The 51555-nt window shown below is 60.4% G+C and carries 78 protein-coding genes, 1 tRNA gene, 1 other RNA gene and 1 pseudogene (1 of these 81 running past the window's edge); 38 read left to right on the forward strand and 43 right to left on the reverse strand.

Features of this window, described 5'->3' with window-relative positions:
• The 25 genes from AB0G15_RS05755 to AB0G15_RS05875 form a co-directional block, all read right to left on the reverse strand.
• Positions 1-48 carry the start of a hypothetical protein gene (locus AB0G15_RS05755; protein WP_362835706.1) on the reverse strand. It extends 426 nt beyond the left edge of the window, so 48 of the gene's 474 nt are visible here — the first part of the coding sequence; its start codon is at positions 46-48; the stop codon falls past the left edge of the window.
• A 29-nt stretch (positions 49-77) separates the two neighbouring features.
• Positions 78-440: a hypothetical protein gene (locus AB0G15_RS05760; RefSeq protein WP_362835708.1), complete on the reverse strand. Its 363-nt coding sequence runs from the start codon at positions 438-440 to the stop codon at positions 78-80.
• 63 nt (positions 441-503) lie between these two features.
• Positions 504-740, reverse strand: coding sequence for a hypothetical protein (locus AB0G15_RS05765; RefSeq protein ID WP_362835710.1), 237 nt, complete (start codon positions 738-740; stop codon positions 504-506).
• A gap of 102 nt (positions 741-842) precedes the next feature.
• Complete coding sequence (locus tag AB0G15_RS05770; RefSeq protein WP_362835712.1) at positions 843-1223, reverse strand: hypothetical protein; 381 nt, start codon at positions 1221-1223, stop codon at positions 843-845.
• A 646-nt stretch (positions 1224-1869) separates the two neighbouring features.
• Positions 1870-2220: a hypothetical protein gene (locus tag AB0G15_RS05775; protein WP_362835714.1), complete on the reverse strand. Its 351-nt coding sequence runs from the start codon at positions 2218-2220 to the stop codon at positions 1870-1872.
• A 90-nt stretch (positions 2221-2310) separates the two neighbouring features.
• Positions 2311-2664, reverse strand: a complete 354-nt coding sequence (locus AB0G15_RS05780; RefSeq protein ID WP_362835716.1) for a hypothetical protein — start codon at positions 2662-2664, stop codon at positions 2311-2313.
• 36 nt (positions 2665-2700) lie between these two features.
• On the reverse strand, positions 2701-3207 hold the full coding sequence (locus tag AB0G15_RS05785; RefSeq protein ID WP_362835718.1) for a hypothetical protein: 507 nt from the start codon (positions 3205-3207) through the stop codon (positions 2701-2703).
• An 84-nt stretch (positions 3208-3291) separates the two neighbouring features.
• On the reverse strand, positions 3292-3474 hold the full coding sequence (locus AB0G15_RS05790; protein WP_362835720.1) for a hypothetical protein: 183 nt from the start codon (positions 3472-3474) through the stop codon (positions 3292-3294).
• Positions 3471-3746: a hypothetical protein gene (locus AB0G15_RS05795; protein WP_362835722.1), complete on the reverse strand. Its 276-nt coding sequence runs from the start codon at positions 3744-3746 to the stop codon at positions 3471-3473. The genes AB0G15_RS05790 and AB0G15_RS05795 overlap by 4 nt, the downstream gene beginning before the upstream one ends.
• Before the next feature lie 262 nt (positions 3747-4008).
• Positions 4009-4449 (reverse strand): hypothetical protein, encoded by a 441-nt coding sequence (locus tag AB0G15_RS05800; protein ID WP_362835724.1) that lies wholly within the window; start codon positions 4447-4449, stop codon positions 4009-4011.
• Positions 4450-4551: 102 nt separating this feature from the next.
• Positions 4552-4989 (reverse strand): hypothetical protein, encoded by a 438-nt coding sequence (locus AB0G15_RS05805; protein WP_362835726.1) that lies wholly within the window; start codon positions 4987-4989, stop codon positions 4552-4554.
• Between the two features lie 115 nt (positions 4990-5104).
• A complete protein-coding gene (locus AB0G15_RS05810) occupies positions 5105-5587 on the reverse strand; it encodes a hypothetical protein (RefSeq protein WP_362835728.1) in 483 nt (160 codons plus the stop codon).
• 98 nt (positions 5588-5685) lie between these two features.
• Positions 5686-6000: a hypothetical protein gene (locus AB0G15_RS05815; protein ID WP_362835730.1), complete on the reverse strand. Its 315-nt coding sequence runs from the start codon at positions 5998-6000 to the stop codon at positions 5686-5688.
• A 141-nt stretch (positions 6001-6141) separates the two neighbouring features.
• The gene (locus tag AB0G15_RS05820) at positions 6142-6531 is read right to left on the reverse strand and encodes a hypothetical protein (protein ID WP_362835732.1); all 390 of its coding nucleotides are present in this window, start codon (positions 6529-6531) and stop codon (positions 6142-6144) included.
• A gap of 383 nt (positions 6532-6914) precedes the next feature.
• Positions 6915-7193 (reverse strand): hypothetical protein, encoded by a 279-nt coding sequence (locus tag AB0G15_RS05825; RefSeq protein ID WP_362835734.1) that lies wholly within the window; start codon positions 7191-7193, stop codon positions 6915-6917.
• 99 nt (positions 7194-7292) lie between these two features.
• Positions 7293-7769, reverse strand: coding sequence for a hypothetical protein (locus tag AB0G15_RS05830; RefSeq protein WP_362835736.1), 477 nt, complete (start codon positions 7767-7769; stop codon positions 7293-7295).
• Between the two features lie 95 nt (positions 7770-7864).
• Positions 7865-8173, reverse strand: coding sequence for a hypothetical protein (locus AB0G15_RS05835; protein WP_362835738.1), 309 nt, complete (start codon positions 8171-8173; stop codon positions 7865-7867).
• An 84-nt stretch (positions 8174-8257) separates the two neighbouring features.
• Positions 8258-8572: a hypothetical protein gene (locus AB0G15_RS05840; protein WP_362835740.1), complete on the reverse strand. Its 315-nt coding sequence runs from the start codon at positions 8570-8572 to the stop codon at positions 8258-8260.
• Between the two features lie 70 nt (positions 8573-8642).
• Entirely contained in the window at positions 8643-8954 is a 312-nt protein-coding gene (locus tag AB0G15_RS05845) for a hypothetical protein (RefSeq protein WP_362835742.1), read from the reverse strand.
• A 34-nt stretch (positions 8955-8988) separates the two neighbouring features.
• Positions 8989-9333: a hypothetical protein gene (locus tag AB0G15_RS05850; protein ID WP_362835744.1), complete on the reverse strand. Its 345-nt coding sequence runs from the start codon at positions 9331-9333 to the stop codon at positions 8989-8991.
• A gap of 85 nt (positions 9334-9418) precedes the next feature.
• On the reverse strand, positions 9419-9883 hold the full coding sequence (locus AB0G15_RS05855; protein ID WP_362835746.1) for a hypothetical protein: 465 nt from the start codon (positions 9881-9883) through the stop codon (positions 9419-9421).
• 87 nt (positions 9884-9970) lie between these two features.
• Positions 9971-10210 (reverse strand): hypothetical protein, encoded by a 240-nt coding sequence (locus AB0G15_RS05860; protein ID WP_362835748.1) that lies wholly within the window; start codon positions 10208-10210, stop codon positions 9971-9973.
• An 81-nt stretch (positions 10211-10291) separates the two neighbouring features.
• Positions 10292-10603 (reverse strand): hypothetical protein, encoded by a 312-nt coding sequence (locus AB0G15_RS05865; protein ID WP_362835750.1) that lies wholly within the window; start codon positions 10601-10603, stop codon positions 10292-10294.
• A gap of 385 nt (positions 10604-10988) precedes the next feature.
• Positions 10989-11225, reverse strand: coding sequence for a hypothetical protein (locus tag AB0G15_RS05870; protein ID WP_362835752.1), 237 nt, complete (start codon positions 11223-11225; stop codon positions 10989-10991).
• Positions 11226-11241: 16 nt separating this feature from the next.
• Positions 11242-11310: hammerhead ribozyme type II (locus AB0G15_RS05875), an RNA gene on the reverse strand.
• 2675 nt (positions 11311-13985) lie between these two features.
• On the opposite strand from AB0G15_RS05875, the gene AB0G15_RS05880 reads away from it, so the two are divergent.
• The 16 genes from AB0G15_RS05880 to AB0G15_RS05955 all read left to right on the forward strand — a co-directional run bounded on the left by AB0G15_RS05880 (position 13986) and on the right by AB0G15_RS05955 (position 21250).
• On the forward strand, positions 13986-14603 hold the full coding sequence (locus AB0G15_RS05880; RefSeq protein WP_362835754.1) for a hypothetical protein: 618 nt from the start codon (positions 13986-13988) through the stop codon (positions 14601-14603).
• A complete protein-coding gene (locus AB0G15_RS05885; RefSeq protein WP_362835756.1) occupies positions 14604-15098 on the forward strand; it encodes a hypothetical protein in 495 nt (164 codons plus the stop codon).
• 298 nt (positions 15099-15396) lie between these two features.
• The gene (locus AB0G15_RS05890) at positions 15397-15744 is read left to right on the forward strand and encodes a hypothetical protein (RefSeq protein WP_362835758.1); all 348 of its coding nucleotides are present in this window, start codon (positions 15397-15399) and stop codon (positions 15742-15744) included.
• Between the two features lie 40 nt (positions 15745-15784).
• On the forward strand, positions 15785-16000 hold the full coding sequence (locus tag AB0G15_RS05895; RefSeq protein WP_362835760.1) for a hypothetical protein: 216 nt from the start codon (positions 15785-15787) through the stop codon (positions 15998-16000).
• Positions 16001-16330, forward strand: coding sequence for a hypothetical protein (locus AB0G15_RS05900; RefSeq protein WP_362835762.1), 330 nt, complete (start codon positions 16001-16003; stop codon positions 16328-16330).
• Positions 16331-16510: a hypothetical protein gene (locus AB0G15_RS05905; protein WP_362835765.1), complete on the forward strand. Its 180-nt coding sequence runs from the start codon at positions 16331-16333 to the stop codon at positions 16508-16510. It abuts the gene before it with no gap.
• The gene (locus tag AB0G15_RS05910) at positions 16491-17060 is read left to right on the forward strand and encodes a hypothetical protein (RefSeq protein WP_362835767.1); all 570 of its coding nucleotides are present in this window, start codon (positions 16491-16493) and stop codon (positions 17058-17060) included. Before AB0G15_RS05905 ends, AB0G15_RS05910 begins: the two co-directional genes overlap by 20 nt.
• Positions 17061-17071: 11 nt before the next feature.
• The gene (locus AB0G15_RS05915) at positions 17072-17521 is read left to right on the forward strand and encodes a hypothetical protein (RefSeq protein WP_362835769.1); all 450 of its coding nucleotides are present in this window, start codon (positions 17072-17074) and stop codon (positions 17519-17521) included.
• Positions 17508-17657, forward strand: a complete 150-nt coding sequence (locus AB0G15_RS05920; protein ID WP_362835772.1) for a hypothetical protein — start codon at positions 17508-17510, stop codon at positions 17655-17657. The genes AB0G15_RS05915 and AB0G15_RS05920 overlap by 14 nt, the downstream gene beginning before the upstream one ends.
• Positions 17658-18112: 455 nt before the next feature.
• Positions 18113-18439: a hypothetical protein gene (locus AB0G15_RS05925; RefSeq protein ID WP_362835774.1), complete on the forward strand. Its 327-nt coding sequence runs from the start codon at positions 18113-18115 to the stop codon at positions 18437-18439.
• Positions 18429-18734: a hypothetical protein gene (locus tag AB0G15_RS05930; protein WP_362835776.1), complete on the forward strand. Its 306-nt coding sequence runs from the start codon at positions 18429-18431 to the stop codon at positions 18732-18734. Before AB0G15_RS05925 ends, AB0G15_RS05930 begins: the two co-directional genes overlap by 11 nt.
• Positions 18731-19198 (forward strand): hypothetical protein, encoded by a 468-nt coding sequence (locus tag AB0G15_RS05935; RefSeq protein ID WP_362835778.1) that lies wholly within the window; start codon positions 18731-18733, stop codon positions 19196-19198. The genes AB0G15_RS05930 and AB0G15_RS05935 overlap by 4 nt, the downstream gene beginning before the upstream one ends.
• Positions 19195-19506, forward strand: a complete 312-nt coding sequence (locus AB0G15_RS05940; RefSeq protein WP_362835780.1) for a hypothetical protein — start codon at positions 19195-19197, stop codon at positions 19504-19506. Before AB0G15_RS05935 ends, AB0G15_RS05940 begins: the two co-directional genes overlap by 4 nt.
• Before the next feature lie 402 nt (positions 19507-19908).
• The gene (locus AB0G15_RS05945; RefSeq protein ID WP_362835782.1) at positions 19909-20436 is read left to right on the forward strand and encodes a hypothetical protein; all 528 of its coding nucleotides are present in this window, start codon (positions 19909-19911) and stop codon (positions 20434-20436) included.
• A complete protein-coding gene (locus AB0G15_RS05950) occupies positions 20433-20684 on the forward strand; it encodes a hypothetical protein (protein ID WP_362835784.1) in 252 nt (83 codons plus the stop codon). Before AB0G15_RS05945 ends, AB0G15_RS05950 begins: the two co-directional genes overlap by 4 nt.
• 32 nt (positions 20685-20716) lie before the next feature.
• On the forward strand, positions 20717-21250 hold the full coding sequence (locus tag AB0G15_RS05955; RefSeq protein WP_362835786.1) for an HAD domain-containing protein: 534 nt from the start codon (positions 20717-20719) through the stop codon (positions 21248-21250).
• A gap of 50 nt (positions 21251-21300) precedes the next feature.
• Here AB0G15_RS05955 and AB0G15_RS05960 read toward each other — a convergent pair whose 3' ends face one another.
• A complete protein-coding gene (locus AB0G15_RS05960; protein WP_362835788.1) occupies positions 21301-21870 on the reverse strand; it encodes a hypothetical protein in 570 nt (189 codons plus the stop codon).
• Positions 21871-22008: 138 nt separating this feature from the next.
• Positions 22009-23754 (reverse strand): TROVE domain-containing protein, encoded by a 1746-nt coding sequence (locus tag AB0G15_RS05965; RefSeq protein ID WP_362835790.1) that lies wholly within the window; start codon positions 23752-23754, stop codon positions 22009-22011.
• A 1076-nt stretch (positions 23755-24830) separates the two neighbouring features.
• Here AB0G15_RS05965 and AB0G15_RS05970 point away from each other — a divergent pair.
• From AB0G15_RS05970 to AB0G15_RS05995, 6 genes are read left to right on the forward strand one after another with little or no spacing between them, the layout of a single operon-like run.
• Entirely contained in the window at positions 24831-25175 is a 345-nt protein-coding gene (locus AB0G15_RS05970; RefSeq protein ID WP_362835793.1) for a hypothetical protein, read from the forward strand.
• Positions 25172-25456: a hypothetical protein gene (locus AB0G15_RS05975; protein WP_362835795.1), complete on the forward strand. Its 285-nt coding sequence runs from the start codon at positions 25172-25174 to the stop codon at positions 25454-25456. Before AB0G15_RS05970 ends, AB0G15_RS05975 begins: the two co-directional genes overlap by 4 nt.
• An 8-nt stretch (positions 25457-25464) precedes the next feature.
• Positions 25465-26166 (forward strand): hypothetical protein, encoded by a 702-nt coding sequence (locus tag AB0G15_RS05980; RefSeq protein ID WP_362835798.1) that lies wholly within the window; start codon positions 25465-25467, stop codon positions 26164-26166.
• Entirely contained in the window at positions 26166-27089 is a 924-nt protein-coding gene (locus AB0G15_RS05985; protein ID WP_362835800.1) for a hypothetical protein, read from the forward strand. The genes AB0G15_RS05980 and AB0G15_RS05985 overlap by 1 nt, the downstream gene beginning before the upstream one ends.
• A 3-nt stretch (positions 27090-27092) precedes the next feature.
• Positions 27093-27758 (forward strand): hypothetical protein, encoded by a 666-nt coding sequence (locus tag AB0G15_RS05990; protein WP_362835802.1) that lies wholly within the window; start codon positions 27093-27095, stop codon positions 27756-27758.
• Between the two features lie 36 nt (positions 27759-27794).
• Complete coding sequence (locus AB0G15_RS05995; RefSeq protein WP_362835804.1) at positions 27795-28241, forward strand: hypothetical protein; 447 nt, start codon at positions 27795-27797, stop codon at positions 28239-28241.
• A gap of 49 nt (positions 28242-28290) precedes the next feature.
• Here AB0G15_RS05995 and AB0G15_RS06000 read toward each other — a convergent pair whose 3' ends face one another.
• Complete coding sequence (locus AB0G15_RS06000) at positions 28291-29343, reverse strand: hypothetical protein (RefSeq protein WP_362835806.1); 1053 nt, start codon at positions 29341-29343, stop codon at positions 28291-28293.
• A gap of 669 nt (positions 29344-30012) precedes the next feature.
• On the opposite strand from AB0G15_RS06000, the gene AB0G15_RS06005 reads away from it, so the two are divergent.
• From AB0G15_RS06005 to AB0G15_RS06035, 7 genes are all read left to right on the forward strand, one after another.
• Entirely contained in the window at positions 30013-30651 is a 639-nt protein-coding gene (locus AB0G15_RS06005; protein ID WP_362835808.1) for a hypothetical protein, read from the forward strand.
• 30 nt (positions 30652-30681) lie between these two features.
• Positions 30682-31311: a hypothetical protein gene (locus AB0G15_RS06010; RefSeq protein WP_362835810.1), complete on the forward strand. Its 630-nt coding sequence runs from the start codon at positions 30682-30684 to the stop codon at positions 31309-31311.
• A gap of 607 nt (positions 31312-31918) precedes the next feature.
• On the forward strand, positions 31919-32191 hold the full coding sequence (locus AB0G15_RS06015) for a hypothetical protein (RefSeq protein ID WP_362835812.1): 273 nt from the start codon (positions 31919-31921) through the stop codon (positions 32189-32191).
• A 355-nt stretch (positions 32192-32546) separates the two neighbouring features.
• Entirely contained in the window at positions 32547-32993 is a 447-nt protein-coding gene (locus AB0G15_RS06020) for an Ig domain-containing protein (RefSeq protein ID WP_362835814.1), read from the forward strand.
• Between the two features lie 285 nt (positions 32994-33278).
• The gene (locus AB0G15_RS06025) at positions 33279-33833 is read left to right on the forward strand and encodes a KTSC domain-containing protein (protein WP_362835816.1); all 555 of its coding nucleotides are present in this window, start codon (positions 33279-33281) and stop codon (positions 33831-33833) included.
• Between the two features lie 440 nt (positions 33834-34273).
• Positions 34274-34531: a hypothetical protein gene (locus tag AB0G15_RS06030; protein ID WP_362835818.1), complete on the forward strand. Its 258-nt coding sequence runs from the start codon at positions 34274-34276 to the stop codon at positions 34529-34531.
• A gap of 45 nt (positions 34532-34576) precedes the next feature.
• On the forward strand, positions 34577-34783 hold the full coding sequence (locus AB0G15_RS06035; protein ID WP_362835820.1) for a helix-turn-helix domain-containing protein: 207 nt from the start codon (positions 34577-34579) through the stop codon (positions 34781-34783).
• A 42-nt stretch (positions 34784-34825) separates the two neighbouring features.
• On the opposite strand, the gene AB0G15_RS06040 is transcribed toward AB0G15_RS06035, so the two are convergent.
• The 6 genes from AB0G15_RS06040 to AB0G15_RS06065 form a co-directional block, all read right to left on the reverse strand.
• Positions 34826-35833, reverse strand: coding sequence for a group I intron-associated PD-(D/E)XK endonuclease (locus tag AB0G15_RS06040; protein ID WP_362835822.1), 1008 nt, complete (start codon positions 35831-35833; stop codon positions 34826-34828).
• Between the two features lie 58 nt (positions 35834-35891).
• Positions 35892-35965 (reverse strand) — tRNA-Pro (locus tag AB0G15_RS06045).
• Positions 35966-36053: 88 nt separating this feature from the next.
• Positions 36054-37742, reverse strand: coding sequence for a site-specific integrase (locus tag AB0G15_RS06050; RefSeq protein WP_362835825.1), 1689 nt, complete (start codon positions 37740-37742; stop codon positions 36054-36056).
• A gap of 304 nt (positions 37743-38046) precedes the next feature.
• Positions 38047-39189 carry a site-specific integrase gene (locus tag AB0G15_RS06055; RefSeq protein WP_362835827.1) on the reverse strand — a complete coding sequence of 381 codons (1143 nt, stop codon included), beginning with the start codon at positions 39187-39189 and terminating at the stop codon, positions 38047-38049.
• Complete coding sequence (locus tag AB0G15_RS06060; RefSeq protein WP_362835829.1) at positions 39186-39392, reverse strand: helix-turn-helix domain-containing protein; 207 nt, start codon at positions 39390-39392, stop codon at positions 39186-39188. Before AB0G15_RS06060 ends, AB0G15_RS06055 begins: the two co-directional genes overlap by 4 nt.
• A gap of 232 nt (positions 39393-39624) precedes the next feature.
• Entirely contained in the window at positions 39625-40182 is a 558-nt protein-coding gene (locus AB0G15_RS06065; RefSeq protein ID WP_362835831.1) for a hypothetical protein, read from the reverse strand.
• 98 nt (positions 40183-40280) lie between these two features.
• Between AB0G15_RS06065 and AB0G15_RS06070 the strand changes: the two genes are divergently transcribed.
• Positions 40281-40814 carry a hypothetical protein gene (locus AB0G15_RS06070; RefSeq protein WP_362835833.1) on the forward strand — a complete coding sequence of 178 codons (534 nt, stop codon included), beginning with the start codon at positions 40281-40283 and terminating at the stop codon, positions 40812-40814.
• Positions 40815-40897: 83 nt separating this feature from the next.
• Here AB0G15_RS06070 and AB0G15_RS06075 read toward each other — a convergent pair whose 3' ends face one another.
• Positions 40898-41524 carry a hypothetical protein gene (locus AB0G15_RS06075; RefSeq protein WP_362835835.1) on the reverse strand — a complete coding sequence of 209 codons (627 nt, stop codon included), beginning with the start codon at positions 41522-41524 and terminating at the stop codon, positions 40898-40900.
• A gap of 353 nt (positions 41525-41877) precedes the next feature.
• Here AB0G15_RS06075 and AB0G15_RS06080 point away from each other — a divergent pair, with 353 nt between their 5' ends.
• The 4 genes from AB0G15_RS06080 (at position 41878) to AB0G15_RS06095 (ending at position 44957) form a co-directional block, all read left to right on the forward strand.
• Positions 41878-42216, forward strand: coding sequence for a glyoxalase/bleomycin resistance/dioxygenase family protein (locus tag AB0G15_RS06080; RefSeq protein WP_362835837.1), 339 nt, complete (start codon positions 41878-41880; stop codon positions 42214-42216).
• Positions 42217-42353: 137 nt separating this feature from the next.
• A complete protein-coding gene (locus AB0G15_RS06085) occupies positions 42354-42764 on the forward strand; it encodes a PASTA domain-containing protein (protein WP_362835839.1) in 411 nt (136 codons plus the stop codon).
• 504 nt (positions 42765-43268) lie between these two features.
• Entirely contained in the window at positions 43269-43535 is a 267-nt protein-coding gene (locus tag AB0G15_RS06090; protein WP_362835841.1) for a hypothetical protein, read from the forward strand.
• Between the two features lie 66 nt (positions 43536-43601).
• A complete protein-coding gene (locus AB0G15_RS06095) occupies positions 43602-44957 on the forward strand; it encodes an IS256 family transposase (protein ID WP_362835843.1) in 1356 nt (451 codons plus the stop codon).
• Positions 44958-45033: 76 nt separating this feature from the next.
• Here AB0G15_RS06095 and AB0G15_RS06100 read toward each other — a convergent pair whose 3' ends face one another.
• The 4 genes from AB0G15_RS06100 to AB0G15_RS06115 form a co-directional block, all read right to left on the reverse strand.
• Positions 45034-45303, reverse strand: a complete 270-nt coding sequence (locus AB0G15_RS06100; RefSeq protein WP_362835845.1) for a hypothetical protein — start codon at positions 45301-45303, stop codon at positions 45034-45036.
• Positions 45304-45695: 392 nt separating this feature from the next.
• Positions 45696-46181 carry a hypothetical protein gene (locus AB0G15_RS06105; protein WP_362835847.1) on the reverse strand — a complete coding sequence of 162 codons (486 nt, stop codon included), beginning with the start codon at positions 46179-46181 and terminating at the stop codon, positions 45696-45698.
• A gap of 34 nt (positions 46182-46215) precedes the next feature.
• On the reverse strand, positions 46216-46422 hold the full coding sequence (locus AB0G15_RS06110) for a hypothetical protein (RefSeq protein WP_362835849.1): 207 nt from the start codon (positions 46420-46422) through the stop codon (positions 46216-46218).
• Positions 46419-46904 carry a transposase gene (locus AB0G15_RS06115; protein WP_362835851.1) on the reverse strand — a complete coding sequence of 162 codons (486 nt, stop codon included), beginning with the start codon at positions 46902-46904 and terminating at the stop codon, positions 46419-46421. Before AB0G15_RS06115 ends, AB0G15_RS06110 begins: the two co-directional genes overlap by 4 nt.
• Before the next feature lie 244 nt (positions 46905-47148).
• Here AB0G15_RS06115 and AB0G15_RS06120 point away from each other — a divergent pair, with 244 nt between their 5' ends.
• The gene (locus AB0G15_RS06120; protein ID WP_362835853.1) at positions 47149-47694 is read left to right on the forward strand and encodes a hypothetical protein; all 546 of its coding nucleotides are present in this window, start codon (positions 47149-47151) and stop codon (positions 47692-47694) included.
• Between the two features lie 153 nt (positions 47695-47847).
• Here AB0G15_RS06120 and AB0G15_RS06125 read toward each other — a convergent pair whose 3' ends face one another.
• Positions 47848-48144: a hypothetical protein gene (locus tag AB0G15_RS06125; protein ID WP_362835855.1), complete on the reverse strand. Its 297-nt coding sequence runs from the start codon at positions 48142-48144 to the stop codon at positions 47848-47850.
• 95 nt (positions 48145-48239) lie between these two features.
• On the opposite strand from AB0G15_RS06125, the gene AB0G15_RS06130 reads away from it, so the two are divergent.
• Positions 48240-48401, forward strand: a complete 162-nt coding sequence (locus AB0G15_RS06130; RefSeq protein ID WP_362835857.1) for a hypothetical protein — start codon at positions 48240-48242, stop codon at positions 48399-48401.
• An 82-nt stretch (positions 48402-48483) separates the two neighbouring features.
• On the opposite strand, the gene AB0G15_RS06135 is transcribed toward AB0G15_RS06130, so the two are convergent.
• Positions 48484-49155, reverse strand: coding sequence for a hypothetical protein (locus AB0G15_RS06135; RefSeq protein WP_362835859.1), 672 nt, complete (start codon positions 49153-49155; stop codon positions 48484-48486).
• Between the two features lie 114 nt (positions 49156-49269).
• Between AB0G15_RS06135 and AB0G15_RS06140 the strand changes: the two are divergent.
• Positions 49270-49415 (forward strand): annotated as a pseudogene (locus AB0G15_RS06140) (transposase); the annotation flags it as partial.
• Positions 49416-49664: 249 nt separating this feature from the next.
• Here AB0G15_RS06140 and AB0G15_RS06145 read toward each other — a convergent pair.
• On the reverse strand, positions 49665-50108 hold the full coding sequence (locus AB0G15_RS06145) for a hypothetical protein (RefSeq protein WP_362835861.1): 444 nt from the start codon (positions 50106-50108) through the stop codon (positions 49665-49667).
• 41 nt (positions 50109-50149) lie between these two features.
• On the opposite strand from AB0G15_RS06145, the gene AB0G15_RS06150 reads away from it, so the two are divergent.
• The gene (locus AB0G15_RS06150) at positions 50150-50599 is read left to right on the forward strand and encodes a hypothetical protein (protein ID WP_362835863.1); all 450 of its coding nucleotides are present in this window, start codon (positions 50150-50152) and stop codon (positions 50597-50599) included.
• A 5-nt stretch (positions 50600-50604) separates the two neighbouring features.
• On the opposite strand, the gene AB0G15_RS06155 is transcribed toward AB0G15_RS06150, so the two are convergent.
• Entirely contained in the window at positions 50605-51429 is an 825-nt protein-coding gene (locus AB0G15_RS06155; RefSeq protein WP_362835865.1) for a hypothetical protein, read from the reverse strand.
• Between the last annotated feature and the right edge of the window lie 126 nt (positions 51430-51555).

Here is a 51555-nt window from a genome sequence, read left to right on the forward strand (position 1 = left end):
GGAATGGGCGAATTTATGTTCTGGTTGTCCGGGGTGCTGAAAGATCACCCGGTAAGGTCTAGGTATTCCCATTGGTGTTACTCCTCTGTTGCAGTGCAGACGATCCGGACTGAAAATCGGCCCTGGGCGAGGGCGTAACAGATGTCCACTATGAGACGGTTCTGCTCTTTGACGGTTTGATATGATTCGTGCGTCTCGCCTGTGCGGGGGTCGATCCACACAGACAGATCAAGAGCCGCTTTCCCTCTCGTGCCGGTATTGTTCTTCTCGCCGTACTGTGTAGCGATACGTGGCGGAGGGGGAATTAATCCGGAAACTACCTCCCTCACCAGTGCCCTGATCGCATCAGTTCTGTTTGAAAGCATTCCTCTCTGTACGGTCCTTAAAGCCGCCTCCCAGATCTCAGGGGGAATTGCGAACGCGTGCTCTTTCCTATGCATGGTTACCTCCTTCTAGCTGACGTCGCTACCGGCCCCGAAATTCGAGGCCGGCACCGAGACCAGCTAGTTTTTAGGCTTCTCGTGGTGTGTGGTGCAGTATCCCCGGAGGGACCGATCGTCGGCGGTCACGCCACAGTATTCCGTCTCGTTGGGCGGCCCGGAGGTCTGATAGGTGCACAGACCGCGCCGGTACAGCTTCGCGGTCGGGAGCTCTTGACCTTCGATGCCGTGGAACAGGTTGTAGAGCTCGTCGGGGATGGTTCGGACGTCGGGTTGCTTGATGACCTCACTCAGTCGCATGGATTCGGACCTCTCTTGCGTGGGTGTGCCCTAGCGTCCTAGCAGGGCATCGCTACGGCCGGACCCGCACCCCCGATAGGTAACGGGTCCGGCCGCACCGGACTAGCTAGGACTGCTCTGGACCCAATCCTCAGCGCGGTCGATGATCTCGCGCGCCAGCTGGGTGATCTGAGTCCTGACCGGCTCCCACGGCTCGTCATGCATGGTGACGAGGCCAAGACGCCGGATAACCTCGGCATCGATCCTTGAGGCCAGCGCCGAGGCTTCGTGCGCTGGGTTGATGAAGATCACCCCTGTGCCGATCGTCAGGAGGATCTTCTCGGCGGCACGAACGATCGGGCCCCGAGCGGCGTGCTCGGTGTCGGTCACCATCTCCTGGATCAGCTCTGCGCATGCTGTGATCCTCCCGGCCGCCCATTCGAGCTTTCTGGTGGAGGGCGCCGGAGGCGGGGGAGTCTGGACCTCGTCTACCTGCGTAGTCATGGATGGGTCTCCTCTTGCGTGGGTGGTACAACTATGCCCGCCGGCCGGGGAACGTGTGGCCGTAGGTCAGATGGAACGTGCAGTCACCGGTTAAGGACGCCGGATCGCTGCCCTCAGGGCAGTAGACGTCAGGATCAACAGCGGTCAGCGTGGAACACAGCCCTTGCTCGTACCTGGCTGCCTCTTCTGCTGTGAGCTTCCCGACTAGGTGAGCCGGCAGAATTCGGGGCTGACCCTGAAGGGTCTTAGGGGCCCTCATAGCCCCTCTTCCCTGTGGTCGTCTATCCATAGCGGTGCTCAGTGCAGTGACCCCAAATGCTGTTTGAGTTTTCAGGCTCCCCGCAGTGCGTAATGCGCGGGTATTTACCTACATCCATAGGACACAGCCCAGCCTCGTAGAGAGCTCGCTCCCGCTCGGTATACCGAGTCGCGTACACTTCGGGCAGATCGCGAGTCTTCATGCTCGCGATCTTTTCTCTTGTCAGTTCACCGTGAGGTTCGGTGTAGATGAATGACATGACCCTTACCTATCCTCTTGCGTGGGGGGGATCGGCTGACCTTCCGGCATCCCGGTGTCTTGGCCGATTTTGAGCATGAAAAAGCCGGGCCCTCGGTGGAGAACCCGGCCTGGAAAACGGGGGAAGAGCTAGAGGTTCTTCCATTCTCCCTTGTCGTTCTTGTACTGAATATCCGTACACCCAGCGTTGCGGGCTCCGAATCCGGAGAGGGGGGCGAATTCCCACTCGATGCATTCATCCGATGCTGCTTCCGGACTGCCGTCGGCGGGGCCGATGATGCGCCCGGTGTAATAGAGCTCGCCGTCGTCGTCCAGCATGCGAAACTTCTCACCCTTACCGGCCTTGAGCTGAGCCTTAATCTCGGGGGAGATTCGGCGCGGTCCCATGGTCCCGGTGTCATTCCGCTCTTCAAAGCCGGAATTCGGGTTGTACAGGTGGTCTTTGTCGATGATCCAGCCGTAAGCAGCGTAGTCACTCATGGTCTTACCTTTCTACAGGGGCTAACGGACACTCCAGCCGCCCCGTGCCAGCCCCGAAATTCTGGGCTGGCACGGTTGCCGGGGAACCCGTTAGCTCTTGACGGTCTGTCCGGTGTTCTGAGTGTCGGCAGCATAGAGAGCGCCTAGAGCGAAGTAGACGACACGTTCTGACTGGCCGAAATCACCAGCAGCCGGGAACACCTTCATGCCGAGAGGTGTTTCTGCCCTGAGATCGATTCTGCCGTCTTCGTTCTCGCCGATGATGAGATAGCCGATCAAGCGAAGCTTGTCGTTGTACACGCCGTAGGACATCAAGCCGGGGGACCGACGAAGGGTGTACTTCTCCTCCGTCCAGGCAGCGTCATACCGCTCCGCTTCCTTGATGCCGAACACCTTCTCAAGTGCGGCGATCATGGTCCTGTCTCGATTGTCGAGTGCCTTCATGGGCTTCATGGTTTTACCTCTTTCTGTGGTTTTTGGTTAGAACTGTGAGTTCTTGCGGAAAACGGCGATCTCCCCAGACCTGAGCTCTATCACGCTGTAGTCCTGAGCGATGCCGCGTCCTGCCTTGTCCCAGTCGATGCAGGTGAACAGCCAGTTAGGCACTCCGTCTTCGTCGGCCCGCCACTGGGCGAATTCGGCATAGGTGCCGAACGTGCCCTGCCAGACCTCCGCGAACCTCTCCGGCATCTTGTCGGGGAGCCCGTGAGCCAGCTCTCCAGCCGCCAGGAGCCAGGCCATGAACGCGCCGGGGGACTGCTGCTCTTCGGCGATCTGGGCGAGCTTCCAGATGTAAGCCAGGGACAGGCCGAACAGGTCGTTACCCTCCCACGCGTCACCGCTGTCCTTGAGCCTGTAGGCGTCTCCGAACGTCTCCCGAATCTCAGCCTTAGCCTCGGCCAGGTCGTCGTTGAGAACGTCGTACGTGAGCTCGTCATGCGGCTGTCCGCCGCGTGCCGCCGTGATGGTGATCTCATACTCAGACATGGTGTTGCCTCTCTTGTGTGGGTTTAGTGGGACTGGACGCGAGCCCGAACTCCCCCTACGGAATTCGGGCCCCATCCGGACCCGCTAAGAGTCCTGGTCTGCCAGTGCTTCAGGGGTGAGCAGCCAGAGCTCTACCCGTCGCAGGTGTCCATTCTTTATGGTGGTTTGAGACAGGCTGCTTTCCATGGCAACCCACGTTGCACCGTTGGGGTTTGGTAGGGCGTTGAGATCCTTAAGAGCGTTCTCGATAATGGCACCGTCGTTCATGATTCCTCTTTCTCTTTCGTGGGGGACAGGATTTCCCGAATGAATTCGATGGCCTTTTCCGGATCTTTGGTATCGATACCCGCATATTCTCCTTCCTCGCAACACTCGTAACGGTCACTGTCTATGAGTACTACTACCTTCCCCGATGAATGCGGAATGTAAAGGACTTCGGTACCCATGCGGATAGTAGCGGCTCTATGTGCTGTGGCTATCTCGGCTTCGTCGAGAAGCTTTCGGAACGCAGCCACCGTTTGCTTAGGGGTCACTTCCATACCTCCGAAAATCGGGCCCTAGCAGATGAACACGTAATGCTTATGTGTATCGGGGTAGTTCTCGCAGACGTAGGAGTTAGGCCGTTCGTCGCTCTCGTCTAGCTGCCATTTCGATTTGATACCCGTAGGGACTTCGGCATTCAGTAAAGGGGTTGCTTCCTCTGCCGTGAGGCGGGTACAGACCACGGCACCGAATACCGATACGCGTAGAACTTCGAAGTCAGCCGGATTTTCTGTCATATCTCCTCTTAGAAATCGGGCCCTAAGCCGGCCGGTTAGAGCATGCCGGACACGGCCTGTTATAGACGTGCTCCCTGCCGTCGACAGGCATCGGAGCGACGGCGTACCCCTGGTCGTACCATTCCCGCATCTTGCGCTGTGCGCGTTCGACGGCGGAACCGTTCGCACTGTCGTTGCGGACATGAACGGTTTCCTTCGTGGTTACTTGGAAGTGTTCGGGTAGTAGATCAGACACCTTGACCCGGTAGTGCTTTTCACCTGATGGGAATTCGTCGTCGATCTCGGCGAGATGTTCAGGGATGAAGACGCAGACAAGGCCGTCCCCGTATCCCGTGCTCTGTCCGTATAGATGGGTGGAGAAGTACGCTTCTTGCGTGTTCTCTTCAGAGGTCATGCGACGTTCACGCTCGATCTGTTCTGCGCTCTCAAGCGTGGTGCGGTGATACAGCTTCAACAACGCCACTGTGGTACTCCTCTTTCTCGAAAATCGGCGCCAACTATCTAGCTGACATCGGTACCGACGTATACCTAATGGGGTAGACGCCGGCACCGGACCGGCTAGGGGTCAGATATCGAAATCGGTTTCGTGCATGTAGTCGTCGAACTTCCCGCCGAGAAAAAGCCGCAGCTTTTCGATCATGGCGAGGTTTTCGTTATACACCTTCCATGCTTTGTCGACGTGGTCCCACATGTCACTTTCAGAGCGAAACCTATGGATGTCAACCTCGTAACACTGCCGTGCCCAGTCGGGGAAGTTTTCGCTACTGATGATGCCGGTAGCTTTGGAGACCAGGGCGGCGAACACATCCTTGACATCAGGGCGGGTCATTCCGTTACTGACAGACCCCGTGTGTTCTACCGTGATGTTTGTTCCGTGAAGATTGGTCGCAAGCAGGAGACTCCACGTGTAGCGCTGTCCGTCTTCGTCTCTGGGGTTGTCGACGACCTTAGAGAGTTCCTTGCCTTCCCATTCGAACATGATCCGAATGCCATCCTCTGCCATGCGCTCGGAGAGGGTAGGGGAGTCAGTCATTGGTGGTGCCTCTCTTTGTGGGGGCCCGTATGGGCCTAGCTGACATCGCTACCAGCCCCGAATTTCGGGACTGGCACCGGATCGGCTAGGAAGGGGGACGGTGGTCGTTGCCGTTGTTCTCCTCACACTCTTCGCTGTCACTGTCGGTGGTACGCCACGTCTGCTCTGAGTCCAGCTTGATTTCCTTGTCACAGTGAATGCAGTTCGCGCCGTTCATGCCGCTGAACCATTCCTCGCAGAAGAGCACGAATGCTCGCATCTCAGAGGGCAGGGTTATCTTTCCCGTGGCGAGGTCACGAACACCGATGTTCACGTCACCCTCAGGGCCATAGCCGTTGACTCGAATCTGTGACGTACCGGGCTTCCAGGTGAACGCCACATCGCGGTAGGTGTACCAGTAGAAGCGGGTACCGTCGCCATCCTTGACGAACTGGTAGTTTTTGTTCTCACACTTGCCGTTCTTGTGGCGCGCCTCTCTCGGCGCGGTAGGGTCATCGCTGACGGTGCGTGAAGTCATGTCGCCCTTGATTTCGCCGCCGCAGAATCCGCACGTGTAGTACTTAGGCATGGCCTTACCTCGTATTCGATAGATGGTGAATGGGAGCCCTAACGGGTTAGGCGTGAGCCCGAATTTCAGCACCGAGATTCGGACTCCACTTAAGGCCGTTAGGACTCGGCGAGTCGCTCCGTATTGTCGTCGTAGTAGTGCTCTCCAACCTTGCGCCATTCGACATACAGGAGAGCATTCCGGAAGATTTGCCCGGCCAGTGTGTTCTCGTCCTTCAGGTTGTCCGTCAAGTCGTTGACGAGATCTTGGACGGCATCACCGACGAGTCGGTGATAGCTCACGGCGTCGTACCGGCTCTCTTCGGGGTTGTCCTTGTCGTACCCATTCTCTGAAAGCACTTCGATGGTTCGCTCGTTCACGGCGTCATACAGGCTCTCGTCGTTGTCGAAAATCTGGATCAGGTCGTCAGTCATGGTGTGTTCCTCTCGTCTGTGTGCAGCATAGTGAGCCCTACCGACAGAGGCAGGGGTGTTGCGAGTCTCTGTCCTAGCAGACTCCCCGCGACACCGTGCCAGAGCCCAGATTTCGGGCCGGCACGGTGACCAGAGGCACGGCTAGGCGTCTGCCGGCTCACGTGTGGGGATGCACTGCCACATGTCCCATGCTTGCCAGCGTGCGTACTCGTCATCGATGAAGTACGGGGATGTGTAGTCGCCGGTAAGATCCATCTCGGTAAGAACTATGCCGATACTGGCAGACTCTACAACTTCGTAGTCTGCACACTCTTCCATGCCGACGTGATCAGGACACGTGCGATATACGGTCATGACCCATGCCCGATATTTACCAGCGAAATACTTGGCTAGGTCATCTTCCGAATAGCCGATGTAATCTCTCGGATAGTTCCTGTCTTCTTCGACGCGCACCACGTAGTCAGTAGTGCGTGCCATCAGCTGACGTCGCCGGTTGGCTGACTGTGTCATTCGAACGTGCTTGATAGTCATGATGTTCTCTCTTGCGTGGGGTTGTGAGACTGTCAGGCCATAGGACGGGCCCCGTTTTCCCCCTCCGAGAATTCGGGGCCCGCGATATGGTCAGGCAGGCTAGAAACCGATGCGCCTAGGATCGATGCCCATTTCTAGGGCGTATATCTCTTCTGCCCGATCGACTATGAGTAGCTCCATCTTCACGTGTGAGAATCCGGGGCTAAGTCCGTAGATCTCTTTGACCACGGGTAGCGCGTTCGCTCGCGCTTTCCTCTCAGTGTTTCGCCACGTGCGGACAATTGCAGGATGCAACCCCTTGCGGATTGCCGTCTCACGACCGACCATGCACCGTGCAGCGCGATCGATCAGCTTGTCCAGCCCGACACCGGGAACGGTAATGGTCATGTCTGATCCGAGATGTTGACGTCCAGCCACGTAGACAGACCAGGAACCCATTCGTTCCGCTGGTTCTGCCAGCAGTAGGCATATTCGCCGGATCGGTCGTACAAGTGGACGGTGTAATCGGTGACGCACAGATAGCCGGCGACATAGGCGCCAATCATCACTACCTTGTCGAATAACGTTTCTTCGTGGTCCGTTACCTCTACGGTGACCGTGAATCGCTCGGTTTCGAAAGTCTCGGTAAGAGCCGGGGAACGTCCACCCATGTGGATAAGCATGGTTCTACCTCTTGCGTGGGGTTGTGGTGGTGCTGGTTTTCGGGCACGAAAAAGGGAGCCGGGTGGAAAGTCCGGCCCCCTACGAAGAACGGCTAGTGGTTACTCGTCATCCTCTGACAAGTGCTCGCACGCGTCCCCTGCCTCACACAGCCACACGTACAGCCGTGAGTTGCGGGAGATGTCCAGCGGGAACATCTCGCCGACCAGCTTGAGAACCCTCTCCGGCCAGAGTGCCGGGTTTTCCTTATACACGGGCGCATCCAGCTTGTCGGTCTCATCGAAGTTCATACGCGCGTGGTCCAGCTCTTCCGAGCGGGCCCATTCGGTGAGGGCATCGCGCGATGCGTCCAGCTCGTTGCCGTCGTTGCCTGCCTCACGGGCTTGCTTGGCAACGTCGCGCATGGCGGTAGCCGACTCGTAAGCCGATTCCGCGCATCGCTTCAGTTCGTCTGAGACCTGATCGGCGAGTCCGCCGCTACCGGTCACCTCGGTAGCCGTGCCGAATTCGTTGTACCCGTCGGGACCGTGACCGGTGAGGCCGGTAGCGATGTGCCAGTGCGTAGCGTTCTCAGTCATGGTTGTTGCCTCTCTTGTGGTTGGACTAGGTCACCCTAGCTATGAAGGGGTCCGACGTTCCTGCCGAATTTCGGGCCCCATCAAAGCTGAATGGTCTAGAGCATTGCCAGTTGTGCCTCTGTCAGGGGCTCGCGATCGTCTTCGGTGTTCTGGCAGGCACACTCAAGGCCGTGCCAAAGGAAGTCACCGCAACCGACGCACCAGACGTCATAATTGGTTTCACTACCTCCCGGCCATGCGCCCCATGAGTAGGTGTTTCCCTCCCTGTCGGTGTGCTCTCCGGCGTCCGAAACTGCGATTCCGGTGATCTCCAGGATTTTGCGAGCCATGCAGTCGAATGAGCAGAAGTAACGAACGTCTTCGGTCTGTCCGTTGCGACCGCTGGTAAGGATGTGAGTCGTCATGGTTGTTACCTCCTGCTAGTGGTTTACCGCCGAGCGGATTTAGCCGTGCCCGATCTCCCCGAAAATCGGCCACGACTAGACACGCTAGATGGATGACGTGACGTCGTTGTCCCCTTCACAAACTTGGATGCTGTATCCGGTGTCGCTCATAACGCCGGTAGGCGCCTCACCATGCTTTTCGGTGAAATCGGCGATAGCTTCCGCCATGTAGGTTTCAGCGAATCGATGTGCAGAATCGAAAGCGTCATTTTCGTAGAGAAAAGTTAGCTTTCTATCGTCGTCAGCATGGTTAAACGGGTCTAGGTGGACTTCGTATCCGTCCTTAACCTTAATGACCTTTGCACCTCCGCAGTAGTCGCCGGTTTCGTTCCACACACGGTATTCGCGGATTTCATCCATTTTTTCGGCTCCTAACTCGATGTTCTAGGGACGTGTCCCTACCCCTGACAGATAGGGACACGTTAGGGGGTTATTCTCCGTAAGCCTGTACGTAGTTGAGGTGATGCATGAGCTCATTGACGGGCTTACAGATAGTCCAGATCGATTCGCCGACGGATTCCGGCGTGTCGGCACGGTTCACGTAATCGGTGATGGCGTCCAGCGCTTCCGTGATCTGTTCGTCCGCATCTTCGACGCTCAAGCCGTCTTCCTGCATGTCAATGAGAACGTTGTACGCGTTCATGATGAGATTGTGTGCGGCAATGGGAAGAGCTGCACGTGTAATGATGTTGTTGTCCACGTGCTCAATAGCGGTTGTGAGCAGTTCGGAAGTCGTTGCCATTTTTTCGGCTCCTGTCTGAGAGGTAGGGAAGGTATCAGGCTGCAAGGGAGAGCGTAGGCCACCCCTTGACCGGCCGGCGGGACTTCTTCCACTGGCAGACGTAGACGTCCAGAGCGATCAGGGCCCCGTACAGGTCATCCCGCACGTTGTCCCAACCGCTGACCGACGTAACCTTGTCGGCCATGCTGGTGATCTCCCTACGGATGGTGTCCACACTGGTGATCGCTCCGGTGTGCATCATGGTCTGGAGAGCCGGACCGACACCGTCCAGCATGATGGCGAGCGTACGCGCCGTGTCGTCACTGATGTACTTACGTCCCTTGACACCGTGAATCACGTCGCGGATTTCGGGCATGACAGTCTGAAGAAGAGAGGTCATTTTTCGGCTCCTAACCTAGGGCTGTTGACGTTAGTTCACTACCGTGCCCGAACCCCGAATTTCGGGCACGTCTAGTCAGCTAACGTCACATGGCATAGACGTGAATGCCGCCCTTGTCTGCGGTGCAATGCCATGGCAGGAATCGCTTTGCGATCATGGTGAGGTATTCACCATCGTTGGGGTAGCCACCATCCCAGTACCCGCAACCCTCTTCGTTGCGGGTCATCACGAAGTCGTGACCGAACTGTCCAGCCTCATACTTAGGCGGGATGTTCCACGTGTGCATGACCATACGTGCGACGTCGCGAACGATTTCGTAGGCGGAATCCGGGGTCAGGTTGTTCAGCGTGAAGAGGTCACGCACCTTGCTTTCGTCCGTACCGTCTTCCCTGGCGTTCTCGATGGCGTTGTTCAGACCAGTTGTGGCGATACTCGTCATGGCGTGCTCAGACGCTATTTGGATGAAATCGTTCTGTTCGTCGGTCATGTTCGGGTACGTGGCGCGCACGGTTGCGACTGCTTCGACCATGAGCGTGATGTGGTTACGCATTTTTCGGCTCCCGTCTAGAAACACTGATCGGATGACCAGCTAGAGACGGACACACTAACGAGAGTGTGTCTCGTCTAGCCGACTCATCTAGCAGTACTGGCTACTAACCATTACCCACAGACCAGGACCCAAAGAAACTTCAAACCAGTCCCAGTTAGGGGAGAACCAACCTTCCAATTCTCCTAGGGTTAACTCACGTCCATATTCGTTCAAGATCCCTTGAAATATTTCTTCATTCACGTCAAATGACGCGTATCCCGTTTCCCTGATAGCGTTTCCTCTGGAGTCCAGAATGAACGTGCGAAACAGGGTTTCGTCGGTATCCATAAAATCGGCTCCTAACCTAGAGACTCTGGGCTTAATCCCATTAGTGGATACACGTAACGAGACGCGTATCCAATGACAGGATCATGCGATGTAGGTTCCGACAATCACGCGTTCGCCATTCTCGACATAGCGAACCAACGTCGCCGAGAATGCGGAATCGGCGCTGCACCCATTCCAATCACTGAGATTGCCGTTTCTGTCGGTTCGGGAGAATTGACTGAGGTCATACAGCGTTCCCCGGTAGCGGAAGAATTCGGGAGACTCTTCCCCGGCATCGATCTTTTCCCAGTCGTGATAGCCGAATTCCTCACGGTCTTTCTGTGACAGTTCGTTGGCATAGATCACGTCACGTGGAACGTTGTTTGTGATGATGCGTGGCCTGTCTTCACTCATGGAATCGGCTCCCTGCTAGGTGTTCTGAGAATGTGATCTCATTAGTAAGCCGACGTATCTAACCCAAATTTCGGGCTAGGGACGTCGACCTAGTGACAAGATCATTTCCAGGGCTTGCGGTGAATCAGTTTAGCGTTCCTGGTCGGGTCAAGAGTGTCCGCGCACTGGTAGCACACCCGCCGGTATCTGCCAGCGAACGACAGAATCAACGCCCAATGGAAGCCACACCCGAACGTTGGGCAACGGTCGGGGTTGTGTGTGATGGCCTTCATAGCGTCAGAGAGATTCGTCGCGAGCATTTTTCGGCTCCAATCTAGGGTTTTGAGCATGCGCCCATTAATGGCCGTACGTGCGAGACGTACGGCCAATGACGGATTCACATGTTCTATCGTCCGTACCCGTTGAGCTCTGCCAGGATGAACAGACATTCAGTCACGGTTGTGACGGTTTCGGGGTTCTCGAATTCGGCGCCTAGGTTGTCACGCCACAACCCGGAAATGATCTCTATGAGCTCATTAACGCTAGCCGGACAATATTTACTCATCATGATGTCTATTGCCAGCGCCGACACTTTGTATCGGCCGTGCTTCGGGATTTCGACTGTGATGACGTTGTCACTCATAAAATCGGCTCCTGTCTGTGGTCTGCCATCTTCATGCACGGGTGACCATACCCGTACGACGAACCCCGTAGGGTCCGTTTCGGCTAGTTGGATCCCGTGATTCTGCGAATGTCCTTGTTCGTCAAACGTGACGCGTAGATTTCGTTAAGCAGGATGTCCCGGAATTCCTCTGATGACGTGATCGTGCTTACGACCGTAAGCAAGTCGGTCGTGTCCCAGCCGGCGTAGTGGTTCCTAATGTCCCCGGTAAGCATCCCGTTCGGTGGCGACATTTCGACGTCCATGGATTTACCTCCTACTGAATTTTCGGGCTGAATCTAAGCGACTCTAGGGGGAATCGAACCCTCTCTAAGCATGTGCTATATGCTTATCCCGCCATCGGGTCTAGAGCCGTCGAGTAGTTCCCGTGTGCTTAGGCGTGACGGACCTTGCATTCTCACGGGGTGGCTAGCAATGCATTCGTGTTCCAATGTGACCTAACACTGTTGGGGGAACGCACATCTAGCGCATCTTCGGATGACACTTCCGTCTTTTCCAGACCTACCGTCTTACGCAAACATCGCTGCGATAGGCACGTATTCATGCCATCCCCGGTCACGTGCTGGAATCCGTCGCATTCGAATTCCGGCGTATGTCCGGTGCTCCCTAGCGGGTGGTTCGCACCATAGGGAGACACAAACGAGACCGTTAAGTCTCTGCCAAGGACTATGTAGCCCTCCCGCTGTTGTGGTTGGTTCACGATCCATCCACGTTCGCAGTCGAATCTGTTTTTCCAGTGATTAGCTGGTCTTTCCTAACGCGTCGTGATGCGTAACCGGCTTACTCAGAGACCCTTCGCACGCGCCGCAACGTGCGAATTTTGGGCGTGCCGGCATAGGCGGGCCGCGAATCATCACTTACTCCTTAAGATCGTTGGTTGACGGTTGGTTGAACCGCATACGAAGAACATCGCCGTTTGGCAAGGTGCGAACGTCAAAGCTCCGTAGAAAATCGGCTCAAAGCCGTTTTCTGTCTGCGAGCGTTGCCGCGTGGAATCCGAGCCGCCTCTGTGTTGCGCGTCTCGCGATTCCCTTAGGTGCCCAAAATCGGGGCTTGAGAGACGCTCTCGCGTTCCTCACCTTTCGGCGCGTGTTCTTCGTATTCGGTTCTCAAGTAGCTGTGAGTTTCGCGTCTCCGGTCAAGAGCCCCGGTGCCGCGTCCCTCTGTCGTGCAGACCAAACATTGCCAGACATCGTGGCGTGACGGAATACTTTTCATGTCACGGAAATGTAACGACAGTCGGGACGTCCCGTCGCTCGCGTCCACTTTCTGTCGGAATCGCGGCTTGACCTGCAATGATGCACGGCCAAAGGCCGCGATACGTGATCTTGCCCAGTCGAGAAATCTCTCTTGATGATCTTGTTTTTGGGCTTGCGCACCCCTTCCCGCGCACCGTTCCGCCCGTCCGCTCGCGTGCCGGCAACCAAGATCAATGTCTGTTTCGTGCCTGAATACGTAGAAAAATTAGCTGAAATAAAACGGTGCGTCTCGTCTTACCTTGCGCTGGCGCAGCTATGCAACGTGTTGCGTAATGCGGAACGATGCGCCGAAATCGCTCTCTCAGCTGATCTCAAAGCCCTATTTTGATCATGATTTAGCAGCATGTTGGAAGTGCTGTTTTGCCTGCTCAATCCGCTTATAGATGCTCGCGTTTTTGGCGCTCTCACGGAGTCAAGATCAAATCGCTTAAAGATCTTGAAAATTCGGCGCTGATCCGGCTTCCCCTACTCACCTGCACGTCTCCTCAGTGCCGCCTATGCCGGCACGCCCCGTACCAGTACTCCCCAGAGCTCGCGTGCCCAGAGCTCGGCGCCCAGAGCTCGGCGGAAATCGGCGCCCAGTCCAAAGGGGGACGTCTACAGGCAAGGGGGGGTGTCTGGAGACAGGGGGGGTGCCGTGGGGAGAGGGAAGGGGAGAGGCGGCATGGGAAGCCGTAGAACGCACACAGAGGAGAGGAGAGGGGAGAGGGGGGAGACTCGGCGCATCTCGGTAGGCCGTAGGCCGTACAGAGGCACTGAGAGGGTTGCTCACAGAACGTGACTCGCGTGCTTGCTCACACTCGGTAGTCGCCCGCCAGCTCGGTTGATCAGCTACCCACAACCCCGAACCCCATGGAATCCAGGCAGCATTGCCAGACTCTCGCCAAGATCATTTAGACAGTGCCGGCGGATTTCAAGATCATTAACTATCGCCCTCACTATCATGATCTTGCGCTCACCTTGCCCACACGTGCCTATGTGCAGCTCACAGCCTCACGCATGACCATTCTTAGGCGTTGGCACGTGTGACAACTGGTCACACGCGTTCGGTCTAAGCCGCGCGCCGGCTCGCGATCGTTGCAAGGCTGTTACAAAGGCCCCCCACCCTTAAATGATCTCTGTCTGGGCCGGCCGCCCTGGTTTCCAGCACAAGAAATGCTATACGGAGGGTGACAGTGGCCTCGGATTCGCTTGCTTTTGCAAGCGGCCAGCAAGCACTTTTTCTCTACGCTGCGTGATAGAGGCTGGTCAGCTCGTCGAGCTTCGGAGCCGGGGCCGGAACGTCGGGTGTCGCACTTCTAGATCGTTCCGTTACATTCACAGGTGCCTGTGACTTCGGTGACCGAATGTAACGGAACGGTTAAGAAGTGCGCAGAGACTGGAAATGTGCTAGGAACTTGACACTATTGGGAACGCCGCGACGGGGTGTCCCGCTAGTGTCAGAACGACACTGGAGGACGTCATGACTGCTGCAACAAGGCACGTTGCTCCCCCGAGCTGGTGGGACGGCTTCATCGAAGAGGTTCGTCGCACCGGTCGGGTCGGCGACTCCTTGGAGTCACTGGGACTCAAGCGGACGGCACACAACTACTACACGTCCAACAACGCGAAGCTGGAGCAGCAGCTTGAACGGGCCGTCGAGGAAGGGAAGGAGAGGGACAAGCTCACACGTGTTGAGCGGGTGCTGGCGCTGCTGCGTACCGGCACGTCGGTCAAGGAGGCGATCAGGGAGGCCGGCGAGACGAGAACTCGCTTCTACGTCCTGCTCGACCAGACCGGCAAGACGGCGGAGTTCGAGGAGATTCAGCGGTACTGGGAGGCCCGGCGGACCGGGTATCCCGAGGCGGTGAGGTGGCTCGATGAGCGCCTGGCCGACGACATCGAGCACTACGACGGTCACCCGGTTGTCCAGGAGGCACTGAACCGGGTGCGCGAGATCGTCGCCTTGTGCGACATCTCGTACAAAGACTTGGAGCAAAGACCTCGAACGTGGCTGCGGGACGCAGTCCTGCGCCTGATCGGGGGTGATTACGCAGAAGAGGACGGCCTGCCGCCGTTCCTGGAGACCACGGAGGTGTAGATGGCTCGGAGGGCGAAGTTCCTGCCGCCGGAGGTGGACGCTCAGATAGCTGAGGCGTACGTGCGCCGAGTGCCGCCCCGGCGGATTTGCGAGGATTTCGGTATCAGCTCGAACGCCCTCTTCGCCTCGCTGGAGCGCTCAGGCGTGCCGGCGAACCAGAGGGCGGAGATTAAGCGCGACATCTTGGTGTTGCACCGGGCCGGTCTGGACCTCCTGCTCATCAGACGTCTGGTCGGCAGGTCACGTACCACTCTGCGCAGAACCCTGCTCGCCTGCGGTGTGACAGACGAACAGATCGAGGCCGTCGAGGCGGCTGAGAAGGCGCGACGAGCGGAGAAGCCGCCACGTCAGCTGAAGTCGGACGAGGTCGAGCGGAAGACGAAGCTCGTCGACGACCTGACGCCGACCTACTCGGTGCGTCAGATCTCTGATTGCACAGGGATCCCGAAGTCGTCGGTGAAGCGGTACCGCAGGCTGGCCAAGGAGCAGGCGTAGGTGACTCGGCCGAGTGGACCGGGGAAGCAGACGCTAGAGCTGGACGCGGAAGTCGTCAGGTTGTACTGGCAGCCTGGCAGTTCGATCAAGTCGATATGCCGCGAGCTCAGTATCGAGCCGCCCAGGATTTACCGAGCGCTGGTGCGGACTAAGACGCCTCGGAAGAACAATGAGCACCGTCGGCTGATTCTGCTTCTCAACCGGGCCGGCGTCGAGCGGATCATCATCGCACGGATAGTCAACAAGAGCACTGACTGTGTGCGGAAGGTCATAGAAAACGCGAATAAGAGGGCGTTGCGTGAAAGCAAGACGAAAATCCAGAGTCGGATTCAGTAGCGTTATTCTTCCACTGTCAGCAATGATGGGCGGCGCGTTGTCTCGGGCCGAGATCGACTTTTCGTCTGATCAGATCAGTCATGGAATCTTGTCGCTGCTGGCCGCCGGCTGCTGGGCGTTGGCGATGCTCGTACACGCCCACGATATGAGCCCGAGCCCCGAAACCACGGGATCACTGGTCGGTATCGCTGTCGGCCTGGAGCTCATCAGGGCACTGATGTTGCAGAACTGGATTCAGGCCGCGTTGATTGCTGTGGCTACGGCTCTGACGGTTTTTATGCTCATACAGGAGAGCCGGGAGAACCGGTAAGCCAGACTGCCCGCTACACGGTTCTAAGGAGACGTAGGGAATGGATCAGGAAAAGGCTGAGCACAAGGCTCGGGAGATCGCAGCGAAGGTTCTCCAGACCAACGTCGGTACGTTCACGGTTGCTCGTTATCTCGGGATGAGCACCCCGTACACGCAGGGGCACGGCTCTAGGGTTCCTCATCCGAAGGTCATGGCGGTCAAGGATGCGTTGGACAAGTTGATCGTCGAGCTGAATCAGGGGTCGGAGGGGCAGTAAGTGAGTCCGGGGAGAAGGCGGCTGACGCCGGAAGAGGACTTAGAGATAGCTAATGCGTATAGGCGTAACCGTAGCGTCGCGGAAATAATGAAGACATTCAATGTATCTGATCATGGTCTTTATAGGTCGCTCGATCGCACAAAAACTCCTCGAAGAAATGTCGACAACGGCCGATTCTCGATAGCGACGGTTAAGGAGATCAAGCGCCTTATGCGGGATGATCCTAGCCTCTCCATGAAGGTGCTGGCCGAAAAATACGGAAAGACCACTATGGCCATGTACAACATTCGAAGCGGCAAGAGCTACAGAGACGTCCTTCCGGAGGATTAGATGGCCGTCGACTTCTGGGATCCGAACAAGAGGGAGATCCATGCTGAGGTCTCCGTGGCAGCCTTCGAGAGGCTGGCCGATTTCATGAGAGATAGGAATCTCGGCGTCAGCGCCGGCCTAGATCTCTTGATCCTGATGGCACTGCCCATGGGAGGGAAAAATGACAGACCGCTTCAATGAGCTCGTCATCCGCTGGGCCGCTGCGACGGAGGGTCCGTGGTGGTCTGACGAGGACGGCCACTACTACCGTCTGCATGGTGTTGCCTTTCGGATACCGCCGCAGGCGGGTGGGCTGCTCCCTGAGCAGGTCGTGAATTATCAGATTCTCAAGGCTCCGAAGAGCAGCAAAGTCTTCTCGCCGTACTGGCCGAACGAGGCCGACGACGCGTTCATCACACACGCTTGGGATGACGTCCGCTATCTGATCGATCTGGTGACGCGGCTCCGGAAGCTGCCGGAGCAGATCGCGACGGCGATCAGTGAGTCCTGCGGTGTCCCCCTGGAAGAGCACCTCGGAGGTCACTGCACATTTGAGGTGTGCGCGAAGATCGCCCGCGAGGTCGGCCAGGCTCAGCAGCAGTTGGAGGATTTCGACGACCTGCTTGATAGGTCGTCGTTGGGATCTCCAGAGGCTAAGTCGATTCGTGCTCTGCTGACGCCTGAGGATTTGGATCTGATTGAGCGGTTGGCAGAGAAGATTCAGCGCAAGCACAAGGAGCAGCCCAGGTAAGGAGGCCGGCGATGGGGGGGAAACCAGGGCCGGAAAGAAAGTTAACCGAAGCGCAAGATCAAGAAATAGCAGTACTGTACACAATCGGGTATTCAATAAGAGCTATATGCAAACAATACAAGGTTAGCGATCGCCCTATATATGATTCGCTCAGGCGCACAAAAACACCCCTTCGTGGGCTAAAGAAAGGTAAAACTCGCGAGAGGGTTTTAGCCTTACATGGCGAAGGAAAGACTCCTGAGGAAATAGCAGACGAGATCGGCAGAGAACCGAAAACTGTTTACTGGCATCTGAACAGGGAAGGAATTTATCTCAGGTCGGAATCGGCGGTTCCGGAGAAGCGAAAGCTTATTCGAAGGTTAAGTAGAAAACTTAGTGTTAGAGAAATAGCTGAAATGCTGGAAACGTCTGTTTCCAATGTCAATTATCATTTAACCGGAGACGGTAATGGACGGTCCTGACGACCTGACAGACGAGGAGCTAACCTACCTCCTCACCGATCACGGCGTTGACCTGCTGAGATTCGCCTACGAAGACAGGATTCCGGTCACGGAAGAGTTCCCCGGAGGCGGTCCTTATCCTCCGTACATCATCTAGGGAGAGGCGTAGGTGTCCGCCGAGGAAGATTTCATCGAGTACATAAACCTCGTAGACAAGATGGTCGATGCGTATTTCACTGACGAGGTTATAGCGGAGCAGTTGAATAAAGCTCTAAACAAGGTCGACAAAGAAAGGAAGGCCAATGGGATCCGCAGGGGCCCTCGAAGTGCAGTTTTCCGATGTGGTAGAAATCGCAAATCCGACTCTCCGAAGAATAGGACGTGGTTATAGCGATCCCGAAAAACAGGTCCAGCCGTTCATAAGGCATCGAAGAATCCGGGCTCGTAGAGTCTTCCCGGTAACCATTACCCATATCCAAAAGCCGCTCACCGTCGATGACCTTACCGACGGCATGCGCCGTGTCGTCGTCCAAGAGTGCGCGCGACGAAAGATCTCACCGGAATCGGTGAAGGTACTGTCCCCGACCAAGGTCCTAATTCCTTAGGAGCGCGATGGATGACGATGAAGTCAGCCGCCTGGTAAAAGAGATTCTGGCCGACAAGGACTACAAGCATCTGGTCGATGTCGCCGGGATCGTATTAGATTACGAGAAGCTGCTGAGTGAAGGCCACGAGGTCATCAAGCAAACCGAGTTCGCTCAGTTCGGTGCTCGTAGGGTAGTGACCTTCGTCAAGCATGTTGAGCAGTTCACCGGCATGGAGATTCTGCTGGCTACACTGATCGGCAACAATTTCCCCGGAATGAGCGAGACGGATAAGTACGGCGTCTCCAGGTGGCTTATGCACTGTCTTCGGCCAAAGCCCGCCGATGGATCTTGACCAGTACGCCAGGCTTTGCGCCTGGGCGACGAGATTCGGCCTTTGCGACGATCATGTGGCCGAATTCTCCTGGCAGGTTTATGAAGCCGGATGCCTCGATAAGCCGGATAGTTGGGTAGAGCTGCTCACCAACTTCCTGGTCGACGAGTATGCACGTACCGGCAAGGCCGTACAGCTGAATCGAGAGAACGCTGAGATCCAGCAACGTATGGAGAGATCGACGAATAACCTGATCGCCAAGTACGGAAAATCCGGGCGAGTGAAGGTGACGGAAATCAAGGGGGGAACATCATGATCACAGTGGCGAACGCCACCATCTTTGCCATCGAAAAGCACGAAGGCCAGCTGGACAACTTCGGCGTCCCGTACATCGACTCCCTGATGCGGGTGCGCGAGGCTCTCTACGAGCACGGGGACATGGCTCAGGTCGCCGGCGTGCTCAGCGGCATCCTGAGGATCACTGACACCTCAGTCGCAGACCTCGAAAAGCTCGGTGTGCCAACGGTCGTCATCGACGCGATCGTCTCGGTGACACCCAAGCCTAGCGAGGAGTACTTCACCTACATCCGCCGGGCGTTCGCGCACTCGATGGGGCGGCTGGTGATGCTGGCCATCGTCAACGACCGCCTGGCGGCGATAGAGCGGATGAACAACGACGGCACGCTGACCAAGGAAGAGCGAGACGGCGAGGTCGAGTTCCTGCGGGGTCGCTACATCAGGGCCCGCGAGTTCTTGGAGGCGGTGAAGATCAGCGCATGAGCACCGTCGTGGCGAGATCGGACATGCCGGTCAGCGATTTACGGGTACTGATAGCACTCCTTAGCCATGAGACGGTTTTGGCCAAGGACCTTATGGTGCCCGTCAAAATCCACCCGAGCCAGCTTTTCCTGGTGCTAGGGCGACTTATCGATCAGGAGTTCATCGACCAGCTCACTGTCCCGAGTCTGGGGCCGGGACAGTTTGATCGTCGGTATTACTCCTTGACGGAAGAGGGTCGTCGGGTCGCAGAAGAGGAGTTCGAACTGCTGTCACTACTTATGAGGGAGGCTAATCTGCGTGTCACGTAAACGATGGAGCCCTAGGGGAAAAGGGTTCGTCAACGTATTCGACCGTGGTTATGCGGCCATGTGGCTCCGGCCGGCCGGGGGGCAGCTGGATTGCGTCGTGTACGTGGAGGCCGGCCGGGAACCGAACACCTGCATCTGGACGATGCGGTGCGACTACGACGCCCCGATTCTGGCTCACGTCTACGACAAGCCGTGGCGAGTCGGTTGGGTCGAAGAGCAGGGATCGGACGAGGCCTGGTTCGGTGCGGAGCTCGTCTCTAAGCGCATTCTCCAGGACGTAGCGCCTCGGAGAGCGCCGAAGGATCGCACCTACGCCCATCGCTGGAAGAGGCGTATGCCGTACCCCAGCGGAGAGTTTCTGCCGAAGAAGTTTCGGCGTCAGCCACAATCAGGGAGGCGAAGGTGACGACGTTAATCGGCTACGACACGGAGTTCCTTAACCTCGGGAGTACCTTGTATCCGATCTCTATCGGGTTGGCGTTCTCGACGGGGATCCACTACTACGCGGTCAATAAGGACATGCCGGTCAGGGCGATCGGAGCGAACGATTTCCTGATGGAGCACGTCTGGCCGCAGCTGCCGCTGGACAAAAACGGCAACCTCGATTACCGGAATACGGTGGTAAAGTCCCTCGGCCGCATCGCCGAGGAGATCAAGGGGCTGCTCGAAGCCGAGGAAAACGGCTGGGAGCTGGTTACCTACTGCGGATCACAGGACGGCACGATCTTCGGCAATCTGTTTTCCAAAGGAATGTGGCCGGAAGGCTGGGGATGGTGGGTTTACGACATCGAGCAGGAAAGACGTAGGCTCGGCGTCGAGCTCCCAGAGCAGACAACGCTGCTGCACCACGCTCTCAGTGATGCGTCGTACAACCTGGCGTGCCGATTCTGGCTAGATGATCTGGCAGCGAAGACGCAGGTCGGTCGATGAAAATCAAGAAGCCGGAAAACGTGATCAGGCTTCTCGGCTCGTTCGTTACTGGGGCCGCCATCATGGTCGGCGCCCTACTCGTCTTTTTCGGGCACATCGAAGAGGCTGTGTGGCTGATTGTCTTCTCAGCCTTCCTTCTTGCCTTGGTGTTTCTGATGGACCAAAACGATCAGCTCAAGAAGGAAAATCTGATCGCCCAGGCCGAAAATCGGGCCTACCTCACGAAGTACGGTCCTGTGGACTGGTAGCTAAACCCCACGCAAGAGAGCTCTACATATACATGAGTGAGAAGAACGGGCCAGTGATAATCGTCGGTGTCGACGGTGTCCTTAACCCGTGGAATCAGCATCATCTGGGATTCGTCCGGATGAAGATCCGGCTTTCCACCGGAGAAGTATTCAAGGTCGCGCTTAACCACAACCACGGCAAGATGCTGATGGATCTGGCTAAGAAAACCGGATCCGAGCTCATGTGGGCGAGTTTCTGGAACGAACACGCGAATGAACATATCGGACGTCGGCTCGGGCTTCCTGAACTGCCCGTCATCCCCATCAGTGACGAGGTCAATCACATGCCTCGGCATAAAAGGCCGTCGACTGGCGCATGGAAAGTGCGATGCGTAGCCGAATCCGGCATGTTGGCCGGCCGCTCGTTCGTGTGGTTCGACGACGAACCAGAGGTGCCGGAGCTGGCGGCTTCGGACTCTCGACTCGGCCCGCACCTGGTGGTGCCGGTGCCGTGGGTCACAGGGCTGAACGTTGCCCATATAGCTCAAGCTGAGCGCTGGCTGATGGCGACGGCTGCACCCGTGTGACAGAGCAAAGAGCTCCGGTACTCGATCGAGTACCGGAGCTCTTTGTCGTTCTAGCCGGTCACCTGCGGTAGGTGGTTGAAGGCGTGAATTCCGGGCCGGACCACGGTTGCCGCGTCAGGATCCTTGCGATAGCCGAGAGCAATGAGCTTTGTGGCGTCAGCGGTTGGGGTTGGTGTGATGATGCCAGCCACATGCATGTCGGCCTTGAGGGTTCGGACGGAAACCTCGTCCGGCGCCGTGCCGACCTTCGCTACTGCCTCGGCCAGTTTCCAGATCAGCTCTAGCGTCGCTTCGATGGAGTAACGGTGAGCGAAATCGAAGCCCGCATCGAGCATGATCATGTTACTAGTCGACAGATTCGTTCCGACATTAAGCGGCTGGCGAGCTGGTGTCACCGCTGGCTTCTTGAGGATAAGGACGTCGACTCCGGCCAATTCGGCGATTTTCCGAAGAACCTCTGGGATGTCCTTCTTCTCGATGCTGACTACGCCGTACTCGTCTTCATCATCGATGTCGACCGTTCTGAAGACGACCATAGAGCCGTCCTCTTGCAGGCCAAGCCAATCACCGTCTTTGTCGGTGTAGATGGTGGTGTAGTCACTAGCTGCCACTGCTGCCACTGATGGTCCTGTCGATTTTCGGGGGGTCTGAGGGCTCTGTAGGACCTCCTAGGAGGACTACGAGAGCGAGGATGATAGCGAGTACTATTCCGGCGGCTATGGCGATCTCAGCGCTTTGTAGCCGCTTCTCGTAGTCGTTCACGCGGCCTCGTTCATCTCCCACGGCCACTGCTCGCGCTGCGAGGCCTCGATGCGGGCGATATTGGCGAACGTCTGATCCGTCAGGCCGCCCATCTCGTACATGCCGCGCTTGCCGTCCAGGGGAGTGGCCTTGTGGCCGGCGAGGTTGAAGCCGTAGAGGTTCACGTGAGCAGGAAGGTTGAATGGCTGGGCTGTCTGCCGGAAGAAGCTGTAGCCGGCATAGTCGCCGCGCGTCAGGATGTCGGTGGTCTGCATGTCCGAGACAACCACGATGCGGTCATGTCCCTTGTACGCCTGGTTCAGTGACGCGGAGAGCAGGGTGCCGTGACCGGCTTCGCCGACGCGCTTGCAGAAGCGTGCCGTCTCCCGCAGGACACTGGCGCCCTTCTTGATCGGGTGGTGGAAGGCACGATCAGCCCAACCATAGAGGTCGACCTGCTCACCCTTGGCCGCCAACGCGACGCCGAACATGGCGCCAGCCTGGACACGGTTGATCTTGCTTTTGGCGGACATTGGGACGTCCATGGAGCCGGAGGTGTCGACCATGACGAGCGTCCGACCGGGCAGACTCGGGATGTTGCGGACGCTGGCGTCCATGGCCGCGTCTAGCGCGGAGGCCCACTGTAGGGAGTCGGTGTGGAGGTGCGCCGACAGGAACCGGTACGGCAGCTGGCGGGAGCGAGCGACCTGCTCGGGGTCACCGAGCTTCTCGGCGATCTGGCGAGCGACCTGCCTGGAAATCCTGGCCTCGTCGAAATTCCTCAGGTTTCTGATCAAGGACATGTAGCCCATGGAGGGGATGATCGCCTCCCAGGCAGCTGCGTCCATCGGGCCCTGGAGCCAGCCGGCGACCGACTCCCACGTCATGCCGGCGGCCTTGAGCGCCTCGGTGCCTTCGTTGAGGAGGATGCGGCGGCGCTCGGCGACCGGCTTGCCCATGAGGTTGACCCGAGCACGAATCATGGGGAGATTCGGGCCGATGGCGATCTCGTCGCGGTTGTGGCGCTTGGCCAGGGCGTAGCCCATGAGGTCGTACTGCCAGGTGCCCCGGAACTCCTTGTGGTGGTAGGCCGGCTGGACCAGGTCGACGACGTCACCGAACCGTACCGAGGCCTTGTCGCTGTCGTACTTGAGGAAGCTGTACTCGGTCCAGAGTCGCTTGATGGCGTCGCTGATGCCGCGCTTGATGGAGATCGGGATGGGCTTGCCGTAGGTTGACAGCCAGTAGGCGATGAGCTCGCCGGGCTCGTCGGCGCGCTGGAGAACAGAGTCGACGAGCTTTCGGTTGGTGTAGTGAATCCAGTTGTGGCGGACCGTCATGCGCGAGGTGACGTTTTCGGTCCAGCCCTTGCACTCGTAGCACTTACTGGGGTTGGAGCAGGCGTAGTCGTGGTGACCGGCGTCGAGTCGAGCCTTGACGGCCTCGGCGGCGATGACGATGGAGACGGTCCTGATGTTGCCCTCGGCGCGGAGCCAGCGAGCGAACTGGGAGAGCCAGACGAAGTCGGTGACGGCGATCTCGCGCACGAGCTCGACCAGGCGCCGGGAGCGGTCGTCGCCGCTCTCGTAGGCGTTGTTCTCTCCATGGAACGTGGTGGTCGCCAGAAGGAAGAGCTCGCCCTTGGCGTCGCGGGTGTAGGCCGGGGCGCCGTTGCCGGTTCGGGTGTTGGGTCGAGTAGTGGTAGTCGTGATCAGACGTGCATGTCCTGACGTCTGAGTGGTCCGGGAATTGAGCTTAGGCATGAAAAACGGCTCCTCGCCGAATATGGGGAAATTCGGGAGGAGCCGTATATAAGAGAATCCGCGAAGCGGTGCCTGAGAACTAAGTCGGGGACAGTGTCTTACAGCCCGTGCTCTGCCAACTGAGCTACACCCCGGTTAGGTCAGGGTGGGAGGAATCGAACCTCCGACACCGGGCCCCCTTGAAGTATCTGTCACCTGCACTTCAGGCACCGCTCACGAAACTATATAGAGACCCCTCCCGAGAACTGTGTGCCGACAGTGGTGGTGCTTTGGGGTTTTCTAGTTCCCCGAGTGATAGCTGCAAAGGGCTATCTGTTAGAAGTATCTGTCGATCGTCACTTCGGGAGAGAAGTGTGGGTCCTTGCTGAAAACTATGTAGCTACGGAAGCCCTACCAATTGGGCGACAAGGCCAAGCGGCCTAGCACGGATTCGAACCACGAAGTAACCGTAGGCTGACACTTCAGCAAGGAAGTGCTCGCTCTTGAGAAAACTGGACGACGACGGAGACGTATGTCTTAGCCATTAGACGACAGGCCCGCGTGGTGGACCCGGCGGGAATCGAACCCACATTCTCTTTTGTTCAGAAAGAAGTAACCGTCATCTGCACTTCAAAAGAGCAAGTTTGTGAAACTTAGATGATGCTCGAAAACTAGTCGAAAACAGCACTGTTACGTTGCTCTGCCAACTGAGCTACCGAAGATTTCACCCCTCGGGCGGGACTCGAACCCGCGACCTACGGCTTAATAGGCGGAAGTATCTGTTCTCTTCACTTCGAGCGTCCTTTGAATCGGTTGTCCCAGAGAACTGGTGCGACGTTCCGGTGTTTTTCTTGGAAGGAAGTAACCGGCAGTGTCTTCACTTCTGGAACCTAAGCTTTTGCTGGCCCGCCCGACAACTGGTTAGACGGTCCGGTATTTTTCCCAAATTGAAGTAACCGGTTTGTCTGGCACTTCGAGCGGGCCTTGCAGAGATAAATCTATGGGTCGTCAACTCCGGATGCAAGCTGTGGGGCGACCACGCACAACCATAGTTGTCTCTTAACAACGCAGCTCTTGACATTCGTACGCTTGTGGGTATGGCAGGCGAGTACCACTTCACCTTTTATGCGCGGCGGCAGGTCAGCGAGACTTTGATCCGCAAGCGCGACGGCTCGCCGATCCCGATGGCCGGCTGGAGTGCGCGTATGCAGTGTCGTGACCGGCCTGGTGGGCGGCTGATGACCACCTTCAGCACCGAGGACGGCTCAATCGTCCTGGGGGAGAGCGACGGCACGGTCACGCTTGTGAAGTCGGATGAGGACACCGATTGGGTCGGCTGGCTGCACGGGGTCTATGAGCTCGTCATGATCAAGCCTGACGGTCAGGATCTTCCGCCGATTCTGCGTGGTACCTACTCGGTGGTTCCGGCGGTGACGCAGTGATTGAGACCGTCGAGATCGTCGCGCCGGAGAGCACCCAGATCATTGAGGTCTCTCGCACCGGACCTCAGGGCCCGCCTGGAATTGACGGCGGGAACTACACCCATACGCAGACGACTCCGGCTGTTATCTGGGATATCACCCACACCCTTGGCTACAAACCGAATGTCGTCGTCGAGGACATCGACGGCTACTCCGTAGACGCACTCATTTCCTGGCCAACCCTTAATACCGTTAGATGCGCCTTTGCTGCCACAATCCGTGGCAAGGCTTACCTCAGCTAGGAACTGTAGTGACTAAGAAAATGAACGCCGCCGGCGGCTACGATTTCTCGGCTTCCGAGCTGAAGAATATCGCGGCGGCCACGACCGGCACTTCGGCTGCGCAGTGGGCTCAGGTCCAAGACCTTGTCACCGCTCAGATGTCGAACCTGGATTACAAGGGTTCGGTCAGGGTCGCTTCTACGGCTAACGTGTCGATTACCTCGGCCCCGTCGACCCTTGACGGTGTGACGCTTTCTTCGGGAAACCGGATCCTGCTGAAAAACCAGGTCCTCGGTGCCGAAAACGGCATTTACACGTTTGCTGCCGCGTCTTCGCCATTGATTAGAGCCACGGACGCCAATGCCGATTCCGAAGTGACAGCCGGCATGTGGGTCACGGTGGAGGACGGCACGGCCAACCAGGACACCGCCTGGTGGCTGACGACGAACAATCCCATTGTCGTTGGCACCACGGCACTGGTTTTCTCTGCGTTCCCGCCTCCGGCGATGGCTTCGCTGAGCAAGTACACCACCACGGGCCCCAGCTCGACCGGCACCACCTGGACGGTTTCTCACAGCCTCGGCACTAAGGCGGTTGCCGTGTCGGTGTGGGAGGTGTCGACTGATGAGGAGATCGACGTGCATAAGGTTGCGACGGACACGAACACGATTACGCTCACCTCGGCAGCCTCCATGTCTTCCAATGCTTACCGGGTTGTCGTGATCGGCTAATGGCGAAAAAGCTGGGAGCTGCTGGCGGCTACAGCCTGTCAGGCAGCCAACTTATTGATGTGGGCAGTCCGTCGGACACTCATCACGCTGCTAATCAGGGCTATGTCGATTCAGCGGCTGCCAGTGCTGTAGCTGCGCATGAAGTTGAGGAAAACCCACATACGCAGTACGTGACTTACGATGATGCAGCCACGTTGTATGCGGAGATCGATCACACGCATACAGCGGCCGAAATCGGCGCTGAAACGCCGGCCGGAGCTCAAGCTAAAGCAGATGCCGGTGAGGCGGCTGCCAAGCTATGGGCTGATGGGAAACTCGCTGATGCTCAGGGGTATACCGATTACTGGTACGGGCAGGCTACCGACTACGCTGACGGTCTAGTAGCTGATGTCAATGGGTATACCGATTACAAGGTGGGCGAGCATGCGGGAGCGGTAGATCCGCATCCGCAGTATGTGACGGCTACTGAGGGGGACGCGGCGTACTCCGCGATCGGCCATAACCATAACTCTGCCTATGCGACAATCAGCCATAACCACGACTCCGCTTATGCCGCTCTAGCACACACACATGTCGGATCTTTCTCGCCGGTTTACTCCGTTACAGGAGCCGTTACTACCGGAGCCGGCACCTACCGCGTTTATAACGACACCGGCCGGACGTTGACGATTTCTTCAGTGCGGGCCTCAGTCGGTACCGCTCCTACGGGTGCGTCCTTGATCGTGGATGTCCACAAAAACGGCACGACGATTTTCACTACGCAGTCGGCCCGGCCGACGATCGCTGTTTCCACGAACACTTCCAAGTCGACGACTATGGATGTCACGACGTGGGCGGATGGTGATTACCTCACGGTAGATGTCGACCAGGTAGGTAGTACAGTTGCGGGGGCTAATCTGACGGTTCAAGTGGTGGCGGGATAGCCTATGCCCATTAACGCGGGAGCGGCTCCGGCAATCGTCTCCAACAACATAGCAACGAAAACCACTGCGAGCTTTACCCCTGCATCCTCTTCGCTTCTTGTGGCGTGTATCAGCCTGGAAGGCGCAAGGCTTATATCCATGTCCAATAGTGGCACCGCCCTAACCTGGACGCTTCGACAGGAAAAAACAAACGTCAGCGGCACGGAGGATGGGTACGCCTCCATCTTCACTGCTCCCGCGCCCTCGGGGGCATCCCTTACCGTTACGGCAACCCTTAATGCAGCAGAGGACGGGATTCTAAAGGTCTATTCATTTACTGGAGTAGACCTCGCTAACCCTGTTGGGCAGGGCGGAATCGGCTATAATGGCACCTTGCTCACCTACACGCCAACGCTGTATACGTCATCCGTTCCGAATTCAAGGGCGGTGGGTGTCGCCACCAACTATTCTGGCTCGTCGGTCACTATTGGTTCCGGCTATACCAGTCATCCCTATCAAATACCGTCGATTGTGTCGGGCGCAGCATTCTACGCCAACGCCGATACCCCATCGCCCGCCCCGGTCAGCGTAACTATGAGCGCCACCGCATCACGGTGGGCGTGGGCTGCCATTGAATTACTTCCACCAGTCGCTGCCGGTTTCACCGGTTGGGGTTTTCCGGTGAAGTAGCTGCGATCCGGGCCGGAATCTGGTATCACTCCTTTCATGACCTCCCCCGGATTCCGCCCTCCTGTACGAAACTACGTTTTCGGTGCCGTCCTCGTCGTCGGCGCCTTTGCTTGCCTGATCGTCGTCATCGTGAAGCTCTTCTTGGCTGAGGATCGACCGATCGCCTATTACAAGGACGTGCAGGTCATCGCTCAGCAGTTAGAAGGCACCGAGGTTGAGTGCGAGAGCCTGCTGCCGCTCCCGGCCGACCAGATCGGCATTGCCTCCCAGCGCACCCGGTGCGACCTGGCCGACGGCAGCACGGCAGTGATCAGCACCTTCCAGCTGCCTGGTCACGTGGATGAGGAGCTTGCTCCTTACCGGGCGCGGCAGGCGGATTTCTCGTCGCTGGCCGGCACCAACTGGGTCATCAACTTCCAGGAGACGTCGCTGCGGCTTGTGCCGATCTTTCAGGAGAGGCTCGGCGGCCAGCTCTACGAGTAGCCAGGCAGCAAGATGCCCCGGCCGAATTTCGGCCGGGGCTCTGTTGTCTTCAGGCTGCGATCGGCTCAGAGACAGCAGACGGGGCGGGCTGCTCCGGCATGACGAGCGCCTCGGGAATGAGCCCCTCCTTCTTGTAGCTGATCTTCTCGACCTTGTTGCCTTCGACGACGTGATTCCACATCTGGATGATCAGCCTCAGGTGCAGAGGTCCCTTGGCCAGTCGCAGCGATCCTCTGGTGACCTTGTGCGTCGCGGTGCGGCTGCGGATCGACCAGTCACGCAGCGTCCAGGCCGGGTGCCAGTCGTAGGGCATGTTCTGGCCGGAGCCGATGAGCTCCAGGAATTCATAGAGCTTCTCGGGGTCGTTTCCGGCCTGGGTGACGATGTAGCGGGAGGTGATGACTGATGAGGGCGTCAGGTACGACCGGCGGGCGACACTCAGCGAGTGCTCCAGGTAGTCCTGGAGTCCAGGGTGCTCGGCCGCGACCTGGAGCAGCCGGTTACTGGGGACTTCGATCTTGGCCCACTTGTACGGCTCTACTGGGATTCTCGCCTCGGCTGCGTTGCGCTCTCGACCGGGCCGTGTGGCCAGCCAGAACCACAGAAGCCGGGCAGCCTGGCTGAGCTGCGGAGCTGAGGGCAGGTCGTCAATGCCGAAATCGTCGGACGGGCTGCGTCGCTTGCCCTTGTCGACGAAGGCGAAGACGGCCGGGTCAGCGTTGTAGCAGATCATGAACGTGACCGGTTGCTGGTAGGGGTTGCGACGGTAGGCGTCCAGCAGCGCCAACAACCGGTGCTGACCGTCGTGAATGCCGCCGTCCGGCAGGATCGCGATGGCCTGGTGCGTAAGCCGCCACCAACCGTCGATCATCTCGTCACTGAACTTGCGGATGAGGCTCGGCGAGAGCCTGCGCTTGTTGAGCTGCTTGAGGTTGACGGTCCCCTCTGGTGTGACGAGTCGGGCTCTTTGGAGCAGTTCGGTTGCGAGCTTGAGGTCGACGACCGTTTCGACGAATTGCATCCGGCCGGCGGGCAGACCGGACGTCGGTGGCAGGAAGATCGCGGAGTTGTCGAGAGGGCGTGCAGGGGTGGAGATAGGCATAGTTGTCCCCTTGGAGCTGCTATGTGATCATCAAGCCGGTTCAGTCGCTATGGGCGGTATGTCCGGCGATGGTGAGGTGACGCTAGCAGGACTTTTGGTCAGTATGCAAAAGTCCAAAAGTGCAAAAGTCCCGGAAAGATGCTACGGTGCGGGGAGGGGGCTCCTCTGCCCTGTTGCCTGTCGATCGTGTACTGTGTGCCCTGCGAGACAGCCACATCATGCGGACGACGGACTGGAAACCCTGAGGCTGCTGGGAATTGGGTGCGGCTCTCTTGCGTGGGGAGACCCCGGCCAGCACTGCTGGCCGGGGTCTCGTGGTTTCCGGCCCGGTAAGCAGTGACTACTCCGTTGATCGCTGTCATCTCCGGACATGACTACGTCATCTTGGCTTGATTCGGCCATACGTACTTAGCGTTTTGGGTCAGTAAGATGTGATAGATGCGCTGAGCGGTCTCGGCCGAAACCGGCCTAGATGTCCGTTTCCGTATGGCGACATGTGCGGTCAGCCTCCGATCGAGCCCTTGAACTGTGCCTCGTCAGGCTGATCGCTGTGCCCGTGTGCAAAAAGTCCCTGAAAGTCGCGGCTTTCAGGGACTTTTTTGACACCAGAGTGGCTGATACACCATCATGGGAGCGTCACGGATACCAGTCACATCGGAGAAAACGATCATGACCGAGCCGTCCTCGTCTGAGGTGGTTGATGTCGATCCGATCACTATCGAGACAGCCACTACTCAGATCAACGTCTCTATCAAACGCCAGACGATAAGCGATTTCAGCGCCGATGTCATCGGTCTACTGCACGGTTACAGACACCTTATTACCTACCCCGTATTAACGGAAAAGGCCACCGATTCATTCACCATCAATACGGGTTCGCTGATGATCAGTGGAACGATCAGCAGTGAGGTGGTGAATGACTTTTCTTTCGCTCTGCTGGATATCCTCCGAGGATACCAAGCGTCTACGTCAAACCGCCCAACCAGGGAGGCAAGACAGGCTGTCGAAAATAGACCTGGTCGCGTACGCAGGAAGCGAACCAGGCCAGTAGGCGACCATGCGATAATGAGAGACCAGTTACGTCAAGGCATCAAAGACGGAGCAGTGCCGCCAGAGATAGCGCTTAAAATTAGGATCTCTGCACGTAGTAGCCAAGCGAAAGCCACACAGAAGGCTTATTGGCAGCTGGTGGACGCAGGAAAGATAGTCAAGGGAATTCCGCGCCCCCCGGAATTCGCCTCAAGCAAAATCCTCGATGACGAGTTTGCGGAGTTGCTAGGACTCAACTCTTCGGAGACTACAGTCTAAGGGGTATGCACAAAAGCAAGCAGGAGAACAGTGTCATCACAAGCTCTCGCCGAATTCTGCTCCCTCTACGAGGTGCCTCCGCTTGATGCGGAAAACCGGCTTATCACCTTCAAGCGCTGCCATGATCTGATCGATGAAGAGCGACACGAAGTCATCGACGCGCTCGAAAAATTCCAAGCCGCAGAATTCGACTCAGATAGCTGGTGGGCAGCAGCAGCCCACCTCGCCAAGGAGCTGGCGGACCTCAAGTACGTGAGCTACTACGCGGCCCATGTACTTGATTTGCCCATCCTGGACGATACGCCAGAAACCGGGTGGGATCTCACCGGTAAGACGACTCAGTACGCGCTCGACTCTCTGAATGCTTTGAGTAGGTCTGTACCCGGCGGTATACGGGAAGACTTCCGGCTATTCATGCTTCAAGGCGACCTCACCAACTTGGTCTTCGCGGTCGACGCCGTAGCTGCCGAGATGGGCATTCCGGTCCATAGGGTCTTCGAAGCCGTACATCGGTCGAATATGGACAAACGGTGGGAAGACGGAGAGATCCACCGTCGGAAGGACGGAAAGATCAAGAAGCCGCCTGGTTGGGTGGGGCCGGAGGCAGAGATTGAGCAGATTCTGCGGGAATCGATGACAGCTTCGCCGGCAATGCCGTAGCCTAGCTGTCGTTGCCATCCGAGCCCGGGGTTCGGCGGGTAGCACTGGGACCGCCCGGTCTCATTGCCGGGCGTCACCTTCGATATCAGGGCCCATTTTATTGAAGGTTCCAGTGTAAGCTGGCCGCAGTAATCCGGGCGGTCCCGTAGTCCCCGCTCCGGCGGGGATGCACCATGGCCGTGTCTTGCAGGAAATAGTTGGCCCCGCTTCTGCGGGGATGGTTCGAAGACACAGGTAGTTGCAGAGCTTGGCCCCGCAGAAGCGGGGATGCGCCATCGTAGGCGGGTATAGCTGTGTTTTCCCCACGTGCGTGGGGGTGCACCGACAACTAACACAGTTGGTCTGCCTTCCCCGCTTCGGCGGGGGTGAACCGGAGTCATGGATCGCTGTTTCTCGGTCCAAGGCGTCGGACCCGCACACGCGGGTGTAGCTCCCCACGTATGTGGGGCGAGGGTCACAACGTAAGTAAGAAGAGCACCTCCTGCGCAGGAAACAGGAGGTGCTCTTTTTGCGTTCCTGGGCTTAATAACATCGACTGTCGTTTAGGTACCTTCTATACAGGGAAGTCTGTATAGAAGCGGCGGTTTTGGTGAAATTTTTGGCCCCAGTGGACCAGCTGGCGGGAGTTGATCTGTCGATCACTAACCCGGCTATCTGGGGACCGATGGTTGCCTCCATCGCTGCGGCGTTTATTTTTGAAATCATCGTCAGTGGTAGAGCCTACAAGAGGCTCCAGGACGAAAATATTCGACTGAGAGCCATCATCGAAAACGTGATCCCGCTTGGGACTGCTGCGATTGATAGAAATTCTGACGCTCTTCGTGATGTGCTCGACGTCCTCGAACCCCCAAACGCGCGAACGAGGAGTCGTCGTAACTGATGCAGATTCAGACATACCCAATCACGGAAGAGAATGACTTTCGAGACGTTGTAGGCGCGATGCTGGACGCTGTTAGCCGTAGTGCTGCGTTGGCGGGCCGAGCCAGGGCTATGAGTCTGGCTGCGCAGCGCTATGAGCGGATCAATAAAGAGCTCCGCATCACGAATCTCCGATGACCCACATCGACGTCTGTGTGTACCGGGACGGTGTTCACTATCCCGGCCGGTACTGCACATGTGACGAATATGAGGACGAGACTGGGATCAAGTACCCGGTCGGCTGGACCGTACAGCAAGAAAACTGACATTAGCGGCCATAATGGGATTTAACCTAGTTAAATTTCGAAAGGCCGCTAATGCCCATCACTATCGATGAGCCGGATCTCCAAAAGGATTGGGTCGCTCAGCGGCCCGGCAGTGGTTGCCCGGATCCTTATGACCCGACCCCCGGCAATGTCATTCCAGCCTCCGCTATGCCTGTTGAGGCCACGCAGCAAGCGGCCGGAATTGACCCTGTCGCGTGGAAGCGTCTGGTCGTGCCCGCTCTGGAGCTTACTTTTTCGGCGCCTCCTGGTGGCGATATTCCAGCGGCTTATAGCCACCAGCTGACTATTACCGGCGCTACCGCTCCGGTTACCTGGTCTGTCGCCTCTGGCACTCTGCCGACCGGTATCACGCTGAGTTCCGCCGGCCTACTGGCCGGTACCCCGACTGTGGCCGGCACCTACAACTTCGTCGTCAAGGCCACCGATGCGCAGCGGCGTACCGCTACCAAATCGGTTTCTCTGGTCGTCGTCCCCTAAGGATCGAAAATGCCTCAACCTATTACCTCTGATGAGGGTGACGCTCACCTGGCCTGGGATTCCCAGGACGGTGTCAGTATGCCGACCCCGTATAACACCGGCACTTTGAACGCTGTGACCCTTTCGCAGATGCCTATTGCTGCGGAGATGGCGAAGCTTGGTGTCGATGTCAGCGACGAGGCGAAAATGAGGGCTTACTACTCTCGCGTCGCTATCCCCGCTTAACAATGTCCCCACTCGTCTGTGCCCCCTTCCGGACGAGTGGGGAACCAATTTGGAGCATTGATGCCTCGCCCCCGAAGGCCTAACCGGCGATCGGTACCCAGCCAAAATTCCGGCCGAGCCCGAGCGACCCCTTACGACGCCGAGCTCCTTGGTGGTGGCCGTCAGAGCAGCGGCAGCGCCTACGATGACGTCGTCCTCGGCGGCTCTGATGGCCGGCCCGGCTATGACACCCCCCTGGAGCGTCAGTACCGGCGCCAGTACCGTCACCTTGCGCCTGGTGCTGACCGGACCCTCATTCCGACCAGGGGCGAGCGACTGCGGGTCGAGCTCCAACGTGACCGCGCTCTGCCCTGGGGCAATGACGCCAACCTTGTTCCGCATTCGACGCTGGACCAGACCAGCGATCCGAATCGCCCCCGGACAGTGGCCATGGGCTATAACCACCAGGCGCGTGAGTTGAGGATCAAATTCCGCGACGGCGCGAGGTACGTTTACTACGGTGTTCCGCCGGATGTCTGGGAGGAAATTCTCGGCGCCGATTCGGTGGGCAAGTACATGAATGATCACATCGTGCATTCGTACATGTACGATCAGGAGACCTTCAACCGGCGTTAATACTCTTTGGCCGGTTCTTATTAGGCTGACGCTGTGCCGCAACTACATGAAATCGGGCGGCGATTCTATGTTCAGTTTCTCCGACTGAACCAAGACGCACCTTTGTGGGAATTCGCCCCGACCCGAGAGACCGAAGACCCTTATCGACACGGCCGGGGGATCATCTTGCGCCTCTGGCCGAGTACCCGCGCCGTCGTCATTGGCCGCTGGATTGGTCAGATCGATGACCCTGCGCTGGCCGAGCTCATAGCTCTACAGCAGGTCATGGAGACACCGCGCCGGACTGAGGATCCGTACTGGTGTCGCACCTGCGGCCGGACACTCCAGTGTGACTGCCCGCCGGCCGACGATGGTGTCTGTCCGATCTGCGAGCTGTCCTGGGCCGAGTGCGAGTGTCTGGCGAAGGCCGAGTCGCGCTACTACGAGAGGAAGGCCGGGCTGTGAGCTGGCTGGCCAGATTTCGGCCGAAGACCGAATCGCCGGACACCCTGTGGGTCAAGTCTCGGGTGCGGCACGAGCGCTTGTCGACGGCGGATCTGTTCCCGGCGATCGAAGCTCTGCTGGGGGACGCCTGGCGGTCGTTCGACGCGGCTCAGGGGCAGCCGGACGCGGCGAGTGTGGGTGAGTTCGGCCGGCGCCTGGCGACGCTCTACGGAGCCGCTGAGGCGTTGGAGGATCGGTTCCGAACACGTAGTTGATACACGGTGCGTGAGTGGTGCCTGGCGGGTCTGAGAGTGGTGGGTATGGAGTTTCAGATCCCCGATGATCCCGACCACCGGCTGTACGACGTTGCAGAGGCCGCCGCGTTCCTGCGCATGGACAAGGATTGGCTCTACGATCTTTGCCAGGCCAAGAAGATCAGCCATCTCAAGCGCGGCCGGCGAACGTTCTTCTTTCACTACCATCTCGTCGACTACCTCAAGCGGGGTGAGGTGCTGGCCGAGGTATGACGAAGCCCCGGCCGAAATTCGGTCGGGGCTCATGATGTCGGGCTAGTTGATGAGGCTGCTGGCCGAGCCGACCTTGAACCTCCGATACCCGCCGAGGCTGATCGCCTGCTTGCCGACGATCTCTGAAATCGGGATCAGGTAGATGGTGAGGTCGCCGTCCAAGATGAAGAACAGGTCGACGTCCTCGGCACTGTAGGCGACCCGGACACCCTCCCGGCCGCCTGGCGCTACGACCACTTGGCCAGACGACGCCATGCAGGTCTTGATCTGGACGCGCTGGACCTTGCCGCGCATGTCGACCAGAAGGTCATAGGCACGGGCTTCAAGGGGGAGTGACGGATGGTAGCCGCGAAGGGTGAACCACGCGGAGGCGATCGTCGTTGCCGCCTCCCGGAGGCGTTCTAGGCCGACCTCTCCAACTGGCTGGGGCTGCTGGGCGGTTTCAAGATGATCAAGGTTTAGGTTGAGCCGAGCGGCGCCGACGGTGACGGCTTTCCGGTTGGCGCTGGTGTTCCTCACTCCCAGCGTCACGGTCACTTCTGTCCAACTGGTTCCTTCGGTGACCGCCTTGGTGATCTTGTCGTCACTCCAGCGCCGGTTTCCGCTGAAGTGGGTGCTCGTCAGTTGTAGTGTCTCGGCCCGGTTCTTGATCGCCTGAATGGTTGCACCTCCTCCGGAGGAGGTGCGGTAGCCGAGCTTTCGGGCAACCTCGCGCCAGGACGTGGAGTCGGCAACGGCGACCTTGAGGTCATCGTCGGTCCACCGTGGCACCTTAGCGGTCAGCGGTTTCGCGGGTGGCTCAGGTCTGATGGGGACAACGACCGACTTTCGATCCCCAGCGGGACGCGGGACGTACCTGAAGTGACTGGTGTCCAGTTGGAGCTCTTCGGCTCGGGCTTTCATGATCTTTCGGGACTCGTTCGCCGTGGGTGCGTAGCCGAGAAGCCTCGCGACGGAGCTCCAGTTGTCGGAGTCGCTGATCGCGCTGGCTAGGTCTTCGTCACTCCATCTCATGGCGTCGTGTCGGGTGTGTTTATTCAGCGTTGGCACGATGCTGACAATAGCAAAGGGTCCGAGTACTTGATCAGTACTCGGACCCTTTGTCCTGTCGGGGTAACCGGATTCGAACCGATGACCTCCTGACCCCCAGTCAGGCGCCCTACCAAGCTGGGCCATACCCCGTGGTGCAGAGAAACAATATCACGGGCGACGGGCTCCTCCGTGCCAACGCTGATCGGTAGGAGGAGCCCGTCGGGTTCGACTCTACCGGCTAGGCGGCGAAGTCGATGCCGAGCTCGTCGAGCTCGGCGACGACGTCGGCGTTCGGTCCGGCGCGGAAGATCACGTAGTGCTTGAGGAGAACTTCCTTGGTGTGGCCGAGACGCTCGGCAACGCGCATGCCGGACCACTTGAGCTTCATCAGCAGCATGAGGGCGTGGGTGTGGCGCAGGGATCCGGCCTTGATCGGGTGCTCGATGCCGCTGGCCTCCAGGGCTCGGTTGAAGATGTCGGTCCAGGTTTCGGGACTGAGGTACTCGGTGGTCTCCATCTCCGGGGTGTCCTCGTCGTGCACGGTGGCGGCCTTGGGGTTCTTACGCTGGCGGACGGCGGCGGCGTGCTCGGCCTGCGCGTCATTGAGCTTCTCTTCCAACGCCTTGACCTTGTTCTGGGCGTTGGTCAGTCGGGTCTGCCAGAACGTCTTGGACTCTGACTTCGCCTTCAGGAGGTTGGCGAGGTTCTTGACGACGACTTCACGAGCCGCTTCCAAGGAGGAGTTGATCTTGTCGACCTTCTCTTGGGCGATCTCGACCGCGTGCGTGCGCCGGTATGCCTTGCGCTCGGCGCTGTAGCGGGTGAAGACGTAGGTACACCATGGTCCCCGGCAGCCGCCGTAGGCGTAGGCGTTGACTTCTCCGTGCTTGTAGACGATGCCGGAGGTGGTCGGCTTCATCTCGATCTTTGCGCACTCGGCCTGGAGTTCGTCGACCGAGCGCAGGGGGGCGACTCGTGGCAGCCGTGGTGCGATCAGCCGGGCGGGGAACAACAGATCGTTGGGGCCGAGCTCGTAGCGGGTGATGTAGTCGCTGATCATCTTCAGGACCGAGTCGCCGAGGTCGATACGGCGTGACTTCTTGGTCTTGGTCCGGGGGAGTTCGAGCAACCGGTGAGCGATCTTGTTGCGCCTGCGGTTGACACGGATGACGACTCGGGCGATTGTCAGGCGCTTGCCGTCGAAGTCGAAGTCGGAGACGCGGAAGGCGCGCATCTCCTCGGGGCGGGCTCCGGTGGCGACCTGGAGCTTGGCGTAGGTCTGGGCGGGGACGTTGGGCAGGTGCGGGATGAACTCGTTGACCAGGCTGACGTCCCAGGCGAACTTGTCTTCGACGACGAAGTCTGGAACGTACAGCCCTCTGGCCGGATTTTCGGCGCAGTAGCCGGTGCGGCTGGCAAGTCCGAACATGGCGGAAAGTACGGCGCGAACTTTCTGAAGGGACGGCGGGTTGACGGGGCCGCCTTCTCTTTCGCTTCGAGTTTCCAGCCGGTTCAGAAAGTTCTGGCACATCTCGGGTGTCACCTCGGAAACTTTGAACTTTCCGAGGTAGGGGACGATGTAGAGCCGGAGCCAAGTTTCGTAGCCGTCCATGGTGTTGATCTCCCGGCGGTGCTTGCTGAGGAAGATTTTCGCGAAGGACAGGACCTTCGTGTTGGCGCGCTCGGCGGGGTCGATGACGAAGTCCAGGCTGAGGTTCTTCTCGGCCGCTGTGGCAGCCTTGATCGCTTCGTCGTGGGTGTCGTAGGTGCCGGCTGAGAGGGCGACGGGCTTGAGGACGGTGACGGTGATCGTGGTGCCGTCGGGCTGGCGCTTGTGCTGGGTGGTCACCTTGTGCTCGCCGGTCTCGTAGTAGCCGGTGTGGCGTTCTTTCCCGGCTTTCGTGCTGCGCTTCTGGACGTAGGGCATGGGGGACTCCTGCGTGGGTTTGTGCCGATTTCCAAGATCGACGGTGATAGTCGCTGGGATAGTCACACCCCACTACACGGGGCTCCAGTAGACACCACTGTCAACCACTCAAACTGCCGTTGAGCTGGGCTTATTTGCCACGTTATCAACTGTCTTAGGCAGTCTAGTGAGACTGGGGGTCAAGGGGTCGCAGGTTCAAATCCTGTCGTCCCGACCAGGTTTTAGCTGGTCGGCAAGGGTGTCACCCGAAAGGGAGGCACCCTTTCTTCGTTCTGGGTGACTAACTGAGTAACTACGGCTCCCGTCACGTGAAGATCCGATCCATCGCCTCCGCCCCGCCGAGCAGGACCGGGCGGATCTGCTTGCGGTAGACCGCCTCCGTCACGGCGGTCCCGCTGTGGCCGACGAGTCGCGCGATGTCCTCCAGGGGTACGCCGGAGTCGGACAGCAGCGAGACGAAGCTGTGCCGCATCTCCCGAGGCGTCCAGTCCTTCGCGGGCAGCCCTGCGTCTTTCACGATCTTCCGGAACGCCCGCCGTACGTTGTGGGAGTCCAGGGGAGTGCCGACGAGGGAGGCGAAGACGAGATCGTTCTCCGTCCACCTCGCACCCGCCGTCTCCCGCTCCTTGGCCTGTTGGGTCCGGTGCTCCCGGAGGGCTTCGACGCAGCGACGAGGGAGCGCGAGAGATCTCCGTGACTTCCGGGTCTTGGTGTCGCCGCCCTCCCGCACGGAGCGCCACACGGCGATCCACGGGGGAGTGTCGGTGCCCGGCTTGCCGTCGAGATCCACCTCCGACCAGATGAGCGCCCGCAACTCTTCCGTCCGGGCACCGATGAGGAGGGAGAGCACGACGTAGGCGTACATCCGGGTGTCGCTCGCGGCCTTGAGGATGGCTTCCGCCTGGTCGAGGGTGAGTGCCTTGGACGGCCGTCCTTCCTTTCCCTCGGGGACCTCGCAGAGGCCCACCACGTTGCGCTTCACCTTGTCGCGGGACTGGGCGAACCTCACCGCCCGGTTCAGGCACGAGTGGAGGAGGCGGACCGTTCGAGCGCTGAGTGTCCTGGCCTTCCCTATGAGCCACCGGTCCACGTCCTCCGCGCTCAACTCCCGCAGCTTCCGGGCGCCCAGGCCGGGGATGATGTGCTTGTCGCAGAGGGTCCGGTAGTTGGCCACGGTGTTCGGGTCGCGTCCGTGTAAGCCGTAGGTGAGCCAGCCCGTCACGGCGTCGGCGACGGTGTAGTTGGCCGGGCCGCTCGCCAGCCCGTCGTCGTAGTCGCGGATGATCTCTTTGAGCTTGGCCTTGGCTTCGGTCTTGGTCTTGCCGCTGGCCTTCTTGACGATGCGCTTTCCGGCCGGGGTGTAGCCGACGGTCACCGAGGCGATCCAGCGTTCGCGGGTCTCGTCCCAGTGCAGGCCGCCGTCTCCCCGGCTGCGTCGTGTGGTCATGATGCCCTCGCTTCCTGTTCGAGTAGTGCCACGTAGTCGGAGATGGCCGAGGCCGGGATCAGCCGAGTCCGGCCCTGGGTGACCGAGCGCAGACGCCCGGAGCGGATCTGTTCGTAGATCACGCTGCGGCTCATGCTGAGCAGGTACATGGCTTCGCTGACGCGATACAGCCGCCGGTCGGCGGACGGGTGGGGTGCGGTCAACCGTCCTCCCGTTTCGCCGCGATGGCGCGGGCCTGGGAGACGCGGTGCCGGATGTGTTCGGCCATGATCGCCTCACCGGGGGTGTAGCCCATTCCGGCGAAGCGCCAGTGACCGAGGACGAGCGTGCTCTCATCGGCCAGTGCGGGAAGGCCGTGCCGTTCGCGTGCTTCGGCCGCCCGGTGTTTCGCTCTGTCCTGTCGGAGACGGTATCGGGCACACCGTTGTTGGCCATCTACGACAGGCACGCATGCCGCGCGTCGTACAGCCGCACCTTACGCACCCCCGCCGCCATGAGCTTGTACGCCTCCCGGCGCAGCTTGTCGGTCTTCCACGGCCGTCCCAGCTCGTCGACCAGGACGTAGCCGCTGCTCTCGTAGCCTTCCCCGGCTTTCAGCTTCTCCTGAGCCTGTAGGGCGCGGAAGGCGCGCAACGCACGGCTGACCGGGGCCGGGGCGGGAAGCGTCCTCTCGCCGGCGTCCGACTTGGCTCCCTTCTCTACGGCCTTGTTGCGTTCCCCTCTCTCGAGAGAGCGGTCATAGGCGATCGTCCGCGTATTGCCGATTGCGATCGTGCCCGCCCCGTCGAGATCCACGTCATCCCAGCGCAGCCCGCACACCTTCGCGGGCCGGTCCGCGATCAAGGCGAGCAGCATGACCGCGAACATGCGGTTGCCCTTGATAGCTTCGATGAACGCCTTGACCTCAGGCGCAGACCACGGCGTGTGCCGCATCTCGGCTGCCTTGTTCTCGATCTCGCGCGAGATCGTGACATGCTCGGCGACATTGCGCACCACAATCTGGCGGCGAACGGCGAGCTGATGTACCCCGGCGCGGTTCAGGATCCTAAGGGTGCTCTAGATGGGCTGAAGGAAAGACCGTCAAGATCACCGTGAAGACCGAGTTTCAGGATGAACGGTTTCGGGAGGCACTTCGCGAGGCGAGCAAGCGCGCCGATGGCGGGATCTATAGCACGGCCGGGCGACAGTACATGGCCGACGGCGGTATTCGAGCAGCGGCGGCCGGTCCGCTGCTGATGGCCTCGGGTGGTATCCGCTCGCTGGGGTCGAACCCTGCGGCAATGATCGCTAGCTCCCCGTACATGATCTCCGGACGCGCCGGCCCTGACGTCGTGTTCGGCGAGGCGGGGATGGAGGCGTACATTCCGTTGTCCTCCGGGAAACGTGCCCGCGGCTTGCGGATTCTGCAGGAAGCCGCGGGGATCATGGGGATGGCTGTGGTTTCGGAGAAGATCCGCGCCAACACCGCAGGGGCAGCCGCAGGCGCCAGCGGAGGTTCGGTCTCCGGCGGCAGTGGCGCTGCGTCGGTGACGGTGACCGGTATCGACGCGTTGCACTCCGCTTTGACCACCACGGCGCTGGACCTGACTCATGTTCGCCGCGAGGGCGTCGATGCACCTCGGTAACCGCGGCTGACATCGGCCCCGAGCAGAGATGCGCTCGGGGCCTTTTTCCCTTTCCTTTTTTTGGGGGGTCCGACATTCCTGCTTTAGCTGCGGACGATTGACCAGGTGCCGTTTGCCTTGATCGACGCATACCGGGTGCCCGGAGGCAGCGACATGGTGCCGGCATAGGTTCCGACCTTGTTCACCAGCAGGTTGCGGGTTGGGCCGTCCACGTCCAGTGTCCACACTGCGAAGTGGCCGTCGCCGCTGTGACGGATCTTCAGACGGTGCAGGCCGCGGCTGTTGCTGCTCAACCGAAGGACGTCATCTCCGGTGCCGCGGCTGGTGATCGACCAAGAGCGCGCCTTCGTCAGGGGCAGTACCTGCAGGGTCCAAGTGCCGTCGGCTGTGATGCTGAACGCGGCGGTCTTGTCGGATGAGCTGGTATTGAACGCCGTTGTTCCCTTGTGGTCGCCAACCACGTTGGCCAGAAGGTCCTCTTCGGTTCCGGACGGTTTGAGTGTCCACACCGCGAAGTGGCCTTCGCCGTTGTGACTGATCTTCACGATGCCTGGTTTCGTCGTTGCTCGGATCCGCAGGACCTGATCACCTTCTCCGCGGTAGGTCGTCGCAACCGACGTCTGCGCGGTTGCTGCGGCCTGGGCGGGTGGTGCGAGTAGAGCGGTGGACGCCAGCGCAGTGAGGGCAGCGAGAATGCGAAGAGAGCGCATACGGAGGCTCCAGGGGCAGAGGAGATGGGCGGGAGAAGACGCCGCCCCATGCGTCCCGGTTGCCCAGTTCTGTTGACCAGGTTGGGCCTCCAGGTCTTCCCGCTGGTCAAGCCTCCGCAGGCTCCCTTGCCAGGTTCGAGGACGCCGGGCCGGCATCGTCCGCACTGTTCTCCAGGTCGCCGAAGGAAACCGCCGATGAGCACTGCTAGGACCTGGACGGTCGTCACCACCTTCGTCGCAGCTGTCGGCGTGCTCGACTGACCCGCCGCGAAGGAAGCCGCCGTGCCCGCCGCGGGCATGAAGGAGATCGAGACCTGCCGGTATGACGTCCCACCTTTGTCGAGGAGACGCCTGTGATCCATGCCAGCCTGATCGTCATCTACACCGATCAACTCGACGCCTGCCACGCCTTCTACACCGGGCTCGGCCTCACCTTCACCAAGGAGCAGCACGGCACCGGCTCCGAACACTATGCCGCCGCCCTCGGCGACACCGTGTTCGAGCTCTACCCCGCCAGTAGTCGCCGCCCTGCAACCGGAAGTCTGCGCCTCGGACTCACCATTCCGGCTGGGGCCACCGCTCAGGCTCTTGCGCCTGGCCAGCACATCCTCGCCGACCCAGACGGCCGCGTCGTTGACCTGTACATCACTCAGGAGAGGCCGATGTCCTTACCTGACGGGCAAGATCTGTAATCGATCACGCGTCACCCCTCCCTTCGGGGAGGGCTTCGTCGGGCCCTGGCGCTCCAACAGAACACCATTCACCGGCCAACCAGCAGACACCCTCGACCGTCCCCACGTATCCGCCTACCACGCCAGGAGCACTCCGCATGAGAATCACCAGCCTTGCCGTCACCATCGTGGCCATCGCCGCTCTCACCGGGTGCGGAGCGGGAGCAGACACCGCGGCGCCCGTCGTGACCGTCACCGCGCCGGCACCCGCGGAGAAGAGCCCGAAGCCGATCGAGCAGGACGACAAGGAATCCGCCCCCGCCGAGGAGAAGGAAGAGGCTGCGGAGAAGAAGACGCTGCCGGACGTCGTCGGCATGAACCTGCAGGAAGGTCAGGACACCATGCAGGCCGCCGGGTTCTACGTCCTGAACGACAAGGATGCGACCGGGCAGAACCGCTTCCAGGTGTCCGACCGCAACTGGGTCGTGACCAAGCAGACGCCAGCCGCCGGGCGGAAGGTGGCGGTGGACACGCTGATCACCTTGTATGCGAAGAAGATCGGAGAGTAGACGAGCGCCGCCGTTCGCCCCTGCCCTTCGGGGTGGAGGCGTCGTCGCGTCCGAGCCCGATTCGGGTTCTGGGCAACCACTCCCCTTCCACTGGCGTCTTACAAGGTGAGGCCCGTCAGCGTGCGGCTGACCGGGTCGGCTTCTCCTCCGGGGTGGCCGCCTCCAGCGGGGGGCGGTCGCTCGGAACCGGCTGCGAACGATCAGCGGCCGGGGCCAGCATGGCTGCGTGGATTCTGAGTTGAGCGCCCTCATCTCTGCCCGGACTCGCCTCGACGCCGACGCGGCCTGAGCGCCACTGGCGTGGGCGGCAGGCGACACCCGGAAGAATCCGATCATCATGAACCCGGAGGGGGAGACAGAGCTTCCTTAATCATGGAATGCGACGTTCCCCATACAAAAGCGAATACAAATGTCCAAATGTGGACATTTTGCAACCTGACATCATCGGCAGCCGTCTCACCATTGTCCTGCACCCCACCCTTGCGAGGGCTTGTGTTCAGACGTTTGCTTTCCGTCGCCCTGTTCGGCTCAGTGCTCATCGCCCCGACCGTCGCCGCTCTACCCGCGTCCGCAGCAACTGCCGGCTCGTGGACCATGTACCAACCCCACGGCACGATCGCCTCTGATGGCGGCGACGCCATCACCTACTTCAGCAATCTGGCCACCCCAAGCAATGGGCTGATCACCCGCACACTCCTGCTGCTCCAGCCCTACTACAACGGCAGGGTCGCCGAGACGGTCGACATCCGTCGCGTCCGAGATGCGGTGTAAAAGGGAACGAGCGTAGGTTGCCGTGCTGAACCGACCAAAGTTCGCACTACGCAAGGACCTACGCTCGTGGCACGCACACTACCTCCCGTTCAGGCCATCCGCGCCGAGATCGACGCCCTGTTCACCACCGACCGCGACCTGGTCGAGATCCTCGAAGATGTCGCCCGCCTGGGTGCCCGCCTGATCATCCAGACCGCCGTCGAGGCCGAGGTGGACGCCTTCCTCGGCCGCACCCGCTACCAGCGCACCGCCTCGCTCTCCGCTGCCGACGGCGAGCAGGCCGTACGGCCCGGCCACCGCAACGGCCACTGCCCCACCACCATCAAGACCACCACCGGTCCGGTCACCATCGCCCGCCCGAAGCTGCGCAACACCACCGAGGCGTTCGCCTCCCGCCTGTTCGGCACCGGCGTGACCCGCACCAACGCGCTGGAGACGCTGGTCATCGCCTCCTTCGTGCGCGGACTGTCGGTCCGCGACGTCGAAGGCGCCCTGGCCGATGCGCTCGGCCCGGAGGCGGCGCTGTCCAAATCGACGGTCTCGACCATCTGCCAGGCCATCGTCGCCGAGTACGACACCTGGTGCCGCCGCGACCTGTCGGCGGTCGAACTGGACTATCTGTTCTGCGACGCCAGCCACTTCAAGATGCACGACGGGCAGCGCGCCGAGCCGGTGCTGGCCGCCTGGGGCATCACCACCGACGGCAAGCCCGTCTTCGTGGGCCTGGCCCCGGCCGCCGCCGAGTCGACCGACGCCTGGCACGACTTCCTGACCGGCCTGGCCGAACGCGGCCTGCGCCCGCCGCTACTGGTCATCTCCGACGGCGCACCCGGCCTCATCACCGCCGCCGAGCAGGTCTTCCCGGCCTCCCTGCGCCAGCGCTGCGTCATTCACAAATGCCGCAACGTCCTGTCGAAGGTCAGCGCCGGCGACCAGACCACCGTCAAGGCCGCCTTCTGGACCATCTTCGACACCTCTGAGCTGGGCGAGGACATCGAGCCTGGACAAGACCTGGTGGCCTGCATCCAGGCGCGCATCGACGCCTTCGCCAAGGACTGGGGCCGTTCCTATCCGGCCGCGGTCAAGAGCCTGCTCGCCGACCGCGCCTCGCTGACGACCTACCTGCGCTTCCCCCTCGAGCACCACAAGCGCATCCGCCACTCCAACTTCATCGAGCGCACCTTCGGCGAGACCCGCCGCCGGGTCAAGGTCATCGGCCGCTTCCCCGGCGAGACCAGCTGTGTCTCCCTGGTCTGGGCGGTGCTGGACCGCGCCTCCCGCGGCTGGCGCGGTTTCACCATGACCTCCAAGGGCCTGCGCATCCTGCAGGACCTGCGCCGAGCCCTGCTCGCCCCGCCCAGCCGACTCCGCCCGACAAACACCCCGGCCACCGACTCGACGCCCGAAACGGCAGCCGCCTAAGATCAGCCCGCGGCACCTACCTCGTCGAGCCTTTTACACCGCTCCGAGGACGCGACCTCACGGCGCAGGCCGTTCTTCAACCACCTTGAGGAGAGCCCCGGATTCCACACAGGCGGGCAAATTCGACGATGTTGAAGTTCGAGTTCGCATGCGCGAGAACCTGTGTGGTCACCCACATGACGTTGACCTCCATACAGCGGGCTTCCTCGGGAGTGAGCTGCTCGCTGCTCTTGTTCGAGTCGAACTCGCGCTGGTGTCCGGCGCGGTCGAGCCGGTAAGGGGCGTCGCTCCAGTCGTGGTTTGCGATCTCCGCCGCATGCTCGCGGGCAAGACGGCTCAAGGCCATGGTCCCTCCTAAAGGACGGGGCGGCTTGGTTGACCATCCGAATAGGTCACCGCCCTATGTGGCTGAACCGCGCCGGGACACACCAGAGTCTCCACACAAACCGGCGCGGTTCACGATCCAGGGCGCCGTAGAGGATGCCAGCGCCAAGGCGTACCCGCTCCTCGGACAGGCTCCCGCACTGCTCTGATCACTCCGTAACCGTGGAGCGGCCCTTGGGGCAGGGTCAGCAGGATCAGGTAGCTCTGCTCGCGTAGCGCCATGCCTGATATATATCGTCATTCGTACTATCGGTTTAAGAGCAACTTCTACCTGTCAGGGCTAGGACCCGTGCGACAGATCCGGCTCGGGAGGCGGGTGACACTCCGGCTGGATGATCTGTTGCTCTCCGATGCCTATTGAATCGGAAATTTGTAGTCCGGTCCTTGCCATTCGGATGGGAGCTCTTCGATCTGCAGGTCCGAGAAGATCAGGGTTAGGTCGTGAGCGTTGGTCTGGATCCGGACTTCATGGAAGTCGATGCCGATGGCTGCAGCCCAGTCCCGCGCGGTCGGCGAGTCAGCGACGAGCGTGGCCCCGGGATAAAGCAACTGCCAGTTGACGCCCCAGACGTATCCTTCGAGGTCGACGCCGGTTTCGTAGGTGATCAACCGGTCATCGAGGGACTCGCGCCACGTGTCGGTTCGCACGGTTGTGGTGCACTCGGCCTGAACGCAGTAGCGGAACAAGTAGCGCAACGTCGCCGGTGCGATCCCGCTTCGCGGGTCGGCGGTCGCGTGAATCACGAGCTGGTAGTCACGCATGTACTCCGTGAAGCCATGGCGCAGCAGAGCCTGGTCAAAGACATCGTCCAAAGCGTGTTGCAGCTTCACCGGGTCCATGAACGCAGTTCTACCCGACCGGTGCGATCTTCTGTTAACGCTGGGGCTTGCGGACTTTGAACCGGGCGATGGGCTTGGTGGTGGTGCGGGCGACCTCGGCGATGACCTGGCCGGCGCAGGTGATGCGGAAGGTGGCGTCGGCTGCTTCGACGGTCACGGTCGCTGCGGCGTGGCCGATGCCGACGCCGAGGCGCTGTCCAGCGACGGCGATCCAACCGCGGCTGCTAAGACCGTGTCTCATTCGGCGAGTCTGCGGTAGCAGATGAGAGCCGCTGCGAGAAGCGACGAAGGAAGCGAAGTGATCGGCCCGGCGTTCGTAGGGCCGGTTCGGTCGGTGATGATATGGATCTTCGCCCCCTTCTTGCCTTGATCTACAGGATTCGGACCTCTCAGATCCGCCCTTTCACGGGGCGCACGCTGACCGAGTCGTTCGCACACCGCGCGAGCCGAGCTCGTCCAGCAGATCCGGTACAGCTTGGCCCACACCCGCGCGCCGCTCCACTCTGTGAAGCGGCGGTGCACGGTCTGCCAGGAGGCCCCAAGGACCGGCGGGAGCTGCCGCCAGGTGCAGCCGGTGGTGCCACGAACACGATCGCCGCCAGAATCAGGCGGCCATCCGCTCGCCGCCGGCCGCCTCCCTGGGGCCGTGTCGCGACGGGGGACCACCTGCTGGAACAACTCCCACAGTTCATCAGGAACCAGCCGGCATGAGAACGTCGTCACAACCGGTCTAATGACTGATCACAAACGAGACACGGTTTGAACCAGTGGACCGTCACCGCCATACCGACCCTTGTTCTTCGACCTTTCCGATCTCGGTGTTCGGTCATGGTGAGAGACACCGGCCGGACCCTCGCTGATGCCGGGGCCGGCACGGCCCGCCGCTTCGTGCGGGTCGGTCGGCCCTCGGCGTAGGCTCACGGGCGCGCCGTCGAGCGATGGCGAACCCGAGAGGAAGACACCGTCCGTGCATGACTACGACGACCCGACCTGGGGGCCGCTTCCCGTCCGCCCGGCGGCACTGCGCTGGCTGCTGCTTCTCCCCCTGACCCTGGTGTTCCTGCCGCTGTGGTGGGTGGTGTGGGTCGTCCTCGCGATCTGCTTCCACTGCGTAGCGCCGGTGGCCCAGCTGATCGTCGACATGGTGCCGCGTGCCGAGAACGGCGCGATACGAATGCTGGACGCCACATTGGGCCGGATACCGTTCGTCCCGCTCTGGTGCGTGACCCCGGTGGCGCTGGTGCGGGAGGGCGACACGGCGTACTACCAAGCGCGCGTGGACCGGCGCATCGAGAAGCAGACCCGACGCGTGGAGACCTCCCAGCACCGTCGCGAGTACCACCGTGACCTGGAACTCGGCGCACACTACTTCCGGGGCGTTGGCGCCGGTTACGCCCTGCGCGTCGCCTCGGAGCAGGGCTGGAACCTTCACCCGGTGCTGCGCTCGCACCCCCGGCGTCGGCTTCGGCTGCGTCACAACGGCCGGCCACGGCTGGACCTCAGGGCAGGATGACCTGCCCGCCTTCACCGATCGGCTCTTCGAGCTGGTGAAGTATCGGTGCAGTATTTCCGCCGAGACGGTGACCGTCGACCGCCGTCGTGGCCACGACGGCGTCCAAGCGGCCGGCCTGGAGCATGTCGAGGCGGGCCGCGTCCCGCCGCGACCTCAGCTGCGCGCGCGGATCAGCATGACCAGCCCGGCAATGAACGACCCGAGCAGGACCGGCGACAGGATCGCGAGGCCGCCCCACACGACGATGCCGAGATAGCCGAGCGCGGACGAACTGTGCGTCGAGTCGGCATCAGCGGCCGCGAACAGCCCTAGTCCGAGGACGACACCGACCACCGTGATCGCGATCGGCGTCCACAGGAGCACGTGGGCCCACACACGGTACCTCCGACTGTAGACCCGCCGGGCCGGCCGCACGTTCGGCTCTGGGGGATAGTCGGCGAGTTCGCTCATGCCGCATTTGTACCAGCTCGCGTGGGCCCCCCGCAGGGTCGGCCGTGACGTGTAGAGGTTCGGCGTGTGGCGATCCAGACAGCAAGGAGGAGAAGGTGTTCACGCGGGAGGACATCCGCGACCTTCTCGACAACCGCCACCCCGGCGAGGAGACCGCCGACATCCTGACGAAGCACGTGCACACGGGGGGCGGCGAGCACCCCGTGGTGCAGGACACCCTCCGCCGGCGCACGATTCCCGGGCCGGCCCTTCGCTGAAAATCCTGTTCACGCGGCCTCCGCGGTCCGAATCCACCGTCCGCGCCTCCCGCCGCCGCATCACGGGCGCGCCGCCTGCCCGTCAGTCCTTCCTGCTGTCCCAGGGGTCGCCGATCCAACCGTCGAAGGAGGGGATCAGGGCCACGAGGGCGGCTCCGAGCCGCCAGTCCAGCTCCGGTGCGTACAGACGCAGCGTGTCCCCGGACGACTTGAACTCAAGCGGGACCTGTCCACCGGAGCGCCACTTGATGCGGCGTGGGCCGCGCGGGAAGTCGCCGCCGCCGCTGAACAGGGCGGCCACGAGGATGAGCGGCAGCAGGGGCGAGCAGAGCCACCACACGCACCACCAGAACAGCCGGCCCTTGTATCCCACCGCGTCGGGGCTGCCGGCGCGGCTCACCGTCCAGCGTGTGCGCAGTCCCTGGCTGAACGCCTTGTCGCGCGTGAACATACCCAGCGGTTCGCCGTGCGGGCCGAGCACCTTGAACTGCGCCCGCCCGCTGCCCGTGGAGACGGTGACCAGGGTGGCGACCCGCGTCTGGCGATGCTCGTCCGCCCACAGGACGAAGGAGCGGGCTCCGCTCTTCCGGGCCGCGAGGTAGGCGGATATGCCGTTGGGCAGCACCTCGCGTTCCACATAAGCGACCGGCCGCGAAGTTCCCGTCCCGTCGGAGAAGCTGATCCGGCAGTCGAGCTGCCCGCCAGGGGCGGTCCTCAGTCGCCGCAGTGCTTGCAAGGTCAGAGTGCTGGTCACCTGAAGGGCTCCTTCGCGCGGTTTGTGTCGAACGGTCGGCACGAAGGTACGCGTGCGCGGCCCCCGTTGTTCCCTTGATGAGGGTTTGATCCCCCGTTTGCTGTCTGGTTCGAGCACCGCTGGGTGGTGGAACAGACCTTCCTCCTGGCTGACCGGCACCCGCCGATTACGCCGCCGCTACGAACACCGTGCCGATCACTTCGCTTCCTTCATCGCTTCTCACAGCGGCTCTCATCTGCTACCGCAGACTCGCCAAATGAGACACGGTCTAACCCGCCGCTGCACCCGCATCGGTTCGGTGGCCGGTTGGGGTGCGGGCCCGGCGGGGCGGGCATCACGCAGCCGGGCCGCCTGATCGTCGGTGAGCGGGTTGGGCAGGCTGCGCAGCAGCGTGGCCCCGTCACTCAGGTGCAACACGGCGCCCTCCAGACGGATAGTCAGTCGGCGTCCGGCGAAGGGCGAGCCGACCGGGTATTACCGGCCGCCGAGGGGGACCGAACCGGAGGCGTTCACGGTCCGCTCCACCTCGACCGCCCCGCTAGCGCCGGCGGGTCGGGATGGGCACCGTGCAGGATTTGGCGGCACGGGTTCACGGTCTGCGGCTCGCCGATGACGTCATCGCTGGAAGCGACTTGATCCGGCCCGTCTTCCGTGAGCTTGACGCGGCGGTACGGCTCTACCGGTGTGGCACGCACACCGAGGAGGCAGGCCGGGCGCTGCTGGTCAACATCGGCGAACTGGCACAGATCGTCGGATGGATCGCCAGCGACGCGGGCCGGCACGACCAAGCCGCCCAGACCTACCAACTGGGTATCAGCGCCGCCCGCGAAGCCGGAGACGGCTCCCTGGAGGCCAACCTCATCGGCTCCCTGGCCTACCAGATCGCCAACGTCGGCGACGCGCAGGAAAGCGTGGCACTGACCCGCGCCGCACTGGATGCGGCCGGACGGCACGCCTCACCGCGTATCCGCGCACTGACCTGGGACCGTCTCGCATGGGCGCACCTCGCGCCGGGGAGGCCCAGCCCGCCATCAGAGCACTGGGTGAGGCGAGCGCAGCCCTGGCGAGTACGGCCGGAGCCGAAGAACCGTCGTACCTGTATTGGATCAGCTCCGACGAACTCCAGATCATGGAGGCCCGCGCCTACACCGAGCTGCGCCGCCCGCTGCGCGCCGTTCCTCTACTCACCGAGGTTCTGACGCGCTACGACGTCACCCATGTCCGGGAACTCGCGCTGTACCTGTCGTGGCTTGCCGTCGCTCTCGCCGACGCCAACGAGCCCGAGGAAGCGGCGCACACGGCGTCGCGCATGTTGGACATGTCCGCCGACCTCACCAGCGACCGCACCACCCAGCGCGCCCGCGTGGTCCTGGCACGGCTCAAGCCCTACGCCGACGTTCCGGAGGTACGAGAGCTGCTGACCCGCTATCCCATAAGTGCTTGAGCGAGCTAGGTGTTCTCCCCGAGTCTGGCTTGGGCCTGGGCCACCACATCGGGATGGGGATCCTCGGAGAGAACTCGTAAGACGGTCTCCGGCGTCGTGGGCCATAGGGCCAGATACCACCGCACGTCGACCGACCGGTCATGGGCAAGCCGGTGTAATTCGTCGTGAGGGAGTTTTTCCGACGTTACTGCGGCTTTGCGCACGGTTGCGGACTTGTCGTTTGAGAGAAGGCGGTGCTGGTTCGTCGTGGTGATCGGATTCTCGGTCGCACCGGCACGAACCTTGGGGGTGGCGTCGGTTATCAGGGTGGCGAGGATGTCCGGGGCGTCGGTGTGAGCCGCCAGGCGCGCTCGGACGTTGGGAGAGGGGTCTGCGGCGAGTACCGAGTTTGTTTTCCCGTCCAACCCGTCTTGCTCGGCGAGCAACCCGCGCAGAACCTCATCCGCGGACCGGCAGATGGCGCGGCGGGCCTCGGCGTCGGCGGCCGGATGCTCCGGTACTGACCATCGAACCGACCAGTGAGGGTCTTCGACCATGTTGATCAGGACATCGGATGGGCAGGAGGGATTCTTGACAAGAGTCTGGCGGGTCTTCAAATCCGGGTCCTGAGCGAGCGCACGCAAGACTTTGCCCGGCGCGTCGGTCCGAGCCGCCAGGGCACGCCTGACCGTGCGGGAGGGGTCTGTCGCCATGGCTTCGAGGGTCTCGGGGGGCGTGGCGGGATCGCTTGCCACGGCCCACCGGATCTGGACCTTCTTGTGATGGGCGCGTACGTCCAGATCGGTCTTCCTCGTGCCGCCATCCGTTCCCGAAGCGCCTGGTTCCTGCATCCGTCAGTCCTTCCTTCGCCATGTGAGTGGCATGATCGCAGCAAGCACTGACAATGGAGCTTGGTCACCAAGCGGTGAAGGAACGCCTGACGGCATCGATGAAGACGCTTGTTGGCAGCCATTGTT

Source organism: Streptosporangium sp. NPDC023825 (genome assembly GCF_040639575.1).
GTDB lineage: Bacteria > Actinomycetota > Actinomycetes > Streptosporangiales > Streptosporangiaceae > Streptosporangium.

Excerpts from the sequence above, each read along its gene's own strand:
- AB0G15_RS05820 (WP_362835732.1), bottom strand. The coding sequence starts at position 6,531 with ATGACTATCAAGCACGTTCGAATGACACAGTCAGCCAACCGGCGACGT.
- AB0G15_RS05835 (WP_362835738.1), bottom strand. The coding sequence starts at position 8,173 with ATGACGACTCACATCCTTACCAGCGGTCGCAACGGACAGACCGAAGAC.
- AB0G15_RS05910 (WP_362835767.1), top strand. The coding sequence starts at position 16,491 with ATGACAGACCGCTTCAATGAGCTCGTCATCCGCTGGGCCGCTGCGACG.
- AB0G15_RS06075 (WP_362835835.1), bottom strand. The coding sequence starts at position 41,524 with ATGCGCTCTCTTCGCATTCTCGCTGCCCTCACTGCGCTGGCGTCCACC.
- AB0G15_RS05880 (WP_362835754.1), top strand. The coding sequence starts at position 13,986 with ATGACTGCTGCAACAAGGCACGTTGCTCCCCCGAGCTGGTGGGACGGC.
- AB0G15_RS05940 (WP_362835780.1), top strand. The coding sequence starts at position 19,195 with ATGAGCACCGTCGTGGCGAGATCGGACATGCCGGTCAGCGATTTACGG.
- AB0G15_RS06105 (WP_362835847.1), bottom strand. The coding sequence starts at position 46,181 with ATGGACCCGGTGAAGCTGCAACACGCTTTGGACGATGTCTTTGACCAG.
- AB0G15_RS05870 (WP_362835752.1), bottom strand. The coding sequence starts at position 11,225 with ATGAGTGACAACGTCATCACAGTCGAAATCCCGAAGCACGGCCGATAC.
- AB0G15_RS05810 (WP_362835728.1), bottom strand. The coding sequence starts at position 5,587 with ATGCCTAAGTACTACACGTGCGGATTCTGCGGCGGCGAAATCAAGGGC.
- AB0G15_RS06050 (WP_362835825.1), bottom strand. The coding sequence starts at position 37,742 with ATGCCCTACGTCCAGAAGCGCAGCACGAAAGCCGGGAAAGAACGCCAC.
- AB0G15_RS05825 (WP_362835734.1), bottom strand. The coding sequence starts at position 7,193 with ATGCTTATCCACATGGGTGGACGTTCCCCGGCTCTTACCGAGACTTTC.
- AB0G15_RS06085 (WP_362835839.1), top strand. The coding sequence starts at position 42,354 with ATGAGAATCACCAGCCTTGCCGTCACCATCGTGGCCATCGCCGCTCTC.
- AB0G15_RS05885 (WP_362835756.1), top strand. The coding sequence starts at position 14,604 with ATGGCTCGGAGGGCGAAGTTCCTGCCGCCGGAGGTGGACGCTCAGATA.
- AB0G15_RS06005 (WP_362835808.1), top strand. The coding sequence starts at position 30,013 with ATGACCGAGCCGTCCTCGTCTGAGGTGGTTGATGTCGATCCGATCACT.
- AB0G15_RS05760 (WP_362835708.1), bottom strand. The coding sequence starts at position 440 with ATGCATAGGAAAGAGCACGCGTTCGCAATTCCCCCTGAGATCTGGGAG.
- AB0G15_RS06000 (WP_362835806.1), bottom strand. The coding sequence starts at position 29,343 with ATGCCTATCTCCACCCCTGCACGCCCTCTCGACAACTCCGCGATCTTC.
- AB0G15_RS05860 (WP_362835748.1), bottom strand. The coding sequence starts at position 10,210 with ATGGATACCGACGAAACCCTGTTTCGCACGTTCATTCTGGACTCCAGA.
- AB0G15_RS05930 (WP_362835776.1), top strand. The coding sequence starts at position 18,429 with ATGGATCTTGACCAGTACGCCAGGCTTTGCGCCTGGGCGACGAGATTC.
- AB0G15_RS05850 (WP_362835744.1), bottom strand. The coding sequence starts at position 9,333 with ATGACCTCTCTTCTTCAGACTGTCATGCCCGAAATCCGCGACGTGATT.
- AB0G15_RS05805 (WP_362835726.1), bottom strand. The coding sequence starts at position 4,989 with ATGGCAGAGGATGGCATTCGGATCATGTTCGAATGGGAAGGCAAGGAA.
- AB0G15_RS06110 (WP_362835849.1), bottom strand. The coding sequence starts at position 46,422 with ATGAGACACGGTCTTAGCAGCCGCGGTTGGATCGCCGTCGCTGGACAG.
- AB0G15_RS05790 (WP_362835720.1), bottom strand. The coding sequence starts at position 3,474 with ATGAACGACGGTGCCATTATCGAGAACGCTCTTAAGGATCTCAACGCC.
- AB0G15_RS05985 (WP_362835800.1), top strand. The coding sequence starts at position 26,166 with ATGGCGAAAAAGCTGGGAGCTGCTGGCGGCTACAGCCTGTCAGGCAGC.
- AB0G15_RS05915 (WP_362835769.1), top strand. The coding sequence starts at position 17,072 with ATGGGGGGGAAACCAGGGCCGGAAAGAAAGTTAACCGAAGCGCAAGAT.
- AB0G15_RS05840 (WP_362835740.1), bottom strand. The coding sequence starts at position 8,572 with ATGGATGAAATCCGCGAATACCGTGTGTGGAACGAAACCGGCGACTAC.
- AB0G15_RS05965 (WP_362835790.1), bottom strand. The coding sequence starts at position 23,754 with ATGCCTAAGCTCAATTCCCGGACCACTCAGACGTCAGGACATGCACGT.
- AB0G15_RS05830 (WP_362835736.1), bottom strand. The coding sequence starts at position 7,769 with ATGACTGAGAACGCTACGCACTGGCACATCGCTACCGGCCTCACCGGT.
- AB0G15_RS05775 (WP_362835714.1), bottom strand. The coding sequence starts at position 2,220 with ATGAGTGACTACGCTGCTTACGGCTGGATCATCGACAAAGACCACCTG.
- AB0G15_RS05920 (WP_362835772.1), top strand. The coding sequence starts at position 17,508 with ATGGACGGTCCTGACGACCTGACAGACGAGGAGCTAACCTACCTCCTC.
- AB0G15_RS05845 (WP_362835742.1), bottom strand. The coding sequence starts at position 8,954 with ATGGCAACGACTTCCGAACTGCTCACAACCGCTATTGAGCACGTGGAC.
- AB0G15_RS05955 (WP_362835786.1), top strand. The coding sequence starts at position 20,717 with ATGAGTGAGAAGAACGGGCCAGTGATAATCGTCGGTGTCGACGGTGTC.
- AB0G15_RS05925 (WP_362835774.1), top strand. The coding sequence starts at position 18,113 with ATGGATGACGATGAAGTCAGCCGCCTGGTAAAAGAGATTCTGGCCGAC.
- AB0G15_RS05865 (WP_362835750.1), bottom strand. The coding sequence starts at position 10,603 with ATGAGTGAAGACAGGCCACGCATCATCACAAACAACGTTCCACGTGAC.
- AB0G15_RS06155 (WP_362835865.1), bottom strand. The coding sequence starts at position 51,429 with ATGCAGGAACCAGGCGCTTCGGGAACGGATGGCGGCACGAGGAAGACC.
- AB0G15_RS05770 (WP_362835712.1), bottom strand. The coding sequence starts at position 1,223 with ATGACTACGCAGGTAGACGAGGTCCAGACTCCCCCGCCTCCGGCGCCC.
- AB0G15_RS06020 (WP_362835814.1), top strand. The coding sequence starts at position 32,547 with ATGCCCATCACTATCGATGAGCCGGATCTCCAAAAGGATTGGGTCGCT.
- AB0G15_RS05765 (WP_362835710.1), bottom strand. The coding sequence starts at position 740 with ATGCGACTGAGTGAGGTCATCAAGCAACCCGACGTCCGAACCATCCCC.
- AB0G15_RS06150 (WP_362835863.1), top strand. The coding sequence starts at position 50,150 with ATGGGCGCACCTCGCGCCGGGGAGGCCCAGCCCGCCATCAGAGCACTG.
- AB0G15_RS06125 (WP_362835855.1), bottom strand. The coding sequence starts at position 48,144 with ATGAGCGAACTCGCCGACTATCCCCCAGAGCCGAACGTGCGGCCGGCC.
- AB0G15_RS06100 (WP_362835845.1), bottom strand. The coding sequence starts at position 45,303 with ATGGCCTTGAGCCGTCTTGCCCGCGAGCATGCGGCGGAGATCGCAAAC.
- AB0G15_RS05935 (WP_362835778.1), top strand. The coding sequence starts at position 18,731 with ATGATCACAGTGGCGAACGCCACCATCTTTGCCATCGAAAAGCACGAA.
- AB0G15_RS05785 (WP_362835718.1), bottom strand. The coding sequence starts at position 3,207 with ATGTCTGAGTATGAGATCACCATCACGGCGGCACGCGGCGGACAGCCG.
- AB0G15_RS05780 (WP_362835716.1), bottom strand. The coding sequence starts at position 2,664 with ATGAAGGCACTCGACAATCGAGACAGGACCATGATCGCCGCACTTGAG.
- AB0G15_RS05895 (WP_362835760.1), top strand. The coding sequence starts at position 15,785 with ATGGATCAGGAAAAGGCTGAGCACAAGGCTCGGGAGATCGCAGCGAAG.
- AB0G15_RS05995 (WP_362835804.1), top strand. The coding sequence starts at position 27,795 with ATGACCTCCCCCGGATTCCGCCCTCCTGTACGAAACTACGTTTTCGGT.
- AB0G15_RS06035 (WP_362835820.1), top strand. The coding sequence starts at position 34,577 with ATGGAGTTTCAGATCCCCGATGATCCCGACCACCGGCTGTACGACGTT.
- AB0G15_RS05970 (WP_362835793.1), top strand. The coding sequence starts at position 24,831 with ATGGCAGGCGAGTACCACTTCACCTTTTATGCGCGGCGGCAGGTCAGC.
- AB0G15_RS05815 (WP_362835730.1), bottom strand. The coding sequence starts at position 6,000 with ATGACTGACGACCTGATCCAGATTTTCGACAACGACGAGAGCCTGTAT.
- AB0G15_RS05855 (WP_362835746.1), bottom strand. The coding sequence starts at position 9,883 with ATGCGTAACCACATCACGCTCATGGTCGAAGCAGTCGCAACCGTGCGC.
- AB0G15_RS05990 (WP_362835802.1), top strand. The coding sequence starts at position 27,093 with ATGCCCATTAACGCGGGAGCGGCTCCGGCAATCGTCTCCAACAACATA.
- AB0G15_RS05905 (WP_362835765.1), top strand. The coding sequence starts at position 16,331 with ATGGCCGTCGACTTCTGGGATCCGAACAAGAGGGAGATCCATGCTGAG.
- AB0G15_RS05950 (WP_362835784.1), top strand. The coding sequence starts at position 20,433 with ATGAAAATCAAGAAGCCGGAAAACGTGATCAGGCTTCTCGGCTCGTTC.
- AB0G15_RS06025 (WP_362835816.1), top strand. The coding sequence starts at position 33,279 with ATGCCTCGCCCCCGAAGGCCTAACCGGCGATCGGTACCCAGCCAAAAT.
- AB0G15_RS06055 (WP_362835827.1), bottom strand. The coding sequence starts at position 39,189 with ATGACCACACGACGCAGCCGGGGAGACGGCGGCCTGCACTGGGACGAG.
- AB0G15_RS05795 (WP_362835722.1), bottom strand. The coding sequence starts at position 3,746 with ATGGAAGTGACCCCTAAGCAAACGGTGGCTGCGTTCCGAAAGCTTCTC.